At 42.7% G+C, this 57,671-nt stretch carries 47 protein-coding genes (1 of these 47 running past the window's edge); 21 read left to right on the plus strand and 26 right to left on the minus strand.

The features are described 5' to 3' along the window. The coding region (locus JWQ34_RS09170; RefSeq protein ID WP_299356724.1) for an FAD-dependent oxidoreductase at nucleotides 1-1,156 on the minus strand (1,156 nt) is incomplete at its 3' end. 273 nt (nucleotides 1,157-1,429) lie between these two features. On the opposite strand from JWQ34_RS09170, the gene JWQ34_RS09175 reads away from it, so the two are divergent. From JWQ34_RS09175 to JWQ34_RS09195, 5 genes are all read left to right on the plus strand, one after another. Beyond that, on the plus strand, nucleotides 1,430-1,636 hold the full coding sequence (locus JWQ34_RS09175; RefSeq protein WP_299356726.1) for a hypothetical protein: 207 nt from the start codon (nucleotides 1,430-1,432) through the stop codon (nucleotides 1,634-1,636). Between the two features lie 10 nt (nucleotides 1,637-1,646). Continuing rightward, the gene (locus tag JWQ34_RS09180) at nucleotides 1,647-2,006 is read left to right on the plus strand and encodes a hypothetical protein (RefSeq protein WP_299356728.1); all 360 of its coding nucleotides are present in this window, start codon (nucleotides 1,647-1,649) and stop codon (nucleotides 2,004-2,006) included. A 195-nt stretch (nucleotides 2,007-2,201) separates the two neighbouring features. Continuing rightward, nucleotides 2,202-3,290 carry a hypothetical protein gene (locus tag JWQ34_RS09185; RefSeq protein ID WP_299356730.1) on the plus strand — a complete coding sequence of 363 codons (1,089 nt, stop codon included), beginning with the start codon at nucleotides 2,202-2,204 and terminating at the stop codon, nucleotides 3,288-3,290. Between the two features lie 159 nt (nucleotides 3,291-3,449). Then, the gene (locus JWQ34_RS09190; RefSeq protein WP_299356732.1) at nucleotides 3,450-4,832 is read left to right on the plus strand and encodes an alpha-L-fucosidase; all 1,383 of its coding nucleotides are present in this window, start codon (nucleotides 3,450-3,452) and stop codon (nucleotides 4,830-4,832) included. Nucleotides 4,833-4,887: 55 nt separating this feature from the next. Continuing rightward, nucleotides 4,888-6,441 (plus strand): putative Ig domain-containing protein, encoded by a 1,554-nt coding sequence (locus JWQ34_RS09195; protein ID WP_299356734.1) that lies wholly within the window; start codon nucleotides 4,888-4,890, stop codon nucleotides 6,439-6,441. Nucleotides 6,442-6,498: 57 nt separating this feature from the next. Here the strand turns inward: JWQ34_RS09195 and JWQ34_RS09200 are convergent, their stop codons facing one another. Then, entirely contained in the window at nucleotides 6,499-7,062 is a 564-nt protein-coding gene (locus tag JWQ34_RS09200; protein WP_299356736.1) for a dihydrofolate reductase family protein, read from the minus strand. Nucleotides 7,063-7,185: 123 nt separating this feature from the next. On the opposite strand from JWQ34_RS09200, the gene JWQ34_RS09205 reads away from it, so the two are divergent. Beyond that, entirely contained in the window at nucleotides 7,186-8,157 is a 972-nt protein-coding gene (locus tag JWQ34_RS09205) for a GlxA family transcriptional regulator (protein WP_299356738.1), read from the plus strand. Between the two features lie 371 nt (nucleotides 8,158-8,528). Then, nucleotides 8,529-10,124 (plus strand): NAD(P)/FAD-dependent oxidoreductase, encoded by a 1,596-nt coding sequence (locus JWQ34_RS09210; RefSeq protein ID WP_299356740.1) that lies wholly within the window; start codon nucleotides 8,529-8,531, stop codon nucleotides 10,122-10,124. A gap of 6 nt (nucleotides 10,125-10,130) precedes the next feature. Here the strand turns inward: JWQ34_RS09210 and JWQ34_RS09215 are convergent, their stop codons facing one another. Both JWQ34_RS09215 and JWQ34_RS09220 read right to left on the minus strand, forming a co-directional pair. Beyond that, nucleotides 10,131-11,636, minus strand: coding sequence for a hypothetical protein (locus JWQ34_RS09215; protein ID WP_299356742.1), 1,506 nt, complete (start codon nucleotides 11,634-11,636; stop codon nucleotides 10,131-10,133). Nucleotides 11,637-11,647: 11 nt separating this feature from the next. After that, entirely contained in the window at nucleotides 11,648-12,703 is a 1,056-nt protein-coding gene (locus JWQ34_RS09220) for a glycoside hydrolase family 43 protein (protein WP_299356744.1), read from the minus strand. Nucleotides 12,704-12,874: 171 nt separating this feature from the next. On the opposite strand from JWQ34_RS09220, the gene JWQ34_RS09225 reads away from it, so the two are divergent. Next, nucleotides 12,875-14,746 (plus strand): family 20 glycosylhydrolase, encoded by a 1,872-nt coding sequence (locus JWQ34_RS09225; RefSeq protein WP_299356746.1) that lies wholly within the window; start codon nucleotides 12,875-12,877, stop codon nucleotides 14,744-14,746. Between the two features lie 36 nt (nucleotides 14,747-14,782). Here the strand turns inward: JWQ34_RS09225 and JWQ34_RS09230 are convergent, their stop codons facing one another. The 15 genes from JWQ34_RS09230 to JWQ34_RS09300 form a co-directional block, all read right to left on the minus strand. Beyond that, nucleotides 14,783-15,823, minus strand: a complete 1,041-nt coding sequence (locus JWQ34_RS09230; protein WP_299356748.1) for a zinc-binding alcohol dehydrogenase family protein — start codon at nucleotides 15,821-15,823, stop codon at nucleotides 14,783-14,785. 2 nt (nucleotides 15,824-15,825) lie between these two features. Then, nucleotides 15,826-16,584: a tetratricopeptide repeat protein gene (locus tag JWQ34_RS09235; RefSeq protein ID WP_299356750.1), complete on the minus strand. Its 759-nt coding sequence runs from the start codon at nucleotides 16,582-16,584 to the stop codon at nucleotides 15,826-15,828. Then, nucleotides 16,574-18,361 carry a BatD family protein gene (locus JWQ34_RS09240; protein ID WP_299356777.1) on the minus strand — a complete coding sequence of 596 codons (1,788 nt, stop codon included), beginning with the start codon at nucleotides 18,359-18,361 and terminating at the stop codon, nucleotides 16,574-16,576. The genes JWQ34_RS09235 and JWQ34_RS09240 overlap by 11 nt, the downstream gene beginning before the upstream one ends. A gap of 8 nt (nucleotides 18,362-18,369) precedes the next feature. Then, on the minus strand, nucleotides 18,370-19,071 hold the full coding sequence (locus JWQ34_RS09245) for a tetratricopeptide repeat protein (protein WP_299356779.1): 702 nt from the start codon (nucleotides 19,069-19,071) through the stop codon (nucleotides 18,370-18,372). Continuing rightward, nucleotides 19,068-20,108 (minus strand): VWA domain-containing protein, encoded by a 1,041-nt coding sequence (locus tag JWQ34_RS09250; RefSeq protein ID WP_299356781.1) that lies wholly within the window; start codon nucleotides 20,106-20,108, stop codon nucleotides 19,068-19,070. The genes JWQ34_RS09245 and JWQ34_RS09250 overlap by 4 nt, the downstream gene beginning before the upstream one ends. 1 nt (nucleotide 20,109) lies before the next feature. Next, on the minus strand, nucleotides 20,110-21,114 hold the full coding sequence (locus JWQ34_RS09255; protein WP_299356783.1) for a VWA domain-containing protein: 1,005 nt from the start codon (nucleotides 21,112-21,114) through the stop codon (nucleotides 20,110-20,112). Next, the gene (locus JWQ34_RS09260) at nucleotides 21,101-22,078 is read right to left on the minus strand and encodes a hypothetical protein (protein ID WP_299356784.1); all 978 of its coding nucleotides are present in this window, start codon (nucleotides 22,076-22,078) and stop codon (nucleotides 21,101-21,103) included. Before JWQ34_RS09260 ends, JWQ34_RS09255 begins: the two co-directional genes overlap by 14 nt. 1 nt (nucleotide 22,079) lies before the next feature. Next, entirely contained in the window at nucleotides 22,080-22,961 is an 882-nt protein-coding gene (locus tag JWQ34_RS09265) for a DUF58 domain-containing protein (RefSeq protein WP_299356785.1), read from the minus strand. Nucleotides 22,962-23,049: 88 nt separating this feature from the next. Continuing rightward, a complete protein-coding gene (locus tag JWQ34_RS09270) occupies nucleotides 23,050-23,967 on the minus strand; it encodes an AAA family ATPase (protein ID WP_367278607.1) in 918 nt (305 codons plus the stop codon). Nucleotides 23,968-24,266: 299 nt separating this feature from the next. After that, nucleotides 24,267-24,794 (minus strand): isopentenyl-diphosphate Delta-isomerase, encoded by a 528-nt coding sequence (gene idi, locus JWQ34_RS09275; RefSeq protein WP_299356787.1) that lies wholly within the window; start codon nucleotides 24,792-24,794, stop codon nucleotides 24,267-24,269. A gap of 12 nt (nucleotides 24,795-24,806) precedes the next feature. Beyond that, nucleotides 24,807-25,643: a phytoene/squalene synthase family protein gene (locus JWQ34_RS09280; RefSeq protein WP_299356789.1), complete on the minus strand. Its 837-nt coding sequence runs from the start codon at nucleotides 25,641-25,643 to the stop codon at nucleotides 24,807-24,809. Nucleotides 25,644-25,756: 113 nt separating this feature from the next. After that, nucleotides 25,757-28,075 (minus strand): xanthine dehydrogenase family protein molybdopterin-binding subunit, encoded by a 2,319-nt coding sequence (locus JWQ34_RS09285; protein ID WP_299356791.1) that lies wholly within the window; start codon nucleotides 28,073-28,075, stop codon nucleotides 25,757-25,759. After that, nucleotides 28,072-29,055 carry a xanthine dehydrogenase family protein subunit M gene (locus JWQ34_RS09290; protein WP_299356793.1) on the minus strand — a complete coding sequence of 328 codons (984 nt, stop codon included), beginning with the start codon at nucleotides 29,053-29,055 and terminating at the stop codon, nucleotides 28,072-28,074. Before JWQ34_RS09290 ends, JWQ34_RS09285 begins: the two co-directional genes overlap by 4 nt. Before the next feature lie 13 nt (nucleotides 29,056-29,068). Then, a complete protein-coding gene (locus JWQ34_RS09295; RefSeq protein ID WP_299356795.1) occupies nucleotides 29,069-29,698 on the minus strand; it encodes a (2Fe-2S)-binding protein in 630 nt (209 codons plus the stop codon). Between the two features lie 175 nt (nucleotides 29,699-29,873). Continuing rightward, entirely contained in the window at nucleotides 29,874-31,385 is a 1,512-nt protein-coding gene (locus tag JWQ34_RS09300) for an alpha-L-fucosidase (protein ID WP_299356797.1), read from the minus strand. 126 nt (nucleotides 31,386-31,511) lie between these two features. Between JWQ34_RS09300 and rlmF the strand changes: the two genes are divergently transcribed. From rlmF to JWQ34_RS09340, 8 genes are all read left to right on the plus strand, one after another. Beyond that, the gene (rlmF, locus tag JWQ34_RS09305) at nucleotides 31,512-32,474 is read left to right on the plus strand and encodes a 23S rRNA (adenine(1618)-N(6))-methyltransferase RlmF (protein WP_299356799.1); all 963 of its coding nucleotides are present in this window, start codon (nucleotides 31,512-31,514) and stop codon (nucleotides 32,472-32,474) included. Between the two features lie 9 nt (nucleotides 32,475-32,483). Further along, nucleotides 32,484-34,250, plus strand: a complete 1,767-nt coding sequence (locus JWQ34_RS09310) for a hypothetical protein (RefSeq protein ID WP_299356801.1) — start codon at nucleotides 32,484-32,486, stop codon at nucleotides 34,248-34,250. A gap of 211 nt (nucleotides 34,251-34,461) precedes the next feature. Next, nucleotides 34,462-35,154, plus strand: a complete 693-nt coding sequence (locus JWQ34_RS09315; RefSeq protein WP_299356803.1) for a Crp/Fnr family transcriptional regulator — start codon at nucleotides 34,462-34,464, stop codon at nucleotides 35,152-35,154. A gap of 74 nt (nucleotides 35,155-35,228) precedes the next feature. Continuing rightward, complete coding sequence (cobA, locus tag JWQ34_RS09320) at nucleotides 35,229-35,972, plus strand: uroporphyrinogen-III C-methyltransferase (protein ID WP_299356805.1); 744 nt, start codon at nucleotides 35,229-35,231, stop codon at nucleotides 35,970-35,972. 76 nt (nucleotides 35,973-36,048) lie between these two features. Beyond that, on the plus strand, nucleotides 36,049-36,750 hold the full coding sequence (locus JWQ34_RS09325) for a GntR family transcriptional regulator (RefSeq protein ID WP_299356807.1): 702 nt from the start codon (nucleotides 36,049-36,051) through the stop codon (nucleotides 36,748-36,750). A gap of 136 nt (nucleotides 36,751-36,886) precedes the next feature. After that, nucleotides 36,887-37,831: a dihydrodipicolinate synthase family protein gene (locus JWQ34_RS09330; protein WP_299356810.1), complete on the plus strand. Its 945-nt coding sequence runs from the start codon at nucleotides 36,887-36,889 to the stop codon at nucleotides 37,829-37,831. After that, nucleotides 37,821-38,966, plus strand: a complete 1,146-nt coding sequence (locus tag JWQ34_RS09335) for a galactose oxidase (RefSeq protein WP_299356812.1) — start codon at nucleotides 37,821-37,823, stop codon at nucleotides 38,964-38,966. The genes JWQ34_RS09330 and JWQ34_RS09335 overlap by 11 nt, the downstream gene beginning before the upstream one ends. Next, nucleotides 38,950-40,200 (plus strand): MFS transporter, encoded by a 1,251-nt coding sequence (locus tag JWQ34_RS09340; RefSeq protein ID WP_299356814.1) that lies wholly within the window; start codon nucleotides 38,950-38,952, stop codon nucleotides 40,198-40,200. The genes JWQ34_RS09335 and JWQ34_RS09340 overlap by 17 nt, the downstream gene beginning before the upstream one ends. A gap of 4 nt (nucleotides 40,201-40,204) precedes the next feature. On the opposite strand, the gene JWQ34_RS09345 is transcribed toward JWQ34_RS09340, so the two are convergent. After that, nucleotides 40,205-41,113: an alpha/beta hydrolase gene (locus JWQ34_RS09345; RefSeq protein ID WP_299356816.1), complete on the minus strand. Its 909-nt coding sequence runs from the start codon at nucleotides 41,111-41,113 to the stop codon at nucleotides 40,205-40,207. A 110-nt stretch (nucleotides 41,114-41,223) separates the two neighbouring features. Between JWQ34_RS09345 and JWQ34_RS09350 the strand changes: the two genes are divergently transcribed. From JWQ34_RS09350 to JWQ34_RS09360, 3 genes are read left to right on the plus strand one after another with little or no spacing between them, the layout of a single operon-like run. Continuing rightward, nucleotides 41,224-43,524, plus strand: coding sequence for a sialidase family protein (locus tag JWQ34_RS09350; protein WP_299356818.1), 2,301 nt, complete (start codon nucleotides 41,224-41,226; stop codon nucleotides 43,522-43,524). A gap of 14 nt (nucleotides 43,525-43,538) precedes the next feature. Then, complete coding sequence (locus JWQ34_RS09355) at nucleotides 43,539-44,318, plus strand: phytanoyl-CoA dioxygenase family protein (RefSeq protein ID WP_299356820.1); 780 nt, start codon at nucleotides 43,539-43,541, stop codon at nucleotides 44,316-44,318. A 12-nt stretch (nucleotides 44,319-44,330) separates the two neighbouring features. Beyond that, nucleotides 44,331-45,260 (plus strand): dihydrodipicolinate synthase family protein, encoded by a 930-nt coding sequence (locus tag JWQ34_RS09360; RefSeq protein ID WP_299356822.1) that lies wholly within the window; start codon nucleotides 44,331-44,333, stop codon nucleotides 45,258-45,260. Between the two features lie 30 nt (nucleotides 45,261-45,290). Here JWQ34_RS09360 and JWQ34_RS09365 read toward each other — a convergent pair whose 3' ends face one another. The 5 genes from JWQ34_RS09365 to JWQ34_RS09385 are packed head-to-tail and all read right to left on the minus strand — an operon-like array spanning nucleotide 45,291 to nucleotide 53,848. After that, nucleotides 45,291-46,583: an FGGY family carbohydrate kinase gene (locus tag JWQ34_RS09365; protein ID WP_299356824.1), complete on the minus strand. Its 1,293-nt coding sequence runs from the start codon at nucleotides 46,581-46,583 to the stop codon at nucleotides 45,291-45,293. A gap of 1 nt (nucleotide 46,584) precedes the next feature. Beyond that, complete coding sequence (locus JWQ34_RS09370; RefSeq protein ID WP_299356826.1) at nucleotides 46,585-47,853, minus strand: L-rhamnose isomerase; 1,269 nt, start codon at nucleotides 47,851-47,853, stop codon at nucleotides 46,585-46,587. Nucleotides 47,854-47,859: 6 nt separating this feature from the next. Continuing rightward, nucleotides 47,860-49,980 (minus strand): bifunctional aldolase/short-chain dehydrogenase, encoded by a 2,121-nt coding sequence (locus JWQ34_RS09375; protein ID WP_299356828.1) that lies wholly within the window; start codon nucleotides 49,978-49,980, stop codon nucleotides 47,860-47,862. Nucleotides 49,981-50,008: 28 nt separating this feature from the next. After that, nucleotides 50,009-51,136 carry an L-rhamnose/proton symporter RhaT gene (gene rhaT, locus JWQ34_RS09380; RefSeq protein ID WP_299356830.1) on the minus strand — a complete coding sequence of 376 codons (1,128 nt, stop codon included), beginning with the start codon at nucleotides 51,134-51,136 and terminating at the stop codon, nucleotides 50,009-50,011. A 9-nt stretch (nucleotides 51,137-51,145) separates the two neighbouring features. Next, entirely contained in the window at nucleotides 51,146-53,848 is a 2,703-nt protein-coding gene (locus JWQ34_RS09385; RefSeq protein WP_299356832.1) for a glycoside hydrolase family 78 protein, read from the minus strand. Nucleotides 53,849-53,936: 88 nt separating this feature from the next. On the opposite strand from JWQ34_RS09385, the gene JWQ34_RS09390 reads away from it, so the two are divergent. Next, nucleotides 53,937-54,959: a GntR family transcriptional regulator gene (locus JWQ34_RS09390; RefSeq protein ID WP_299356834.1), complete on the plus strand. Its 1,023-nt coding sequence runs from the start codon at nucleotides 53,937-53,939 to the stop codon at nucleotides 54,957-54,959. A gap of 172 nt (nucleotides 54,960-55,131) precedes the next feature. Here JWQ34_RS09390 and JWQ34_RS09395 read toward each other — a convergent pair whose 3' ends face one another. After that, nucleotides 55,132-57,276 (minus strand): hypothetical protein, encoded by a 2,145-nt coding sequence (locus JWQ34_RS09395; protein ID WP_299356836.1) that lies wholly within the window; start codon nucleotides 57,274-57,276, stop codon nucleotides 55,132-55,134. Nucleotides 57,277-57,469: 193 nt separating this feature from the next. Here JWQ34_RS09395 and JWQ34_RS09400 point away from each other — a divergent pair, with 193 nt between their 5' ends. Next, nucleotides 57,470-57,671: the start of a PQQ-dependent sugar dehydrogenase gene (locus JWQ34_RS09400; protein WP_299356838.1), read on the plus strand. The gene runs 1,520 nt beyond the window's last position; only the first 202 of its 1,722 coding nucleotides appear in the window; the start codon lies at nucleotides 57,470-57,472; the stop codon falls past the right edge of the window.

Raw genomic sequence — 57,671 nt, forward strand, 5'->3', positions numbered from 1 at the left:
TATTAACCGTTTGGAGTAAAATATTATAAGCATCAGCATCGCCAATTAAAATTCCGCCTAATAAATATTTACCATCAGTGCTTATATTAATGCGCTTATATATTCCCTTATGCGTGTCTTCAAAAACGATTGTACGGCAATCTGGTTCAGTAATAAAGGCATCGCCAAAACTGGCTACATCCACACCAATCAATTTGAGTTTGGTGCTCATGTCGTAACTATAAAACAACTTACCACCACCGGTTAATTGAGATACCACAATATCTGACATTTCAAAACCGGGAGCTACAAGCCCATATATCATTCCTTCATATAAAGCACACTCGCCTATGGCAAAAATAGCTTCATCGCTGGTCTGCATTTTTTCATTGACCATAATACCCCCGCGTGTACCAACCCGTAAGCCTGACAGTTTAGCCAATTCATCACGGGGCCTTATCCCAGCTGATATGACCAGCATATCAATTGCAAGTACGGTCTCATCATTAAAATGCAACGCCTCCGCTTTATGGCCGCCCCCAATATAAGCGGTGCTTTTATTCAAATGAACGCTTAACCCCAATTCTTTCAATTTTGATTGCAGCATGGCACTGCCCGCGGAATCAATTTGCCTAGGCATTAAGCGCGGGGCAAATTCAATTACATGTGTTTCATCAATACCCAGGTCTATTAATGCTTTGGCGGCTTCTAAACCCAACAAGCCGCCACCCATTACTGCGCCGATTTTGGCGTTTGCAGCATAAGTTTTAATCAGTTCAAGGTCTTCAATTGTACGATAAACAAATACACCTTCTTTTTCAACTCCGGGAATATCAGGAACAAATGCTGACGAGCCGGTAGCCAAAACCAGGTAATCATATTTTATAGTAATACCAAAAAAAGAATGCACGGTTTGAGTAGCCCGGTTTATTTCCTGTATAGGGTCGCCGAGGTACAATAAAATATCATGATCTGCGTACCAGGAAGTAGTGGAGAGTGAGAGATCATCTGCTGATTTCCCGTTAAAATATTCGCTCAAATGAACGCGATCATAAGCAGGGCGCGGTTCTTCACCAAATATGATGATGTTGAATGCGGACGATTTAGCTACCAGTTTTTCACAAAACTTATAACCAACCATACCATTGCCAACTATAATTAGGGTAGGTTTTACCATATCGATTTTAATTTGTTAAAGCTTTTTGAGCAAATACAATTAAAGTGCGACCTAAATTGCATTTACTTAACAATTTTAAATAAAATAAACTGTAATTCAAAGAAATATTGTTATTTTGGTCATATAATTTTATTGTTTTTGTGTTATTTATGATAAATTATATTGTTTAAATCACATTTATATTAAAAAATTTCTATTAAATAGATAATTAATTAAAATTATATAGGATTAAACGCCAAAAAAACTGGCTTTTTTAACAAATCACTAAAAAGCATGAAAAATATACCCTTATCTCCGGAATTATATGTTTTAGGTGCCGGGCATGGATCAACATCTGCTGCGATTATACAACACGCTTCTTTGCCCCATCAAAAATCAGTACGGGGGATAGTTAAAGATTTGTTTGCTATGGCCGAAAGCAAACAATTAACTTATCCTGCAATTATTATTATAGGCGCTGTAACTAACTTGGTTAATTAATAAAACAATAATGAAGATACGCATAAAGGGAAATTCCTTACGATACAGGTTAACTAAGAAAGATGTTGAGGTTTTCTCAGCAAATGGATATATTGAAGAGACAGTTGATTTTGGCAATCAAACATTGATTTATGCCTTGCAACGAAATAATCTGGCTAATTTATTGGCTGTATTTGAAAATAATAAAATAACCTTGTTAATGCCTGACACAATGGCTACAGAATGGGAACTGACTGATAGGGTGGGTTTTGAAGGCTTGTATAATGAATTATTCCTTTTAATAGAAAAGGATTTTAAATGTTTGGATAACGTTGCGGAAGATCAAAGCGATAATTATCCTAATCCACTATTAAAGACCCACATTAATTGAAAGATTAATATGGGTTATTTAAGATAGTGGGTTTCGCTATAATGGTTTAAGTCAAAAACAGACTTTTGACTCCTAACTCAAGACTTAACACCCAGAACTTAAATGGCCGTTCGTCTAGGGGTTGGGATTTTTTTGTTACAAGTTTCTTAATTTAGCAGTGCGGGGATGACACCCGCGAAAAGACCCTACTATTATATGGTAAAAAAAACCTGCGTACTTGTTGTTGCATTGCTAACAATACTATTTCATACCAATAAACTTCAGGCTCAAACCACGAACAAATTATGGATAAGGCCGGCGCATAATAAGAGCGCGCCGGTGTGGGGCATAAAAAATGGCATTGTGTTTAGTATTTGGCCTTCGCCGATTGAAGGCACAAACGAAGAAAATACCGGTGGCCCGCGAGGGCTGATAAGAGTGGGCTATGAAAACAAAGGGACTATATATCATATCAATTACCTGGCTGTAGAGCCTGTGGTAGATGGTAAAATAGAGTTTAGCGAAATATCCCCATCACAGCTAGATAACCGGTGGGGCAAATTGATGTGGGCCGGCGACAACGAAACCCAAACCGATTATTTCCCTGCAGCCAAAAGCCGTGGCAATATATCGCATCCCGATAGCAAACATCCCGAAGTAGAAAAGTTATCAGTTTATATATTTATGGAACGCTTTATAAACGGTGCGCACCCTTACTTAAAACTATCTATACGTAGCGACCGTCCAGAAGAATTGGGTATAGAAATTTTTAATCATACAGGAAGCGCACAGATGCAGCGTTGCGCCATTACAGCTACTATGGGCAATTACTCACGATTAAGAAATTTATATTTAAAGGATAAGGTTGTAAACTCAAAAGAACTGTATAAAGGCTTTGATGGACTTGATTTTATTGAAAAGCAAAGTTATCCGGTACAACAAATGTTACTGGATGATAACGGCGATTTAATAGCGATTGCCGAGCCCGATGAAAACTTTGCCAGCCTAACCTCCTGGCCGAAAGCTTACCTGGACCGATCGAACTGGCGTTACAGACCCAATGTCAAATTTACCCAGTACTGGCGCAAAGAAAGCACTAAGTATGATCGATCGCTTTCTATACGTGTAAACGGCCGGGCCAAATATTGGAGTGGTGCCAGCAAAAACGCCACCGATTACATTAACATACCCGGCGGCCCCGCATTTGAAAATTTTGAACTGCGTGAAAATTATTATCCGGGTGAGCAATTTTACTTTGGCATCACCACCAAAACACCGCAGCAAATGGTGGGATCGATACATTGATTTAAAGTCAGCATAGTTATCAATAAGGCTTAGCTCTCCATGGGCTTGCTCAAATGGCTTAATCATTGGCATACAGGCGATAATAAAAAGATATTTAAAAGGTGCTATATTGCATTACCAATTATTAGCCTTAAAAGGCAACCCTTAACTATTATGGCGATGAAACGAATATTAACCCTATTTGCTGTTTTTGCTTTATTTGCTACAACAGTATCCGCACAAAAAAAATTAAGCCGCGATGAGCGGATGAAATGGTGGCGCGAAGCGCGTTTCGGTATGTTTATACACTGGGGCGATTATGCGCAATGGGCCGGTTTGTACCATGGTGTGCCGGTTGCTCACGGTGGCGAGTGGATAATGAACCACGCAAAAATACCGGTAGCCGAATACCAAGCCGCAGCCAAAACCTTTAACCCGGTAAAATATGATGCCGATGCATGGGTACGTATGGCAAAGGATGCAGGGATGAAATACATTGTGATAACGGCCAAGCACCATGATGGCTTTGCCATGTTTAAATCAAACGCCAGTAAATGGAACATTGCCGATGCTACCCCTTACGGCCAAGATGTATTAAAACCATTAGCCGCAGCCTGCAAAAAATATGGCATTAAGCTAGGGTTTTATTATTCGCAGGCGCAGGACTGGAACAATCCGGGCGGCGCGGTTTCTCGCAAGGTAGCAAGTGGTGGCTGGCCTAATCCAGATTCGGCAAAAATAGATGCTTATACCAAAGACAATAAAGGGCATTGGGACCCATACCAAACAACAGCCACAATGGGCGAATATATTGACCGCGTTGCTGTGCCTCAGGTTAAAGAATTATTAACTAACTATGGCGATGTGGCCGTACTATGGTGGGACACCCCAACCGGGATGACCGATGAGTATGCCGAAAAATTAAACGCGGTATTGGCACTGCAACCCAATATTATTACCAATGATCGTTTAAAACGACCTAACTATCCGGGTGATACTAAAACACCGGAGCAAAAAATACCAAGCCTGAGCGAATTGGATGGTAAGGATTGGGAAACCTGTATGACCATGAATGGTACCTGGGGATTTAAAAGCTACGACACGAAGTGGAAAACTCCCGAAACCCTGATCCATAACCTGGTTGATATCGCGTCAAAAGGGGGGAATTATTTATTAAATGTTGGGCCCGATGCGTTGGGGCAGTTCCCGCAGGGAAGTATTGATGACCTGAAGGCAGTTGGCATCTGGATGAAAGTAAACGGTGAAGCTATTTATGCCACTACTGCCAGCCCGTTAGCAACATTGGCATGGGGCCGTTGTACTAAAAAAGTTGAAGGCGATAAAACAACCCTTTACTTGTCGGTATTTAACTGGCCGACTAATGGTAAGTTGGTTGTGCCGGGTTTAAAGAACACAGCACTATCAGCAAAACTATTGGCTAATGGAACCACTCTAAAATCGCAACAAGGTAATGACGGATTAGAGATCAGTGTCCCGACAAACGCGCCCGACCCTATCGCTTCGGTTATAAAAATTGAAGTAAAAGGTAATGTGACCAATTAGTGTCGGCAGCACAGGGGAAATAAATCAGGATCTATAGATTAATTAAATTAAGCGTATGGCCTTCAGAATATTAAAATTAAGCGTGGGTATTTTACTAAGCGCGCTGACAGTAGAAGCGCAAACTATTGTAACGGCTCCGCCGGATAATTCGGCCTATATTTTAACACCGAAAGCCGGGCCCGCACCACATATTAACGGTCCTAAAATATTTGGCGTAAGGCCGGAACACCCTATTGTTTTTACTGTGTCTGTAACCGGGACCCGCCCGTTAAAATTTTCGGCAACCGGCTTACCTGCCGGCGTTAAATTAGACGCGGCAACCGGCAGGTTATCAGGCTCTGTAAATAAAGCTGGCACTTATAATTTGGTATTGATCGCCAAAAACTCAGCAGGAAGCGATAAGCGTAATTTTAAACTGGTTGTAGGCGAGGAAATTGCCCTAACGCCGCCTATGGGCTGGAACAGTTGGAATGTATATGCCGGGGCTATAACCCAAGGCTTATTGCTGGCCAATGCGAAAGCAATGGTAAGCTCGGGCTTAATTGATCATGGGTGGAGCTATATGAACATTGATGATGTTTGGCAGGGCGAACGTGGCGGGCCTTTCCACGCCATACAATCCAACCCGGTAACCTTTCCGGATATGCAGCAGGCAAGCGATGAAATTCATGGCATGGGCTTAAAAATGGGGATCTATTCTACTCCGTGGGTCGAGTCGTATGCGCACCATGTGGGCGGATCTGCAAATAACCCGGAAGGAACTTTTGTAAAGACTCCGGTAGTAGTAGCTCGCAATAAAAAGCTAATGCCTTATGCCATTGGCACCTACCAGTTTATTGATAATGATGTAAAGCAATGGGCCGCGTGGAACATAGATTACCTAAAGTATGACTGGAACCCAATTGAAATGCTCGAAACCAAAAAGATGTTTGATGCTTTGCGCAATAGTGGACGGGATATTATTTACAGTTTATCAAACAGTACGCCTTTTGCCAGTATTGGCGACCTGTCTACCGTATCTAATGCGTGGCGGACAGGGGGCGATATTAGGGATAGTTGGCCAAGTTTAAAAAGCAGGATCTTTACCCAGGATAAATGGGCGCCCTATGAAAAGCCTGGTCATTGGAACGACCCCGACATGATGATAGTAGGCTACTTAGGCTGGGGCAAGGACCTACACCCTACCAACCTAACACCCGATGAGCAATACACTCACGTTAGCGCTTGGTGCTTAATGTCTGTACCGTTGTTATTAGGCTGCGATATGACCAAACTGGATGACTTTACATTGAGTTTATTAACCAACGATGAGGTTTTAGCAGTAAACCAGGATGCCGCTGGCAAACAGGCAACCGTTATATCTAAACAGGGCGACAACGGAGTAATGGCCAAAACAATGGAAGACGGCACCATAGCCGCCGGCCTGTTTAATCTGGGCGATAACGGCAAGCAACAAGTTACATTAAACTGGGCTGATCTAAAGTTAACCGGCAAATACATCGTACGCGACTTATGGCGACAAAAAGACCTGGGCACCTTTGATGGAGAGTTTAAGGCTGATGTTAACCAGCATGGGGTGGTGATGGTGAGTTTGAGGAAGGCTAAATAGGTAAAATTGGTGGTGCGGTGATATTTCTGTACCACTAACTTTACCTAACTACAATGCCTACTTTACACGTTCGTAATGAATAATCACCACGCCCGATTGTAGCTGTTTGCTATCCACTAACTTTAACGGTTGGCGCGTATCAAGTTTTATCTTGTCAAACAAGCGCGCGTTACCACTGCCGGCAATGGTAGATTGTATGCAGAAATAATAATCGTCCACAAGCTTTAATTCGGTTAACGCGGCAACCAGGCCGGGGCTGCCAATGGTAAGCAAGCCTTTTCTGTTCACCTGTTTATAGGAGTTAATCAGCTCCTGATCGATAGTTTTAACAATCGATGAGTTTTTCCAGGTGGTTGTTTTGAGTGTTGATGAGTAAGCGGCCTTCGGTAAATCGGTAAGCGCTTTTGCCATCAGCACCTGTGATTCGGGCGCACCTTCTTTTTCAAGCACTGCCGGCCATATTTGCTGGAATAGTTCAAAACTGTTACGGCCAAAAGCTACTGTTTGCGTTTGGGCTAATAAGCCGTGTACAAATTCATGAAATTCATCATCGGCGTTAACATATTGGCTGTCTACAAAGCCGTCCGGCGTGGTGTTGATTAAACTAATTACTTTTCCCATAGGGTTTTTATTTTAATGATGTGTGTGTTTAAACAAATGTACTTGTTGTATGTAACCTGCAGAGGGTGTACATTTAGCAACTTAGGGGGTTGTTTGTGCAACGGAGGTTGTGTACCTTGCATTATGAAACAAGTGACATTTTTATTAGCAGATGGTGTGCTTAAACCCAGTTGCTTATTTGGAGCTATCGAGATTTTTGAGAAAGCAAACGAATTTTATTTGGATAAAGGGCAGCCACCTTTTTATAATATCCAGCTTGCGGGCATCAACCTTAGGCAGGGGTTATTAAATACCTTTTTGTCTATACAAGGTCTGCAGGAAGTTACAGACGTTAAAAAAACAGACCTCATTATTTTGCCAAGTTTTGATGCCCGGGATGATTTTGCCATAAACAATAGCGGGGAAGCGCTGGGCTGGGTTACTGCGCAATATAAAAATGGTGCCGAAGTAGCCAGCCTATGCACGGGGTCTTTTTTACTGGCAGCAACCGGTTTATTAAAAGGGCAGCCCTGCACTACCCATTGGAAAGCGGAAGCCCATTTTCGGGCCCGGTTTCCGGAACTGAATTTAGTCACCAACAAGATCATTACCGATCATAAAGGATTGTATACCGCAGGTGGTGCTACATCAAGCCTTAACCTAATATTATACCTGGTTGAGAAATATAGCGGACGTGAAGCTGCTTTGTATTGCGCCAAGGTATTGCAGATAGATATCGAGCGAAACTCGCAATCGCCGTTTATTGTGTTTGAAGGACTAAAAGAACATGCGGATTCGGAAATAAGGTCTGTGCAGGAATATATAGAAACCCATATCGAGGCCAAAGTGACGGTAGACTTCCTAGCTGACCAATGCGCCATGAACCGGATCAATTTTTCGCGGCGGTTTAAAAGGGCAACCAAAATATCGCCTGTAGACTATATCCAACGTGTTAAGGTAGAAGCCGCCAAAAGGGGGCTGGAATCAGGTCGAAAAAATGTAAATGAGGTAATGTACGCTGTTGGCTATACCGATGTGAAGGCATTCCGTATGATATTTAAAAAAATAGCGGGCCTAACGCCTTTAGAGTATCGGGTTAAGTTTAGCCATGTTTGATACCACCAGGCAGTTATTTAGAGAGGTCAAAAAACTCTGCTTTACTTAACAGTATTCAAATGTACTACTGTGTATTCAGGTGTTCCCGGTATAGTACAGTGGCCCCTTTTATTTACAATTAGGATAAGCCTCCAACAAAGCCTCCGCCTCCGTTAATTTATGCCATCGTTGGTGTTACCAACCAATAAAAGCTTTATCGATAAATAACTATTTTTAGAGTATCACAAATTGTATATTCAATATATATAATCTAATCAATATTTGCGCTATAACTTTTATTAGCCTTACAAGGTTACCTTTTACTATAAAGCAACGTATTATCTAAAACAAGTTTTACTAATATCTAAACATTAGGCAGGGCAAAAAACGGCATGAGTAAAATCGCGATAATTATTGGTGCTGGTCCGGCCGGGTTAACCGCGGCTTACGAGCTGATTACCAAAACAGATATTAAACCAATAATAATCGAAAAAAGTAATGATATCGGCGGCCTTTCTAAAACGGTTGTTCATAATGGCAATCGGATAGATATTGGTGGACATCGCTTTTTCTCAAAATCAGATGTGGTAATGAAATGGTGGCAAAATATTTTGCCTTTGCAGGGGTCCGAATCAAAAGACGATATACTTAAAGATATTTATTATCAAAACAAAAAGAGTTCTGTAATTATCCCTGCAAACGGGCCCGATCCTGAAAAAGAAGACCAGGTGATGCTTATCAGAAATAGGTTGTCCCGTATATTTTTTCTGGGAAAATTCTTTGATTATCCCATCACCCTAAATAGAAAAACCATATCTAATCTTGGTTTTATCAGGATCAGTAAAATTGCATTTACTTATCTATGGGCTCAATTATTTCGGGTAAAAAACATCAGATCGCTTGAGGATTTTTTTATAAGCCGATTCGGTACCGAGCTTTATAAAACCTTTTTTAAAGATTATACTAAAAAAGTTTGGGGCAGATCATGTAAAGAGATCGGGGCAGATTGGGGAACACAGCGGGTTAAAGAATTGTCTGTTTCAAAAGCGATTCTCCATGCTATAAGATCAATTTTCAGAAAAGATAAAACAATTGAACAAAAAAACACCGATACCAGCCTGATCGAACAATTTATGTATCCAAAATTAGGCCCCGGACAAATGTGGGAAACCGTTGCCCGCCTTGTTGAAGAGAAAGGCGCCATAATTATAAAGAACAGTGAAGTTATGGAGCTTGATATTGCAGGAGACCGGATTTGCGAAATGAGTTATTTTGATAATACGACCAAGCTAAAAAACACGATAAAGGGGGATTACTTTTTTTCGACCATGCCCGTTAAAGAACTTATTACAGCTATGGGGAATAAGGTGCCCCAAGAGGTAAAAGAAGTTGCACTGAACTTACAATACCGCGATTTTATAACGGTTGGGCTGCTGCTTAACAAACTTAAAATAAAAAATGAAACAAAGGGTCCGTCTTTAGGCAACCTGGTGCCCGACAATTGGATCTATATCCAGGAAAAAGATGTAAAGATAGGGCGACTGCAAATATTTAATAACTGGTCGCCTTATATGGTTGCCGATATGGAAAAGGTTTGGCTGGGCCTTGAATATTTCTGTAATGAAGGCGATGAACTCTGGCAGATGAGTGACGCTGATTTTATGCAGTTTGCCATCAATGAGCTTCACCAAATCAATATTATTGACCGCGATGAAGTAATTGATAGAACCATAATCCGGATGCTCAAAACCTACCCTGATTATTTTGGAGCCTATGAGCAATTTGATGTAGTGAGCGATTTCACAAATCAGCTGGAAAACCTGTTTTTGATTGGCCGCAACGGGATGCATAAATACAATAACCAGGACCATTCTATGCTTACAGCCATGGCAGCGGTAGATAATATAATTAAAGGCGAAAAATCAAAAAAGAATATCTGGGAAATAAATACCGAAGCGGATTTTCATGAGACTAAAAAGAACGGATAACTACAGCTATTTTTTAACAACCCTGTATATATAATAATCTTCGCCTTCTATTACAGCCCCTTCAAAGCTTGCCAGTTTGTTAAAAGAATAAGCCGCGTTGTCAAATATCCCGTATTTACGATTAGTGATCAAAATAAATTCTTTAAGGCTATTTATATAATGGGATGAAGAGATCTCGTCCATTAAAGATCTGCGTGGATAGGGCAGATACGCATGTTTCCAAATACAAAAGCTGCCATATTGGTTTATGTCCAGGTAAAATATTTTCCGCTCTAAATACGCGCTGAGTGGCGGGCCTGCATTATATCCGTCAAATGCCAGTGGTTGTGCAGTTAAGTGGTTTGATTTTAAATAATTGATGGTGTTTTTGGCCTGCGAAAAAGGCTGCTTAAAATCTAAGCAATACATGTAGACTCCGGTAAAAAACTGGTTAATAAGGATAATATAGATAAATGCCCGAGGAGCCCATTTTTTTATGGGGCTTATATTGCTTTTTGGAAAAAGAACCACGCCATCATAATAAGCAAGCCATAGAGCGGCGATAAAAAAAATAACGAACATTCCGAAATACCTGCTGCCCCCCATTCTTGACATAGCGAAAAACGCGGTTAGCAACGCAACGGGTGGTAAATAGAACAATAGCGCTTTCTTACTTTTATAAAGGAACAGGATAGTAATTGCAAAAAGTAATAAAGCCGAAATTACGGTGACCGTTTGAGGCAGATATTGTATAGACTGCTTATCCCAAAAATATTGCTGATGTAATGGGGGGACAGTTATATACCCCCTGGCGAAACAGCTAATAGCAAAAGATAGGTCATGTACATTAAACCATGATAGACCGTCTGCTACCTGAACAATACTATCGCCGGGTATGCGGCGGGTTTGAAAAAAAGCGCAGACCAAACCAATAAGAAAGAGGCAAGTAAACAAGGCAAACCGCCCATATAATTTCTTTTTGCCAACGGTATACAAAAACAGGTATACAAAAATACCGATGGATGCAAATACATAAAACAGGTGGGTAAAGCACATTAAAAGCAGAAGGATACCTATGCTCACCATATTTTTCTCCGGGTTAGCCATTAATACACAACAAATAAAAAGCAGGAGAATACCTAATGCATAATTGCGGCTAACAATGCTATATACAAACAGGAAATAGCAGCCAAAAACAATAAGGGTTTTTACCGGCAGATTAAACGGCGCATATCTTAAAAAAATAAATACAGCGCTGTTAATAACCAACAAATGGAATAGCTGCATATAAATGGGCCGCGAAGAGATGTAATGTGTAATAAGAAACAAGAATGTGTTCCAAAGCGTAACGTGCCCTTCATACAGCATGTTATTAAAAACATCAATAACAGAATTGCTGTCGCGGCCAATGGTGAGCTGTTGGGCTTCTTCTAAAAATATTTCGTGATGAAGGATACCTGCAAGCGATAGGATGCCATACAAGAGCATTATAGGCAAAACATACCTCAAACGGGTTTTTTGTAATTTTATCATTCGGTCCTCTCTTATTTAGTATTCGGATACGCATCCATCAATGCCTTTGCCTCTGCCGCAGTTAATTGCGAAACGCTACCATGCCGTGCGTCTGACGGTAGGGTAATGTCTTTTTCTATGGTCCAGTGGAATAGGTCGGGCGAGGATGAGATCCCGTATTGGTCAGCCATTGGGAAATCATAATAGAGCAGCCATCCGGGTTTAATAGGGTCCTTCATTACGCTTGGGCCTTCGGTTATTGTCGGGGCTATCTGGCCTTTGTTTAACGGGCCATCAAAGACGGTATAAGGCCCCTCCAAATTTTTTGATGTCGCCAGGCGAATACCACGGCGCTCGCCTGTAGCGGGGCTAAATTCTTCTTCTTTATGGAAAAGGTAATACGTATCGCCCTGTTTAATTAAAGTACCATCAATGCAGGAGTAGCCGGGTGCCAGCAAAACTTTGGCGGGGGTAAAGGTTTTCCAGTCGGTTGTTTTGCAGTACCAAAGCCGGCTATGTTTCCAGCCCGCGTCCTCAAAGCTTGACGACCATAGCAGCGTATATTCTTTGGTGGCTTCGTCATAAAAATACTCGGGCGCCCATATATTGCGCACAAACGCGTCCGACTCGTCCTTTACATCTTTCATTAAATGTAAGGATTGTTCAAATTTCCAATGGATCAAATCTGGCGAGGTAGCGTACAAACAGGCAGGTCCAAATTGTCTGCCCTCTCCTCTTCCGCCACCGCCGGTGGCTACTAATCGCCATAAGCCATCAGGGCCACGGTGAATAAATTGATCGCGCATGCGCTGATCCCAGATAGGTTTGTTATCATTTATAGGTGTCCAATGGCGGCCATCGGTTGATAGAGCGATATGCAATTGCGCTACCAGCATCGGGTTGGGCAGGGGCACCTCAACGGTTTCGCCTTTAGCATTGATCTCGATACGGGTAGGGTAACGCTGCCTAAAGTAAGTTAGCATCCAGGCTTTGCCGGTGCCTAAGGTTTCTTTAGTTTGTGCATTGACTGATTGTAAAGAAGCAATCAGCAATATCAATACAGCAAGTTTTGATAAAATATTTTTCATGTTTTTGGCCCTTTTTCGCATCATCTAATTTATATTCTTTTCTAAATAAAACAGTCCAAATTATATTTAAACCAATAGGCTATATATCCCATCAGATAAATTAAAATTTCGTTTAACTTCGTTTTCAACAAGCCTATTTTTATACATCGAGCCAACCACTAAATTTATATCATGAAAAAACTGTTATCATTTATACTCTTGCTAATAAATATCAGTTCGCTTAGCGCGCAAAATACATTGGAGCGTCAGCCGCTTTCTATTGTGCCTTACCCTTTAAGTGTTAAAGCGTTTGTTCCAAAATTTGTTATTTCCAGGCACACCATTATACGTGTTGATGCCAATAATGCCGAACTACAGAAGATTGCCCAAACAATGGCCGGCGCGCTTAAAAACCTTACAGGTTATCCAATTGCCATCGGCATAAACAAAGGCGTTAATATGACTAACAGTATTGTTTTAACACTAAACAACACTGCAGATACACTTGGCGATGAAGGCTATCGGTTATCTGTACATTCAGAAGGTATTATTATCAGGGGCAATAAGCCGCAGGGTATATTTTATGGATTACAAACCTTTAAACAGTTATTACCTGTTAAGGCCGGCAATACACAAACTGTTTCCTTACCATCTACCGAGATAGTTGATAAACCGCGTTTTAAATGGCGCGGGTCAATGTTGGACGTTGGCCGGTATTTTTATTCGGTTGATTTTATTAAGAAGTATTTGGATTACATGGCCATGTATAAGTTAAATACTTTTCACTGGCACCTAACCGAGGATCATGGCTGGCGCATCGAAATAAAAAAATATCTTAAGCTTACCCAGATAGGTGCCTGGCGTGCCGGCACACAATATGACAGATCGCCATACCAGGTTGATAATAACCCGCATGGCGGATATTATACACAAGACCAGGTGCGCGAGATAGTAGCTTATGCTCAGGATCGTTATATAACCGTAGTGCCCGAAATTGAAATGCCGGGACATTCGTTAGCGGCATTGGTTGCCTATCCGGAGCTTTCATGTACCGGCGGCCCGTTTAAAATGCCGTTGCAGTGGGGCATTCAAAAGGATGTTTACTGCCCCGGTAATGAGCAAACCTTCCAATTTTTGGAGGATGTGTTGACCGAGGTAGCGGCGCTCTTCCCCAGCCCAATTATTCATATCGGGGGCGATGAATGCCCTAAGGACAGATGGAAAACCTGCCCTAAATGCCAGGCGAGGATTAAGGCCGAAGGCTTAAAAGATGAGCACGAGCTGCAAAGCTATTTTATTAAGAGGATTGAAAACTTTTTGCAGACAAAAAATAAAAAAATTATTGGTTGGGATGAAATTTTAGAAGGCGGCCTGGCACCAAACGCAACAGTGATGTCATGGCGCGGTATTGAGGGCGGTATTGCCGCGGCCAAACAACATCATGATGTAGTAATGACGCCCAGCAATTTTATGTATTTTGATTATTACCAGGGCGAGCCTTATCACGAACCTATTGCTATAGGCGGTATGTTAACGTTGGAGAAAGTTTACTCGTACGAGCCTGTTCCCGCGGCGCTTTCGGCAGATGAGGCGGTGTTTATTAAAGGTGTGCAGGCTAATGTTTGGTCGGAGTTTATTCACTCGGCCGAAAAGGTGGAATATATGCTAATGCCACGTGCAGCTGCACTGGCCGAAGTAGCCTGGACGCAACCCCGTTTAAAAAACTGGGAAGGTTTTAAAGAACGAATGGAGGGCCAATATAAACGCTATGACGCGATGGGTATTAACTATTCAAAAAGCGCTTACAATGTTTGGCAAAATATTAAGATAGATGCTTTAAATAAAAAGGCCACCATCTCCCTAACAACAAACAGCTCCAGGCCCGAAATACATTATACTACCGATGCGTCAGAGCCTGCTTTAACATCGCCGGTTTATAATGCCCCTTTCGAAACAAACACTCCGGCGATCATCAAATCGGCTACTTTTAAAAATGGGAAGCAAGTTAGCAAAGTAAGCATATCAGCCATAAACCCCGAAAATAACGCATTTGAGGTGCATTGATGTATAGCCGGTAGTGCTTTATTAATAAAGCAGTAATTACTCAACTTCAACCATGGCCTTTATGACCATAGTTGCGGGGTTTAACCAGCTTTGAAAGTCGGCTGCTACCTGATCAAATTTTACGCGGTGTGTAATATAATTGGCCGGATCAACTAATTTGTTTTTCATTGCTGATATCACGTTGTCAAAATCGGCACGGGTGGCGTTGCGGCTGCTCATTAATGTCGCTTCTCTTTTATGAAACTCGGGGTGGCTAAAACTAATATCGCCTTTCTGCAAGCCAATCAAAACAAACCTTGCCCCATGCGCCATGTATTGAAACGCGTTATTAATAGCTTTTTGGCTGCCTGTAGCGTCTATAACAACGGCGGGCATATCTCCGCCGGTAATTTCCTGCAAGCGCGCTGTAACATCATCTGTAAGGGCATTGATGGCATGAGCCACCTTTAGTTTTTCTTTGCAAAAAGTTAAGCGCTGCGGGTTAATATCAAGTGCTATCACTTTGCCACCGGCAATGCGGGCAAACTCCATAGCACCTAATCCAATTGGCCCGGCGCCTATCACTAAAACAAATTCATCTTTTTCTATCGCGGCACGGCGCACGCCATGCGCACCGATGGCCAATGGCTCAACCAACGCCAGTTCATCTAAACTTAAACCTTGGGCGTGTAGCAGTAGGCGCGTTGGTACCTGAATGTATTCTGCCATGCCGCCATCGGTATGCACACCTAATACCCGGATATTAGTGCAGCAGTTTGTTTTACCCGAACGGCAGGCTAAACAGGTTTCGCAGTTAATATAGGGGATAAGGGTTACTATGTCTCCCAGTTTAAAATCACCGGCTCCGTCACTGCTTAGAACTTCGGCAGCAAGTTCATGACCTAATACGCGGGGATAGCTAAAAAATGGCTGTGAACCGTCAAAAGCATGCAGATCTGTGCCGCAAATGCCTATACGTTTTATTTTAAGTACGATATGATCCTTCTCAGGTTGAGGGATTTCTCTAATTGTGTAAGCCAGTTCGCCCGGTTTATTACAAACCAGTACTTTCATCCCTTCTATTTTTAAAGCGCTCAAATCTATATCTCTTTAATATCCGATAATTTGATCCAACCTTCATTACCGTTGGCCAATTTAAATTTTATCCAGCCATTATTGGTTTCAAACACGTTTATCTTGGTCCCCTCATGCAATACAAATAAGGTTGCCAGTTTATCGTTGGGACCACTTTTTATGTTTACCGTGCTGGTAAAAACAATGGCTTGTTTATGGTTATCAAAATAGCTGGTTTGGCTAAAAGTAATTAAAATGGTTGCAACACCCAGTATAAATAATAGTATTGAAGTATAAAAAGATGCTTTTTTTATAGAGACAGAAAAACTAAAAAAGTAAAGTATCAGCGCCGCCGACCCCAATAAAACAAACAATATACTAGCTATGCCCAGCGCATTAACTGAAAAGCTTAAAATAAACCCGTTCCACCATTTAGAGATAAAAAACTCAGGGGCTTCATCAACCTTATCGGTGATCTTTGAATTTGCTAAACGGATATTAAAGTTAATATCATCATCGCCCGGCGAAAGCAGGTGTGCCTTCTCATAATAAAGTATTGCAGGGGCTATGTTACCCAATTTATAATAAGCATTACCTAAATTATAATAAACCTCTGCCGATTGATAGCCCTCGTTCACCAACTTTTGGTAACCGACAGCGGCTTCTTTATACTGGCCCTTCGCATAATAATTATTGGCAGTACCGGTATTATCAGCAAAACACAACACCGGTAAAAACAGCATTGCAAAAAAGCATAACGTTATTTTAATTTGATCAGATCTCATTTTCAATAGCATTAATAATTCCTTTTGCTTTGTCAAAAACCTCCTGCGCAGAAATATGAGTTACCGGTGCGTAGCGTGCCATTTCGCATAGATCAAGCGTCTCTAATAACTGGCTAACTAAACCTTCATTTAATGATTTGGCCTTTAACGCTGCCGCGATGGTTGCTCTATCAAGATCGGCATAGTTAATATTTAGCTTGTCGCTTAAATAGCCATACATCCCCTTAAATACGGCTTCGTAAAAGCCGGAGGTGTTTTGCGCCTGTAATTCTTTTTGGGCGATAGCTAAGTGTTTAGCGGCTACCTTACCAGCGCGGCGGCTTTTTACCATAGCCAGATCACTGTTATTTTTACGCACCTGGTTACGATAAACCAACGCAGCCACGCATAAAACAGGCCCCAACAAAAGCAACAGATAGTAGGTGAATGAACCATAAAACTGCTCGCCATCTTTGCTTAATTCGGCACCGCTGATTTTTATGTAGCGGATATCTTTATTCTGGATACTGATATCCTGTTTATCGGCATCTGTTAGCGCGGTAACGCTAGTTTCATTAAGTCCCTTATCAACTTTTATAGGGAATGATGGGGTAGTTAAGCTAACATACCTGCCCGTGTTTGGGTTAAAGTAAGAGAATTTTATAGGATCAATGGTAAAATCGCCATGATGCCTTGGTATTAGTAAATAATTGTAAATGCGGCTTCCCGAAACCCCGCTTACCCTTTCGTTAACGGTATCCTGGATCTTGGGATCATATTTTTCAAAGTCAGCCGGGAAAACGGTATTCAAATTTTTTAGCAGTTTAATATTGCCGGCACCGGTAACCTTTACTTTATAGTTTAATGATTCGTTTGCTTTAAGCCTGCTTTTATCAATAGATGCTTCAATATTAAAACTACCTACGGCCCCGGCAAAACTATCGGGTTTACCTGTGGTTGGCAATGGTTTTACATGGACGGTAACGGGCAAGCTCTTGGCTTTATAATTTACTTCCTGGGCGTTACCGCCAAAAAACTGGTCCATAAAATTGCGGGGCGACTGCTGAACCCGAGTTAAAAAAGTCATTTCGAACGGATCGATGGTAATATTGCCCGCATGCTCGGGAAATAGTATGATCTGCTTTACATCGGCCACATTATAGGTTATGCCTTTATAATTTTCGACCCTGAACTGGGCTGGCTGGGTAGGTTTGATCTCCTCGTTCCAAAACCCGGTAAGGTCAGGGAATTTATTAACCTGGCTTTGCAGAATATCTACCCGGGTATATATGCGGTAGGTAACGGTGATCTGCTGCCCCTGGTAAACGTTGTCCTTATCAATTATAGCGCGAAGAAACAAGGATTTAGACAGATCCTTAGTATTACCATCCGCGTCAGGATTTTGGCTTCTGCGGCTAACCGGTTTGCCCTTTACTATAGTTAAATGGATAGGGTTTGAACTCAACTTACGCCCGTTAACTATAACTGATGCTGCGCCAATGGTAGTAGCACCTTCTCTTATCGGTGCCAAAATATAACTGATAGTAGAGCTGCTGGTTGCCTTACCATTAAAAAACTCCATACTGTTGGATACATTGGGCCCGCTTAGCAATTGGAACATACCCAGGTCCGGCGCTACAAAATTGCCGCCATCGCCGCTTAAAGAAAAGGTGAGTTCAAACTGCTCGCCTGTACCTATGGTGGTCTTGCTAACAGTTGCCGTAAACTTTGCATCCTGCGCAAAAAGCTGCCCTGCCCAAAATAGTATAAGAGTTAATATGTAATACCTGGCTTTCATTTATCCAATTACCAATCTTTTGAAATTTGCATTTTGCTGCCCTTCAACTTTTTGTTCTTTAGTTTTTCCTGCGTTTGTTTTTCGTTATTGTTTAAAGCATCAAGCATACGTTGCGCATCCTCTTTTGATAGCTTATTAGGCTGAGGCTGCTGCTGATCTTTCTTATTCTGATCTTTCGGCTTGTTTTTATCCTGATTCTGCTTGTTCTTATCCTGTTGATTCTTCTTGTTCGGATCTTGCTTGTTATCCTTATTGTCTTTTTTATCCTTATTTTGTTGCTGCTGTTTTTTTAACTTCTCCTGCGCGTAGGCTAAGTTATAACGGGTTTCTTCATCCTTAGGGTTATTAAGCAATGATTTTTTATATGCCTCTATACTTTCTTCCAGTTTTTGGTTCCCCAATAAAGTATTGCCCAAATTATGATAGGCTCCTGCCGATACCTTTTTATTTGGCGTTGATTCGGCTATTTTATTAAACTGTTCGCTGGCTTTATCAAATTGTTTTTGTTTATAAAGCGCATCGCCTAAATTAAAGTTGCCTTCCAGGTTTTGATTTTTCTTATCAACAGCCTTGCGATAGTTAGCCTCGGCTTCTTTATATTTTTGCTGTTTATAAAGGTCATTGCCCTTTTTTACAAAGCTCTTTTCTTGTTGCGCAAACAGTGTAAAGCCCTGCAACAAAACTACCAGGATTATAACTAATTGCTTCATGTGTTTTTTACCTCAAATAATTTCAACCTGCTTAACCGCAAACTTTTACGGTTGGTGATAAAGAACTCAACAACCAAACACATCAAAGCAAAACCCAGGAAGAATTGAAACCTATCCTCGAAATCTTTAAAGCTTTTGGCATCATACGTTTTACGTTGTATCTTATCAATCTCGTTCCTAATTATACCTAAACCGCTGTTAGAGTTGGTGGCCCGTACATAAGCTCCATTGCCCGCAGCGGCAATTTCTTTACACATATCCTCATTAAGCTTGCTCATTACGGTATGTCCGGCGCTATCGGTGTGGAAACCTACTTGTTTGTTACCCTGGTAAACAGGTATCGGCGCACCCTCTACCGAGCCTATACCAATTACATGTACAGTTACATCCTTATCAATCGCGTTTTTTGCTGCCGCGACCGCGTCATCCTCGTGGTTTTCTCCATCGGTTATAATGATCATGGCTTTGCCTGTGCCATCTTTAAAATCAAACGACTGCATACCCATATCAATAGCGGCACCAATAGCCGTCCCTTGAGTAGGCACCATGTTGGTGTTGATGGTATTTAAAAACAGCTTAGCTGCCGAGTAGTCGGTTGTTACCGGTAATTGTACATACGCCTGCCCGGCAAAAACAACTATACCTATACGGTCATCATGCAAGTTATCTATTAATTGCGAAATGGCGCGTTTGGCATTTTCTAACCGGTTAGGGGCCATATCGCCCGATAGCATACTGTTTGAAACATCCAGTAAGATCATCAAATCGGCACCTTTGTGTTTTTCTTCAACCATTTTTGATCCTATCTGCGGATCGGCTATGCCCAAAATTAAAAAGACGAAGGCCAGCAAAAACAAAATAAATTTTAGGCGCGGTGTAGTAAACGAAACATCGGGCACCATCTTGTCTACAATGCTTCTGTCGCCCAGAGATTTAATGGCTTTGTATTTCCATCGCTCTACCCAAATAAAAAGCAGCACGAAAGCCGGGATAGCAGCCAATCCCCATAAATATTCTATATGTGCAAAACGTAACATACTAGGTTAAAGCTCCTTTTAACAATGTGTTTTTAAATCCAAACTCTAACGCCAAAAACAACAACGCCAATAAGGCGAACGGTAAAAACAGCTCGGTTTTTTTATTGTATTGGATTACATCAATTTTTGCCTTTTCCATCTTGTCAATCTGCTCATAAATGCTTTTTAGTCTTTCGTTATCAGTAGCCCTAAAGTATTTACCGCCGGTTGTTTCGGCAATTTTGGTAAGGGTAGGTTCGTCAACGTCAACCGCTATGCGCTGATATTGAATACCCATTGGCGTTTGTACCGGGTAAGGGGCATAACCATGCGTACCAATACCTACGGTATATACCCGTATGTTAAATTGTTTGGCAATTTCGGCAGCGGTAATTGGTGGGATAGAGCCGGTGTTATTTGATCCATCGGTCAACAAAATAATTACCTTGCTTTTTGCCTCGCTGTCTTTTAAACGGTTTACGGCGGTAGCCAATCCCATACCTATGGCGGTACCGTCATCTATCATCCCGTTTTTAATATCTTTAAATAGGTTGATCAATACCGAATGATCAATAGTCAACGGACATTGCGTAAAACTTTCACCGCTGAATATTACCAGACCGATGCGGTCATCGGGCCGGTTCTTAATAAAATCTATGGCGATGTTTTTACCTGCTTCTAACCGGTTAGGCTGAAAATCCTCGGCCAGCATACTGCCCGAAATATCTGACGCGATAACAATATCAATACCCTCGGTAGTGCTGTTTTGCCAGCTTAATGATGTTTGCGGGCGGGCAAGGGCTACAACTAACAATATTACCGCTAACGACCGCAGCACGATTCCCAAATGGCGAAACTTGTTTGCCATACTGCTTTTAGGTACGGTAAACCCTTTTATTGCTGATACATTTAAGTGTCCGTACAACTTTTGCGCGCGCCATATATACCAGCCAATCATAGCCGGTATGATGATCAACAACCAAAAGAACCCCGGCTGTGCAAATTCAATACTTTTAAACAGCTCCATCGATGCTGCCTCCGTCAGTTATTGGTTTTGGCGTATCAACCACTTGTGTCTTTAGCACAAATTCAATCGCATCATCCATGCTTCTTTCGTTATCGGCAGGGGTTGGTTTTTCTTTGGCGAATTTTACCAGGTCGGCCATTACCAACAATCGCTGCAGTATGTTGCGATATTCATCGGTGATATCTCGTTGCTTTAACGCCCATAATATCTCATCGGTGGTGGTTTCCTGAGTTTTAACATTATACCTTTTTTCAAGGTATTCGCGGATGATATCTGTTAGTTCACTGTGGTATTGCTTAACGTCCTGCTGCCATAATTTCTTGCCGCGTAATTCTTGAAGTTTATTTATGGCGATGATATGTATAGGTACACTTGGCTTTGTTATTTGGAGGATGGGTTGACCTTTAGGGCGTTTCCATAAATAATAAATTACCCCAACAATTAAACCAATGATTATCAAACCTATTAATACCCATATCCAATTATCCCTTAACCAATCCAAAAATCCGTAGGTTACTACCAGCGGTTGTTTAATATCATAAATAGCTTTGGTGGTATCAACCTTTACGGTTTGTACTTGTAATGATAGCTCGTTGGTTTTAATAACTCCTGCGGTCGATCCAAATTCAAAAGGCGGCATGGTATATGCACCGGCATCAAAACTTGTTATGGTATAACTTTGGGTAATGGTTTCTTTGGTTTTGTCATTCTGATCGAAGGCGGTATCGGCTTTATTAGCGCTAACCACCTGTATTTTCCCGGTAATGGTATCGGCCAGTTTAGGGAAGTTAACCTGGTCTTTAATGCCTTTATGCACCACCAGGAACAGCTTGGTTTGATCGCCTATTTTTATGGTATAGTCCTGTAGTTTGGCTTCTACCTGTATGCTTTGCGCGTTGGTATTTAATGTCGCGCAAGCAAATAGGAATAATAAAAGTATATAATTAAAAAACTGTCTTTTCATCTTACCTTTTTCGCTCGCGTTTTTTAAACAGGGTCATCAATGGTTTTACATAGGTTTCGTGCGTGCCGATAGAAGTCGCATCCACCCCCGACCGGCTAAAAACATCTTTTAACTTGGCGGTACGCCTTAAAGCATCGGCCCTATAGGCGTTACGCACATTTTTATCGCCGGTATTTACCCATGCTATCTGGCCCGTTTCTTCATCCTTGACGGGGATAAGCCCAAGATCAGGAAACTCTTCTTCATGCCTATCATATAACCGCAAAGCAATAACATCATGCTTTTTATTGGCTATTTTAAGTTCCGTCTCAAAGGCCGGGCTCATAAAATCTGACAGAATAAAAGCGGTACATTTTTTCTTGATCACCGATGTAAAGTATTTTAAAGCTATGCCCAGATCTGTACCCGTATTCTCCGGCTTAAAATCTATCAGCTCCCTAATTATCATCAGTATATGCCCACGCCCTTTTTTAGGCGGAATAAACTTTTCTATTTTATCGCTAAAAAATATCACCCCGACCTTATCATTATTCTGTATGGCCGAAAATGCAAGTACCGCGCAAAGCTCAGTAGCCAGGTCCTGCTTTTGCTGGTTAATGGTGCCAAAGTTTTCAGACCCGCTCACATCCATTAATAGCATTACGGTTAGCTCTCGCTCCTCATCAAAAACCTTTACGTAGGGGTGATTAAAGCGAGCGGTAACGTTCCAGTCTATGGTTCTTATTTCATCGCCTATCTGGTATTCGCGCACCTCTCTAAAAGCCATACCACGCCCCTTAAAGGCAGAGTGGTACTCGCCCGAAAACAGGTGATTGCTCAGCCCGCGGGTTTTGATCTCTATCTTCCGTACTTTTTTTAGCAGCTCTTTGGTATCCTTTGCCATTTCTTGAGGAGAATCAAGAGTTAAGAATTAAGAACCAAGATTGACGTTATACCGTCTTAACCCTTGCTTCTTAATTCTTAACTCTTATTTATGGTACTTCTACCGCGTTAAGTATACCGGTTATAATATCCTCGCTGGTCATGTTTTCGGCTTCGGCCTCGTAGGTTAGCCCTATACGATGCCTTAACACGTCATGGCAAATTGCCCTAACATCCTCCGGAATAACATAGCCCCTGCGTTTTATAAAAGCATACGCTTTTGATGCCAGTGCCAGGTTAATACTAGCCCTTGGTGATGCACCAAAGCTAATCAGGTTTTTATAGTCAGCCAGTTTATATTGTTCAGGATTACGTGTGGCAAAAACAATGTCAATAATATATTGCTCAATTTTTTCGTCCATGTAAACCTCGCGCACTACTTTACGCGCCCTTATAATATCAGCAGGGTTAATAATAGCATTTGGTTTTAACATGCCCTGCGGCGATATATTGGCGCGTATAATTTTTTTCTCGTCCTCTTTAGTTGGATAACCTATCACCACTTTCAGCATAAAACGGTCAACCTGCGCTTCTGGTAGCGGGTAGGTTCCTTCCTGCTCAATTGGGTTTTGTGTAGCTAATACCAGGAAAGGGTTTGGCAGCGGGAAGGTTTTATCACCAATGGTAACTTGTCTTTCCTGCATGGCCTCTAACAACGCACTTTGCACTTTAGCAGGCGCACGGTTTATCTCATCGGCCAATATAAAGTTAGAGAAGATTGGCCCTTGTCTAACTATAAACTCTTCTTTCTTTTGGTTATAGATCATGGTGCCCAGCAAATCGGCAGGTAACAGATCGGGGGTGAATTGGATCCGGCTAAAATCGGCCTGTATAGCTTTTGCCAGCGTGTTTATAGCTAAAGTTTTTGCCAGGCCTGGTACACCTTCTAAAAGTATGTGGCCATCGGCTAATAAACCTATCAGCAGGCGCTCCACCATATATTTCTGACCCACTATCACTTTATCCATTTCCAGTTTTAACAGATCAACAAAAGCACTTTCTTGTTGTATCATTTCATTGATGGCCCTTATGTCTGTTGTATACGATGAACTTCCGGTCGCCGCACCTGTTGATGGGGACGTTGTATTGCTCTGTAATTCTTCCATTAAACTTTTATTAATTTTTGGTAGGCAAACTTAAATAGCAGATAACTTTTTTGCCAAAGAAATATGTTAAATAATGTTAAAATTAGATAATTATAGGCGATAAACTAATTTGTAGTACAAACAAGCCGACCAAAAGGTTCTTTAAGCAATTGAATGCCTCTTTAGTTTTTAAATATTTGCCGGTAATGGTCCATAACCCGCTCAAAACAAATTTGTAACCAGGCCGAATATTGGGTGGGGTTGTCTAGCAGCTCGGCAGCTAATACATCTATGTCCATATATTTATAACCGGCTACTTCTGTTTCATCTGGTACAGGCAATACATCGCTGGTGGCAAAAAATACATGATCGCATTCGTATTCAATTAGCCCGTTATCTACTTCGGCACGATAAATAAATTTGAATTGATAATTCAACTCACATTCCATACCCATTTCTTCAAATAGTCTTCTATTTGCAGCCGCTTCCGTATGCTCGCCGGGGCGGGGATGGCTGCAGCAAGTGTTGGTCCATTTGCCGCCGGAATGGTATTTATCTAAAGCCCGTTGTTGTAATAACAATTGCCCACGGCTGTTAAAAACAAATACGGAGAAAGCACGGTGTAATATACCGCCTTTATGCGCGGCTAGTTTATCCATAGTGCCAATGGCACGGTCGTCCTGGTCAATTATTATTAAGCCGCTTTTCAATTGTTGGGTATTTTATAAGGTATTTAATTTATAGCGGATCAATGAATCAAACATCAGCACAAATTTTTGGCGGTTTGATACGCGGATCCGCTCGGTCATAACCTGCCCGGCAGGTGCATGTGAAATCTTTAAGAATAATTGTTTATAGTAAACATAAGCAAGGTATACGCCTTTACGGCTGGTAGATGGAAGCTCTTTTATCCCTTTTAGCGCGGCATTAAAATCATTGCGGATATCTTCTTCAATGGCTCTTTTATCATCATCAGAAAATGCTGCCAGATCTACCTGCGGAAAATAACTACGATTAAGATCATGGTAATCAGAATTCAGGTCCCGCAAAAAATTTACTTTTTGAAACGCCGATCCCAATTTCATTGCCGGTTCTTTCAATCGCTCGTAATTGGCTTCATCTCCATTAGTGAAAACACATAAACACATCAAGCCAACAACTTCTGCCGACCCTAATATGTACTCGTTATATTTATCTGGGGTATAAACATTGTCATCCAGGTCCATGGCCATACTGTTTAAAAACAGGCTGATCAGCTCTGGTTTTATACCATATTGGTTTACCGCTTGCTGAAACGAATTTAATACCGGGTTTACACTTATGCCCCGCTCAATCGCTTTAAAGCAGTCGTCCCTAAATTCTGCTAGTAATGATGCTTTGGGATAATCATAAAAGCTATCCACTATCTCATCAGCCAACCTTACAAAACCATAGATAGCATAAATAGGGCCGCGCAGTTTTTTATTTAAGAAATAGATACCTAACGAAAAACTGGTGCTATAATGGTTAGTAATAGTCTTACTGAATTTGGCCGATAGTATATCAAACTTTGCTTTCATGCACTGCAAATGTAATGCACTATAACGTCAAAAGCTGCATTTTACTGCATAAAGTGTCAGCGCTTTTTTAAAGTGGCAAATAACATGCAAGTGCTTAAGCTTGCTAAAAAAAACTAGATCAATTTGTCGGGTGTAATTGGGAGGTCTCTTACCCGTTTGCCGGTAGCGTTATAAATAGCATTAGCAATAGCGGCCGTTATACCTGTAATACCTATCTCGCCAATTCCCCGCGCACCCAGCGGTGATATATATGGATCCGGTTTATCTATAAACTGAACTTCAATTTCGGGGATATCAGCATGTACAGGCACTAAATACTGGGCCAGGTCGCGTGTTACAACACGGCCATTGTTAGGGTCGTATTGTGTGTTCTCCATTAGCGCCATGCCTATGCCAAATATCATTCCACCCATTATCTGGTTAGTTGCCGTTTTTAAATTCATGACTTTGCCAATATCCATCACCCCAACTATTTTATCAACTTTAATTGTCCCCAGGTCAGGATCTACCAGCACTTTAACAAACTGCGCCCCAAACGAATGGAAGGAATAGGGTGTGCGATCTGTCTTTTCATCAGCCTGTACTGCCGCGTTTGCTTTGCTTTCTTCTTCCGCTTTTGCCTCAGGGCTACCGGCCGGGGCCGGGGTTGGCGCCTGCGCCCTTGTAGAAACATTTGTTTTTGCCTGCGCCTCCACCTTATCTAAACCGTTACGGTTTAAGATCTGGGTATATGTTTCGGCTTTAACCGGGTTGCTTTTTAGATGGATACGGCCATTATCGGCAATAATATCTCCTTTTTTATAACCGTGTAGTGACGAATTAGAATCGGAAACAGCCAGATCTATCAACTTGCTTATTGCGCCTAATGCAGCCGCTCTAACAGCCGGGCCAACACTGGCTGTAACCTGTGACCCGCCCGATTGTGCACCTTTTGGATACATGCTGTCACCCAGCTTTACTTTTACTTTGTCTATGGGCAAACCGAAGGCATCGGCAGCAATTTGAGTAGCTATCGTATAAGTACCTGTGCCAATATCCTGCGTGCCACATAATATCTCTGCATGGCCATCTGCAAACAATGTTGCCCTTGCTGTTGACGCGCTGCGGTTTGCCGGATAAGTTGCAGTGGCCATACCATACCCAACCAGGTATTTACCTTCGCGTGTTACACCGGGAGTCGGGTTGCGTTTGCTCCAGCCTATAGCATCAGCCCCGCGTTGATAGCACTCTTTCAAGTTTTTTGACGAGAATTGTTTCTTTTTTTGCTCCTCCATATCAGCATGGTTTATTAACCTAAGCTGCAGGGGATCCAGTTTTAGTTTATTAGCCAACTCATCCATAGCTGCTTCAAGCGCATAAGTGCCTGGAGCTTCGCCCGGCGCACGTGTGGGGCAAGGTGTGCCCCGGTTTAGCCTAACTAACTCATGGCTGACATCGACGTTGGGGCTGCTATATATCATGCTTGTCGCTACGCCTGCTGTTTCAACAAACTCATCCACAAATGATGTCTCTGACGTTGTAGCATGTTTTATGGCTGATAATTTACCGTTTTGATCAGCGCCCAATGCTAACTTCTGGATGGTTTGCGTACGCCTGCCCGCTGCAGAAAACGCCTGCTGGCGGCTTAACACCAGTTTAACCGGCCTGTTAAATTGCTTAGCGGCCATTGCAGCCAAAATAGTATTGCCCCAGGTAAATCCTTTAGAGCCAAAACCGCCGCCAATGTATAAGGCAACTACCCTTACTTTTTCGGCAGGGATACCCAGCATAGATGTTAGCAATCCTTTTACACCCATTACTGATTGAGTAGCATCATAAACCATTAATTCATCGCCCTTCCACTCGGCAATAGTGGCATGCGGCTCCATAGCATTATGATGGTATACCGGGGTGGTATATGTTTCGTCTGTTTTAACGGCGGCTGTTTGCAGGGCGGCTTCAGCATCGCCACGTTTGGTTTGTGTTTCGGCGCCCCCTAGTCCTGCTCCGGGTTTATATGCTGTCGCGATATTTTTTTCCAAACCAACCACCGGGGCCTGCTCATCATATAGTATTTTGATGGTAGCGGCGGCATGCTCTGCCTGTTCAAAGGTTTCGGCTATCACTACGGCAATATGCTGACCGCCGTAAAACACACGGTCGTTTTGCAAAGGCAGCAGATCCTTTTCAGCAAATTTGCCGCCGCCGGGGTCAGATGCATTAGGAAAATGCAGTTGCATGGAGTTTTCGCTAGTCATTATGCCTATAACACCCGGCATTTTTTTAGCCTGTGCTATATCAACGATTTTTACCCGCCCTTTAGTAATGGTACTTAATACCGATACGCCATAGGCCAGGTTTTTTACCGGGAACTCGGCAGCATAAGTTGCCGCGCCCGTTACTTTAAGACGGCCATCAACACGGTCTATTGGTTTTCCTACAGATTCTATCATGACATACCTCCCGTGGTTATTAAGGCACGTACCAGCGTACGCTTGGCAAGTTCAATTTTAAATGTGTTGTCTTTATGGCCTTTTGCCTGGCTCAAGGCGGCTGCTGCTGCGGTGCGGTAATTTTGCTCATTAGCTATTGCGCCTATTAATACTTTTTCGGCTAATAATGCACGCCAGGGTTTGGTGCCTACCCCGCCTAAAGCAAGCCGGGCATTTTTAATGCGGCCATTTTGGATATTTAGTACTACAGCTGCCGATGTTAAAGCAAACTCATAGGATGCCCTATCGCGTACCTTTAAATAATGCGATTTGGATCCGGATGGTAATGCGGGTATCTCAACATGGGTGATCAATTCGTCTTGCTTAAGCGTATGTTCTATATGCGGGGTTTGCCCCGGCAATAAATGAAAATCGGTGAAAGGAATTGTGCGTACACCTTTAATGCCCTGGACGTGGATAATCGCGCCTAAAGCAGCCATTGCCACACACATATCTGACGGATGGGTAGCTATACATTTATCGCTGGTACCTAAAATGGCGTTGTTCCTGTTATAACCATCTATAGCGGCGCAGCCAGAACCCGGCACCCGTTTGTTACAGGCGAAATCGGTATTGTAAAAATACGGGCACCTTGTGCGCTGCATTAAATTGCCACCTACGGATGCCATGTTTCTTAGTTGTGGTGATGCGCCAGATAGCAATGCTTCAGACAATACCGGGAAGTTTTTTATAATCGTTGGATGATAAGCCAGGTCACTATTCTTTACCAAAGCGCCTATCAGGATATTACCGCTTTTTAATTCTTCTATTTTATTAAGCCCCAGTTTATTGATATCGATAACCTGTTTTGGTGTTTCGATATTCAGTTTCATGAGGTCGAGCATATTAGTGCCGCCTGCAATAAATTTTGTACGGGTAACGCCTGCTGCATGTATTGCAGCCTGGTTATCCTGCACACGTATCAATTTAAATGGTTCCATATAGTTTACAGGATCAAACGTTTTGTACTTGTTTAATTGCCGACAATATATTTTGATAGGCCCCGCACCGGCAAATGTTACCGCTCATCAGTTCTCTTATCTCCGCATCTGTTTTTGCGTGCCCCTCTTTCACCAAACCAACTGCCGAACATATTTGCCCCGGAGTGCAGTACCCGCATTGAAAACCATCATGCTTTAAAAAAGCCTCTTGCATAGGGTGGAGCTGGTCGCCGGTTGCTAAGCCCTCGATAGTGGTTACTTCGGCGCCTTCACACATTGCCGCCAGCGTTAAGCATGAGTTTATACGGCGTCCGTCAACCAGCACTGTGCAGGCTCCGCATTGGCCATGATCACACCCTTTTTTTGTGCCGGGCATACCCAGATTTTCGCGCAGGGCATCTAATAAGGTAACCCTCGAGTCGAGCTCTAACGAATGGTGTTTGCCGTTAATGGTTAAGCTTACGGCCGTTACTTCAACAGGTGCGGCTGCCGCTGTTTCAGGTATGATGTCTTTAGCGTGGCTTAACAATGGTGCCAAGGTTATCCCTGCCCCGGCTACCGTTAGCTGTGATAAAAATCCCCGCCGGCTGGTGGCACCTAATAAGTCATCATTTTCTTCGGGTAAGTCAGTCTGTTTTTCCACTATAAATAGATTATAGAAAAATAACATTGTGGTATAGGAAAATGTTTAGTAAGAAATAAAAAATATCTGTAGGCTTAATTCCACAAGCAAGTAGCCCCCTCACGAGTATAAAACGATACGCCCGGTAGCTTTACTATCCGTGGGTACTTATATATAAATCTAATCTATCCAGGGTTTATTTCAATTCTATCTGGAAACCCATAACTGTCCAATTCGGCATATTATCAGGTTTTGTAATTACCAACGCGTCATCTTCCAACTTCCATTTAATTTTTTGGTTACTGCCTAAAAGCGATACGCTTTTTATTTTTTTATCATTCAGGGTCGAGCCTTTACCCAACGATTTGATCTGTATATCGCTATTGGGTGTTTCCATGCAGAAAGCATACAGGTTGTTACCCTTGGTGGTGAAACGGATGTCGCCGGTTTGATAAGGGCGTACATCACTCAAGCCTGCAAACTGTCCTTTTTTCTGATTTTCTTTAACGGTTGATGGGCCTTCGCCATAAATTTTCCAGGGACGGCTGCCATATATGCCTTTGCCGTTTGTGGGCATCCAGGCGGCAATATCTTCAACTATTTTTAATACATCTGGTTCAAGGTCGCCCTCCGGTGTTTGCACAACGTTAATCAACAGGTTGCCGTTTTTACTTACAATATCAACCAGCATTTGTATAACCTCGGTGCCGGTTTTATATTTCTGTCCGGTTTGGTAAAACCAATCGCCTATAGAAGTATCCGTTTGCCATGGGTAGGGATTAATGTTATCCTGTACTCCGCGTTCCAGATCTTGCACCCATTTACCGTTTGACGGTTCTTTGCAATTATAAACTGCGGTAGGGCTGCCGTTATGGAACGAATAGTTGCCATTGTAAAAATTAGCCAGCATACTGCGGCCTATCTCATCAAAAGGGAGTTTACTGTCAGAATATAGCAGATCGGGATGATAGGTGTCTACCAGTTCTTTTACATCGGCATACCATTCTTTCATCCACTCGGGGTTGGTGGTTAGCCAGCCATTGTCGCCAGGTGCGGCTTTGGTATGATATAGGTCGGCGTATTGCGGGTCGGCGCCATCATAGGGTATGCCTTTAAACTCGCCGTCCTTATCTGCACGATGAGCCGCCTGGAACCAGGTATAACTTGCCGCTAGATGTTCTGATACGCCAAATTTAAGCCCTTCTTTTTGCGCCGCTTTTTGCCAAAGCCCCACTACATCTTTATGCGGACCCATATTAAAGGCGTTCCATTTATGGATCTGCGATTTCCACAAAAAGAAATTATCATGATGGCTGCCCATGCTTACAAAGTATTTGGCGCCTGCTTTTTTATAAAGAGCCATTAACTTTTCAGGGTCCCATTTCTCGGCTTTCCATAGCGGAATGATATCCTTATAGCCAAATTTTGACGGTGGCCCATAATGGGCTACGTGATACTTATTTTGGCGGCTATTTTGTTCATATAGGCCACGGGCATACCAATCGCCCTGGCGGGGTACAGCCTGCGGGCCCCAATGCGCCCAGATCCCAAACTTGGCATCCCTGAACCACTCGGGGTATTTATATTCTTTTAATGATTCTTCGGTTGGCTTGAAGGAACCCGCATTTATGGGCAAGTCCTGCGCGTATGTTGCCGAAAGACTTGCTGTTAACGCGGCGGTTAGCAACAGGTTAAGATGTAGTTTCATAACGGGTTTAATTGGTTATTAAAGATAGCTACAAAAGCTGGTAAAGCAATAAACGACCATGCTATTTATCAGCATGAATTTTTTATCAGGAAATACCGACCTTAGCAAAAAACACATCGCCCATAAATGAATACTAATCAGCCCCAAAAACCTGCCGAAAAAGAGAACATGCACCCCCGCAACAGCCATCGCGGCGGCTATGATTTTAAACTGCTTTGCAAAGCTGATCCGGAGTTAAAGAACTTTGTTGGGGTAAACAAACACGATGTGGAGACGATAGATTTTAGCGACCCCCAGGCGGTTAAGGAACTTAATAAAGCCCTGCTAAAGCATTATTACGGTGTTGACGGCTGGGATATCCCCGAAGGATACTTATGCCCGCCTATACCCGGCAGGGCAGATTACGTACACTATATAGCTGACCTGCTGAAAGAAGTCAATGGCAGCAAGATCCAAAACGGAAACAAGATCAATGTGCTGGATATTGGTATGGGTGCAAATTGTGTTTACCCGTTAATTGGCAACGCGGTTTATAAGTGGCAGTTTACAGGTACCGATATTGATCCGGTGGCTATACGGTCGGCAAAAGATATTATCGGGTTAAATAAAGGTTTGCAAAATCAAATCAGCTTTAGACTGCAAACCGGCAAAGACAATGTTTTTGTAGGAGCGATAAAGCCTGATGACAGGTTTGACCTGACCATGTGTAACCCGCCGTTCCATGGCTCATTTAAAGAGGCGCAGGACGTTACAGCCACCAAATGGAAGAAACTGGGTGTAATGAAAAAGCCTACGCTATTAAACTTTGGCGGCCAAAAAAACGAGCTATGGTGCAACGGCGGCGAGGTCGGTTTTATACGCCGTATGGTTGCCGAAAGCGCGCAGTTTGCCAAACAATGCTTATGGTTTACCACCCTGGTATCAAAAAAAGACACGTTGCCTGCGGCGTATAATGCATTAAAATGGAATAAGGCGCTTGATGTTAAAACCATCAACATGGCGCATGGGCAAAAAACCACCCGCATCATTGCTTGGACATTTTTAACACCTGAAGAGCAAACCAATTGGAAAAATAAATATTGGAAATAGCCGCCTGGTATGAAAAGATTTGCACTGCTTTTAACACTTCTGCCTACGATATTATTTGCACAGTTCATTGTGCCAAACTATCCGGCTATTGATGCCTTGGGCCGTAAACTTCCCGAGTTTAAAGAAGTTGGCCTACCTAAAAAGGATAAGTTTGTTGGGCTTTTTTATTGGGTATGGCATACTAATTTTGCCGCGCAGGTTCCGTTAAATACATCAGAGGTTTTGGCTAAACACCCCGAAGCGGTATACCAATTTGATAACCCCGTTTGGCGTGCCGCCGAAGGTAACACCTTTTATTGGGGCGAGCCTTTGTTTGGCTATTATCGAGATGAGGATGCCTGGGTTTTACGCAAGCAGGCCGTAATGCTGGCTGATGCAGGCGTTGATGTGGTCATACTCGACTCGACCAATGGTACCAACTTTCAATCATCGTACGAAGCATTGTTTAAAGTATTTGATGAAGCCCGGAAGGATGGCATAAAGGCCCCGGCTATCGCATTTATATTGCCGTTTGGCCCATCTGAATCTGCAAGAGGCGAAATTGCGCAATTATATAATGATCTGTATAAACCGGGATTGTATAAGGACCTTTGGTTTTACTGGAAAGGCAAGCCGCTTATCATGGCTTATCCCGAGATGGTTTCCGGGGCTGACGCAACCGGGTTAAACGCTGCTATAAAAGACTTCTTTACCTTCCGCCCAGGACAGCCGGTTTATAATAAAGGCCCGCAGCGTAAAGACCATTGGGGTTGGCTGGAGATTTACCCGCAGCATGGTTTTGGGCCAAAGCCCAATGGTGGTTTCGAAGAGGCGACGGTAGGCGTGGCGCAAAACTGGTCGAAAAAAGAAGGGTTAACAGCAATGAACTCAGAAGGCGCATTTGGCAGAAGTTATACCGACAAAGACGGACAGCATACCGAACCTGGCGCGGTTAATTACGGCTATAATTTCCAGGAACAATGGGAGCAGGCGTTAAAAATAAACCCCGACTTTATATTTATTACCGGCTGGAATGAATGGATAGCAGGCCGGGCCAAAAAATGGCAAAGCCAGGTTAATGCCTTTCCTGATGAATTTAATGAAGAGGGCAGCCGCGATATTGAACCCATGAAAGGCGGCCACGGCGACAACTATTATTACCAGATGGTTGGCAACATCAGGCGCTTTAAAGGCATGGCCGCCCCCCAAGAAGTTAATGGTTATATAAAGAATAAAGGTAATGGCTTGTTTGTTGATTGGAAAACGATAAAGCCCGAATTTGCATCTTATAAAGGCAATACCATACACCGTGATTTTGATGGCTGGAAGGGCACGCATTATACCAACACAACGGGGCGCAATGATATTGTGCTGTCAAAAGTGGCAGTAGATAAGCAGTTTGTTTACTTCTATGTGCAAACGCAGGAGAAACTATCGCCGTCTGCCGGCAAAGCCTGGATGCGGTTATTTATTGATATCGACAGAAATAATAAAACCGGCTGGAACGGTTACGACTATGTAATTAATCGCAGCAGCCCCAATGCAAAAGCTGTAATAGAAAAATCAACCAATGGTTGGGAATGGGTAAAAGTTGGCGAACTAGATTATCATATTAAGGATAATGTATTAGAAATAAAGATCCCCAAAAAGCTCGTCGGCATAAAAGGCCCGGTAGACCTTGAATTTAAATGGTCTGACAATATGCAAACCGATGGTGATATAACTGACTTTTTAATTAATGGCGATGTAGCGCCATCAGGCAGGTTTAATTTTAGATATATTAATAAAACTTATTAGCTAATTACATTGATATTTTTATAAAATTTCAAATTCAGGTAAGTTTTGTGCGTGCTTTATTGTTATAATTTCAATAGAAATAAATAATTACTAATTATTTGTAGCAAATGTGTTTAATAAATGAATCTATTTTAAAAAATTAGTAAAATCATATGATAAAATCAATCAATAAATGATTAATATTGCAATATTAACTGATCTTATTATTTGAATGAAGAAAGCCGTTGTAATTGATGATGCTGAAAGCTGTTTTTTGTGCAAAAATTGTATCAAGGAATGGATTCCAGCAATTTTAGCGCACAAGAAGAACTATAAAGTAAAAAAAGGCGAACTCATTTTTAAAGAAGGCAGCCCGGCTAACGGGATTTTCTTTGTACATACCGGGATTGTAAAAGTCCATAAAAGGTGGGGTGCTGATAAAGAACTAATTTTAAGATTTGCCAAAGAGGGTGTAATTTTTGGCCATCGTGTGCTGGGCGGTAATGGCATATATGCCATATCGGCAACGGCACTACAGCCAGGCATTGTTAGCTATGTAGATACGGCGTTTTTTGAAGCCACTTTGAAAGTAAACACCGATTTTGCTTACAATCTTTTAATGTTTTTTGCAGAAGAGCTGCGCGTGTCTGAACGTAAGATGCGTAACCTGGCACATATGCCTGTAAAAGGCCGTGTTGCTGAGGCATTGATCATGCTAAAAGATCAGTTTGGTTTAACTAAAGATGGTTTTATTGATATCGAGCTGAGCCGCCAGGACCTGGCTTCTTTTTCGGGCGCTACTTACGAAACCGTATTCAGGGTAATAAACGAGCTGATACAAGAGGGCTTATTAACCCTATCGGGCAAAAGCATCGCCATTTCAAACTATGACAAGCTTTTAAAGCTAACCGAAGATATTGCTTAGAGTCTTTAAGCATTACAGTTTTCACCTTTTATAAAATTTAATTTTTGTTATTTTGGATAATATAAATCATTACCATGAATAGCAATTTATCCACGCCGCCAGAATTATATGTTTTAGGAGCCGGCCCCGGCGATCCAGAATTAATTACGGTTAAAGGGTATAAAATTTTGCAACAGGCCAAAGCAATACTTTATGATAATTTAGCCAATAGGGAACTGTTGAATCTAACCCCGCCAGATTGCGTGCAGATTTATGTCGGCAAGCAACCTTATGGCAAATACACCCCACAGGAAGAAATACATAGTTTAATAAAACACTTTGCTTTTAGTAAAGGTAGCGTAGTGCGCCTAAAAGGCGGCGACCCATTTATATTTGGCCGGGGGTTTGAAGAAATAATATATGCCCGCGAACAAGGCATTAAAACCTATTATATCCCCGGTATAACCAGTATGCAGGCATCGGGTTTAGAGGATATACCGCTTACCCACCGGGCTATAAGCGAAGGCATATGGGTAGTTACCGGTACCAAAAAAGATGGCACACTATCCGGCGATCTGCAGTTGGCTATGCAAAGCAACGCTACCGTAGTAATTTATATGGGGATGAAACAGCTGGCATCTATAGCCGCTACTTATGTCCATGCCGGGAATGGCGAAACACCTGCGGCTATTATTCAGCATGCGTCAACTCCACATCAAAAATCAGTTAAAGGATTAGTTAGAGATTTGGTAACGATGGCCGACAGTAAACAGTTAACTTATCCGGCAATTATTATTATAGGTGGGGTTGTTGATCTGGGCAAACCTGTCGAGGTTTAGGAAGCGATATTTGCTGCACTAATCTTCCCTTTTGTTCTACATAATAATTATGTATTATTGTGTCTGCTGTTTCAATATGGATGTAGAAAATTTAAGTAAAGACCTGGAGCGCGTATCCACGGAAACAATGGCTGACATTGTGGAGTTGAGATTGCGCGAATTTTTTAAAAAGAAATCTTTTAAACCCGGCGATGCTTTACCCAAAGAAATGGAGTTGGTGGCCGCGCTGGGCGTTAGCCGTAATGTAGTGCGCGAGGCCCTGAGCCGCTTGCGGATGTTAGGCATGATCGAAACCCGCAAAAAACGCGGTATGATATTGGCCCGCCCGGATGTACTGGGTACTTTTGAGCGTGTGCTTGACCCCCTTATTATTGACGACCATATACTACAGGACCTTTTTGAATTGCGCCTGGTATTAGAGATGGGGTTAGCCGACCTGCTTTTTCTGCGTAAAACAGATAAGAATATTGCCGAGCTGGAAAAGATCGCGCTTGATGAAACTCATGATGGCGAGAAGCGGTTCAGAGTAAAAAACGAGATCGCCTTCCACGGTAAGCTTTATGAAATAACGGGGAACAATACCCTTAAACGTTTCCAGGTAATGCTGATGCCGGTTTTTGGCTATGTTACTACGTTAGAAAAAGATAAAGAATATCAAACCGGGAAAGTAAATCACCTTGACTTGGTTAACATACTTAAAAACGGTACCAAAGAAGATTTTAAAGCCGGCATGTACGCGCATTTAAAACCCCATTTTGACAGCCTGACTAAGAAATAGTATCAGCCTTCCTTTAATAAACTCTTCCTGGTATCCGCAGAATAAAGTATATAGTAACATTATTAATATGTACTACATAATAACTTTATTTTATATTTGTGGCATAATCGCTAAGCCTGCCAATGGCTTAACCTAAATGAAGGAAAAACTTAACGCCGATAATTTAAAAGGCAACTGGGCAACATTGTTGCTGCCGGTAAATGCAGATGATACTTTTAATTATGCCAAACTGGCTGATGAGATAGATATGCTTATCAACGCCGGCGTTGATGGCATTTACTCGAACGGAACTGCAGGCGAGTTCCATAACCAGACGGAGAAAGAATACGACACCATCAACAACATTCTTTCTGAAAAATGTTTGCAAGCAGATATGTGTTTCCAGATAGGTGCCAGTCACCCATCGCCCATAATTGCTTTAAACAGGCTAAAAAGAGCGATTGCGTTTAAGCCGGATGCTATACAGGTTATCCTGCCGGATTGGGTTGTTGTTACAGATACTGAACTAGTAGATTACTTAAAGAGATTAGCAGAGGCCGCTGATGGCGTACCATTGGTATTATATAATCCACCCCACGCCAAGCGTGTTTTACAACCTGTAGATTATCAATTGTTAAAACAAATCCCAGAGGTAATAGGCGTAAAACTATTAAGCCGTGATGCCGATTGGGTTGAGGCTATGAAACTGCACGCATCGCATCTATCCATTTTTGTACCCGGTCATTTTTTGGCAAGTGGTATGGCGAGCGGTATTGCTTCGGGGGCATACTCAAATGTAGCCTGCATAAATCCTAAAGCCGCGCAAAACTGGTGGGCCATGATGCAAACCGACATAACTCAAGGCTTAAAAATAGAGGCTGATATTTTAGCCTTTTTTGCCAAGTGTATTGCCCCTTTGCAGCAGCAAGGTTATAGCAACCCGGCTTTAGATAAATTTTTAGCTACGGTTGGCGGCTGTTACAATGTTGGTACGCGACTAAGATGGCCGTATAAATGGATACCTGAAGAACAGGTAGCGGCGGTGCAAGAACAGGCCCGACAAATGATTCCTTACTTTTTCGATAGTACACATGAGGTTTAGTATATTATTTATCAGCTTTTTTTTAATGATGTCGACTAATATAAAGGCACAAAAAACTGATCTGTTTAAATGGGGCGAGTTAGCACCCATACCAGATCCGTTTGGTTTCGCGGGATCATTCGCGGGTATATCAAACAACGCTTTAATTGTAGCTGGTGGTGCTAATTTCCCTGATGGCGGCGCACCCTGGACAGGATCAAAAAAAGTATGGACCGATAAAATATTTGTATTGGATCATCCCACCGGTAAATGGAAGCAGATTGCAAAATTAGGGCAACCGCTTGGTTATGGCGTATCTATAACTTACAAAAATGAATTAATCTGTATAGGTGGTAGCAATGCAGAGGGTCATGTGCCATCCATGTTCGGCATAAATTATTACCCAAATGGAAATGTCGAATTTGAGGTTTGGCCGGATTTGCCCACCAAATTAGCAAACGCATGCGGTGCTGTAGTTGGACATACGCTATACATAGCAGGTGGTTTGTTAGTTTCAGATGCTAATAGTACGGCTTCGGTGTTTTTGTCTATTGATCTGGCTAGCCAAAATCCGAAGTGGACGAAACTGGAAACCTGGCCCGGCCCACCACGTATGTTAAGTGTGGCCGGTTCATTAAACGGTTCGTTCTATTTATTTAGTGGTACAGACCTGGAAGATAAAAATGGCGCGGCGCATCGCAAATATTTAAAGGATGCTTATGCCTATACACCAGGTAAGGGTTGGAAAAAACTGGCTGATCTGCCTTCGCCAGTGGTAGCGGCGGCTGGCCCGGCATTGGCTTATGGTAAAAATGAATTGTTGGTTTTTGGTGGCGATGATGGTGTATTGGCAGATAACGCGTCTACACTAAAAGAAAAGCATCCGGGGTTTTCTGATGCGATATTGAGCTATCAAATTATAACCAATAAATGGAACATAGCCGGTCATATTAAAACCCATAAGTTAGCTGATGCCGCCGAAAATCCTAATAAAAGCCTATGGGCACCGGTGACAACTACATCTGTATCATGGCATGGCGACCTGGTATTTCCCGGCGGCGAGGTGCGCCCGGCAGTGCGCACACCAAGAGTATTAGTTGCACATATAAAAACATCGCCATTAATAAATAAGGACACAAATGGAATTAAAAAATAAACGCCCGGCCGGATGGTTTTACCCATGGGCAATAGTGGGGATACTATGGCTGGTGGCTTTTCTTAATTACTTTGACCGCAATTTGATCGCCTCTATGCGCGACCCGATTGCTGCCGAATTTAAATTAACGGATGCGCAATTTGGATTATTAACAACTGTGTTCTTATTGTCGTATGGGATATTAAGTCCGCTGGGTGGTTACCTGGCAGATAAGTATGGCCGTAAACGGATCATTGTATTTAGCGTATGCGTATGGTCTGCAGTAACATTGTGGACCGGTTTTGTATCGTCTTTTCCTGAAATGTTGGTTGCCCGTGTAATTATGGGTATCAGCGAGGCTTGTTACATCCCCGCAGGACTGGCCATGATAGCCGATTACCATAAAGGTAAAACACGCTCATTGGCCACAGGCTTGCACATGAGTGGTTTATATGCTGGGCAGGCTTTTGGTGGCGTTGGTGGTTATATGTCTATACTATGGGGCTGGCGTTATGGTTTCCAAATGATAGGTTTGTTTGGTGTGGTGTATGGCATCATATTGATTTATTTTTTGCACGATAATAAAAATAAGCGTGGCGATGAAACGGTATCAACCAACCCGGAAATAGTAGCCGAAGAACGACTAGGCCTTTTCCAAACTATAAAAATGCTGGTGTCCGAAAAATCATTCCTGGTGCTGCTGTTTTATTTCTGCATGCTGGGCATTGTTAACTGGATGATATACGGTTGGCTGCCTACGTTTTTAAAAGAACATTTTACTTTGGGCTTGGGCAAAGCCGGCCTATCGGCAACGGGATACGTACAAATAGGCTCATTTATGGGGGTATTGCTGGGCGGTATTGTGGCCGATAGATGGTTCCGTACCAACAAACGGAGTAGGTTGTATATGATTGTTATCGGCTTTACATTGGGTGGGCCGTTCCTGTTTTTAATGGCATCGACCCATGTATTTACCATTGCTGTTGTTGCCATGATCATTTACGGATTGGCGCGCGGTATTAATGATAGTAACTTGATGCCTATACTCTGCCAGGTGATAGATGGAAAATACATCGCCACCGGCTACGGTTTCCTCAACTTTTTAAGTACTATAATTGGCGGCATAATGGTGTACATAGGCGGCATGATGATGGATGCGCATATCAGCTTGGCCATTATTTATGAAGTATCAGCCGTATTTATGGTGATAGCCGCATGGTCATTGTTAAGAATAAAGATCAGCAGTAAAAGCTAATAGCTTATTGATAAAAGTGGTTTTGCAATAACCAGTTATAGCAACGGTCCATCCATTTATCTTGTGTGGTAGCGTTGTTCATGCCGAAGCCATGGCCGCCTTCCTGGTAAATATGTATCTCGGCCTTTACACCGTGCTTTTGCAGCGCGGTAAAATAATTAATGCTGTTAGCTACCGGCACTACTTTATCATTACCTGCCTGTACCAAAAATGCGGGTGGGGTATCAGTAGTTACTTGTAGTTCGTTAGAATATTCTCTTATTTTTTCAGAAGTCGCATTTTCACCAATCAACGCTTTCTTAGATCCCTTATGCAAAATACTATCCTGGAAAGTAATTACCGGGTATATCAGCAATGAAAAATCGGGTCTAAGGCTGATATTCTTTGGATTGTCAATAACCGTTTTTTGGTAATGAGTAGATAGTGTTGATGCCACATGCCCACCTGCAGAAAACCCCATAATACCAACTTTGGCGACATCAATATGCCACTCTATAGCATGCTCACGCACCAATTGTATAGCGCGTTGTGCATCCTGTAGCGGGCCAATCTCACGGTTTACCATTATGATATCGCTTGGCAACCTGTATTTTAAAACAAAAGCCGCGATACCATGAGCCGCAAAATCGCGGGCTACGTGTGCGCCTTCATCGTTCACCACTAAATAAGAGTAACCGCCGCCGGGGCAAATAATAATAGCGGTGCCGGTGGCTTTTGATGGTTCGGGTAAAAAGGCGGTTAATGTGGGATCTGTTACCTTGCTTACCTTGCCTCTTTTGGAGGTAGTGTCATTCAACTCATGTACATCGTTCGGTTTTGAGTTAGGCACATTTTTATATAGGTGGATAACGGTTTGCGCTTTTAATAAAGAGGCCGACAAAACCAGCCCCAGGGCAATAAATATTTTTTTCATAATATGGACTAATTGGTAAACCAAATATAAAATAAATTCGCTATTATGTAGAACATAATGATATATTTGGCTTCAGAAAGTTTTTATACTTGTAGAAATAGACCGTTAAAATGAAAATACGTTTTGTTAACCTGCTATTTGTGATAGTTTCATTATTATTAGCTATCCCCGCAAAAATAATTGCGCAAAAAGCAAAGCCCGCACTCGCCCCCCCTGAATATGCCGCTCAGAAAATATTTACCGGTGGCGAAGGGGGCTATCATTCTTACCGTATACCATCATTGGTCAAATCGGTAGCACATGGTTATTTACTGGCTATTTGCGAAGGTCGTAAAGAAAGCAATAAGGATTATGGCAATATAGACGTGGTTTGTAAACGCTCATTAGATAACGGCGCAACCTGGAATACTTTACAAGTTATTGCTGATCCGGGTAATTATACCATGGGCAACCCTACTACGGTTGTAGACCAAACCACCGGCAAAATATTTGTATTTATGGTGCGTAATGATTCTACTCATTACACTAACTCTGATAATACGCAGCTTGCTTTTGCTACGGGCGACAGGACAATTTATTATTCTTCAAGCACGGATGAAGGGGCAACCTGGTCTAAGCCTATAAATGTAACTGCTACCACCCAACCTGCCGGTATGGCCAATGATTGGATAGGGCCCGGCGTTGGCATACAGAAGATCCATGGCGCGGATAAAGGCTATTTAATTATCCCGGCCTATGGCAGGAATATTTATAGTACAGACCATGGCGCTACCTGGACAACCGCTGTAATTGCCACCGGCACCAAAAAATCAACAGAAGCCACGATCATAGAAAAGTTAAATGGCGACTTGATACGTAATGACAGGCCTACTACTACCTTACCAAAGTTCAGGCAAGTGTCAACAGGTTCGATAGAGGGTGGTTTCAATAACTGGACATCACATTTAGGTTTGCCCGACCCGACAAGTGAAGGTTCTGTTTGGCGATATAATGACCCGGAACCTAACCGGATATTATTTTTAAACGCGGCCAGCCAAAAAACACGCACTACCATGAAAATACGGATAAGCTACGATGAGGGAAATTCTTATCCGGTAGGGCGGGATATACCTGTTTTTGGTACGGAGCCGGGTAAATTGGGCGGATATTCAAGCCTAACCAAAACGGCCGACCGTCATGTGGGGGCGTTGATAGAGTATAACGAAGATGTAAAAAGCAACAATACCAGTAACCGATCTATTGTATTTAGCAAGTTTAATTTACCATGGATATTAAATGGCGTGGACGAAGCTACGGCATCTACCAAAGTTGCTGCTGCTCCGGTGGCTTTAGCACCGGTGTTGCCTGCATTGACAGAATCTTTAAACTATATTTATAAGCCCGGCGATAATGGCTATGCTTGTTTCCGCATACCGGCTATAATTACTACAAAAAGCGGTATGTTGCTGGCATTTGCCGAAGGACGCAAAAAAGATTGCGGCGACGCTGGTGATATTGACCTGGTACTAAAACGATCTGCCGATGGCGGTAAAACATGGAGCGCCGTGCAAGTAGTTTGGACCGACTCGACCAATACCTGCGGCAACCCGGTGCCCATTCAGGATGCCAGTACAGGAAAGATCTGGTTGCTAAGCACCTGGAATTTAGGTGCCGATCATGAAAAAGACATCAAAGCATCAACCAGTAAAAATAGCCGTTGTGTTTATGTGCTTTCATCGGGTGATGAAGGCAAAACCTGGTCTACAGCCAAAGAAATAACCAAAGATGTAAAGCTGCCGGGCTGGACCTGGTATGCAACCGGGCCTTGCCATGGCGTACAAATATCTACCGGAAAATATAAGGGCCGTTTGGCTGTTCCGGTAAATCATATTGAAGCTGCCAGCGGTAAAAACTTTGTACATATCATTTATTCGGACGACCACGGCGCAACCTGGAGATTAGGCAACAATACGCCACAGGATAAAACTAACGAAGCAACACTAGCCGAAATATCAAAAGGAAATTTAATGCTGAACATGCGTAATGCAGACCGTACTTTAAAAACCAGGCTAACGGCTATTAGTACCGATGGCGGCCAAAACTGGGGTAATGTACAAACCGATACTACATTAATTGAGCCGGTATGCCAGGGCAGTTTGTTAAATTATCCTTTAACAAAAAAGAAATCAGTATTGTTGTTTATCAATCCGGCTAATAAATTGTTGCGTGCAAATGTAACGCTTAGGGCTAGTTTTGATGATGGACGTACGTGGCCTAAAAGTCAGGTGATCTTTCCCGGCCCATCTGCGTATAGCGATATCGCAGTTTACAATAACAAGGATATTGCTTGCCTGTATGAGGCGGGTACTACTAAGGCTTATGAAGGGGTTGCTTTTAAAACCATCAACCTTGCAAATTTTACCAAACAGTAAAGAATATAATACCAATGAAACAAGAGGAGTTATTTAACTACCGGAAGCTGACGGATGAGGAATTAGCATCTTTTAAAGAAAGCGGCTTTTTGGTTATTAAAGGAATTGTAAAAGATGCCGGCCTGGCACAAATGCGGCAAGAATGTATGACTGCGTGGGATAAAGAAAAAGAAGGATTTGACCCCAACAAAAGCTGGCTGCAAAATTCGTTATTGGTAAACATTCATCACCAGGCAGCAGCTGTTAGGGATTATTATTTTGATGGCCCGCTGGTTGATATTGCTACCCAGATCATCGGCCCGAATATAAAGGGCGCTACTTCGCAGTTGACTTTTAAAATGAAAGGCAATACCAAACCTTTTGGCTGGCACCAGGATAATGGCTACGGCGAGTTAGAGCCTTATAACGCCTTAACAACCCTAACCGCGTTGGATGATACGGACCGTGGCAACGGTTGCCTATGGCTGATACCGGGAAGCCACAAAGAGGGCCAGATAAGGGTTGAACAGGATGAAATGCAGAAAAAGAGCCAATCGGAAATTGTAGTGAAGGCTGATGATAACCTGGCTGTACCGATGGAAATGAAAGCCGGTGATGCATTGATATTTAATTGCTGGATGCTGCATAAGTCAGACGGAAATTATTCTACAGATCGCGACAGGCGTATACTGTTTTTAAGATATGCGGATGCAGACGCGGTTGAAGTTTACAATAACCGCAAACCACGTTTAGGGCGATTGGTGCGTGGCGATACAAAATTTGAAGAAGTAAAGGCTTTTGAAGCCAACATTTAATAAATAAAAAACATGAAAATAAAAGGAATAGTTGCGGCTACATTTTCGGCTTATAAGGCGGATGGCTCATTAAATATAGAACTTATACCTACATTAGTAGATAAGCTGGTAGCCGATGGCCTTACCGGTGTTTACATTTGCGGCACCAACGGTGAAGGCCCAAACCTGACTATTGAAGAACGCATGACTGTTGCCGAGGCCTATATTAAAGCCGCTAACAAACGGCTGTTAGTATTGGTGCATGTTGGCCATACATCTATCCACGAAAGTAAAAAACTGGCAGCACATGCCGCACAACTAGGTGCCGATGCCATATCATCAATAGCGGCGTTTTACTTTAAACCAAGTACTGTACAAAACCTGGTTGATTGCATGGCCGAGATTGCATCGGGCGCGCCGAACCTGCCTTTTTACTATTATCACATGCCAACTTTAACCGGTGTGGGTATGGATATGGTTGACTTTTTAAAATTAGGCGAAGAGAAGATACCTAACCTTGCCGGTATTAAATATACCGCTTCAACCCTGCATGAGTACCAGGCCTGCCTAGGTTATAAAAATGGAAAATTTGATGTACTATCGGGCTATGACGAAATGTTGTTGCCCGCCTTGGCAGTAGGCGCAGAAGGTGCTATTGGTAGTACCTATACATTTGCTGCCCCGGTTTACCTGCGTATTATTGAACTATTTCGCGCCTGTAAGATCGAAGAGGCACGTGCATTGCAGGCAAAGGTGATCGACTTTATAAGGGCCATTATTAAGCATCCATCAATTGCCGCGCAACGTGCCATTGTGAAGATGTTAGGTATTGATCTGGGTAACCCGAGATTGCCGTTAGTCGGCTTATCAGATACCGCATATAACGAGCTAAAAGCCGACCTGGAAGAAATAGGATTTTTTGATTTATTGAAAATGTACTCGGCGGTTAAGCAGATGGCTTAATAAATTATGCAGTGTAAAGGTAATGTCCTCTTACACTGCATAGTTTGATCCTGAATAATATTTAAGATTGATCAGGTCGTGTGGTATGGGTTTGGTGTTCCAGCAATTATGTATAGCCAATGCCGTACCCATAGCCGTTGCCTGCGCCATTGATGCGGCATAAACCTCTAACTGCGGGAAAGCCGCTGCCAGTAAATGCATAAACACCGAGTTTTTGCTAAACCCGCCGTCCACAAAAATGCGTTTTACGGGCGTATCTTTTAATACATAACCGGTAGATATCTTTTGCTTGTCTATCAGGTCATGCATTAACTTATAATAGGCAACTACATCCGGTTCAGACACATTGATATCATAAGGTATATTGCGGTATTTGATTACATCATGCCCAAATTCTTCTGCAATTTGTTTGATGCCCTGGTCATACTCATGCCCGCTAAAAAGACGGGATGCTTTTACGGGTTTACCTTTGTATTGAATATAGTTTAAACAATCATTAGCCAACTCTTCAGGTGTTAACGGCGATTGGTTAAAAGGATTTAAACTGATTGACCACGTACCGGTTGAAAGTAAAATAAAAGGTTCATGAAAACTCGCAAGGTACGGGATCAATGCTGCCGAGCTATCATGAAGACCAATGCCGGCTTGATACCAACGTCCATTAAAATACGATGGAATTCTTTCATCAGCCGGGGCAATTGGCGCCAGAATTTTATCAAGACCTTCTTGCTTTACCCAATCGTGGTAATCATTTTTCTCAAAATCCCACAGCGCGGTATGACAGCCAATACTGGTCATATCAGAGAAAGTTTTTCCCGTTAGCAAATAGCTCAGATACTGAGGTAAGTGCAAACCATATTCAATGCGCTTAAACAGCTCAGGTTTTTGATATTTGATGCGATACAATTGCAGGCCCGAATTCAAACTTTCCAAAGCCGGCGAAGCCGTTTTGAAAGCAATATCGGCCTCGTCGCCATAGGTATCATAAAATTTCTTTTTGATATCCTCCGGGTAGGGTTTCAGGTAATTGTACAGCGGCACTACCGTGTTACCGTCCTTGTCCAGATAGACAAAGCTGGCGCCGTAAGCCGAAAAGTTAACCGCCTTTACTTCAAATTGCTCCAGGCGGCTAACTTCATTCAATGCATCGAATACCGATTTTTTAAGCGTGTCCAGATTTTCGCAGGCAAAGCCGTCCTCATCAACTATCTCATTAAACCTGGCCGAGCGTTCAAAAACAATGTTATAGCTCTCATCAAAAAGAAAGAGCTTTTTATTCGTTTTGCCCACATCAAAAACCGCTATAACTGGTGTAGGTTGCATGCTATAAACCAGTTGCTACGGTTTTTGCGCCACGTTGTTTAATTAAGCTGTCGCGCACTGCCCCACTACGGTATAACCCTATCGGATCTAAAGCGCCGCCAGAACGTAAACGAGCCTCGGCAATTAACGAGCGTACATCGGTACGGTAAGCAGCCTGTAAGATCTCTTGAGCTTTGGCAACATCATTGTTTTGCTGTGCGTCAACCAATGCTTTGGTATCAACCAATAATGCTTGCGCGTAGGCAATTTTTATGGCTTCTACAGATTGTATCAAATCCTCGATCGGATCTTTTACGTTATGTGATGCGTCTATCATCCAACCAATACCAGTAGCATGATTTAATCCACGAGCATCCATGCCTTCAACCAGTTCATTAAATATCAGGAACAATTGGTATGGATTAATGCTGCCTACGGTAAGGTCATCATCGCCATATTTTGAATCATTAAAATGGAAACCGGCCAGCTTTTGCTCCATCAGCAATAAAGAAACTATTTGCTCTATATTGGTATTGGGCAGGTGGTGACCAAGGTCGACCAGCGTCAATGCTTTTTTTCCCAGTTTTGAGGCTAATAGGTGAGATTGTCCCCAGTCACCAATAGTGGTCGAGTAGAAGTTAGGCTCGAATGGTTTATACTCTATCCATACTTTCCAATCATCAGGCAGGGCAGCATAAATTTGCTGAAGGCTATCTAAAGTATTCTGGAACGCTTTACGAAAATTTAGTTGCCCCGGAAAGTTTGACCCATCAGACAACCAAACCGACAAAGCGTTTGAGCCCAACTCTACACCGTATTTAATTACTTCGATATTGTGTGCAATGGCCTGGTCGCGTACCGCTTTATCTGTATGATGTAATGAGCCAAATTTATAGCTCAGTTTAGCATCTTTCTGATCCTGGAAAGTGTTAGAATTTACCGCGTCAAAATGCAAACCGTATTGCGCGGCATGAGCTTTTATAGCCGTAGCATTTTCAGGGATATCCCAGGGGATGTGTAACGATATAGAATTGCTTGAGCGATTAAGCGCATGGATCATACCCACGTCACTTATCTTTTCCTCCAGATTACGAGGCTCACCACCGCCTGAGAAACGGCCAAATCGTGTACCGCCGGTACCTAAAGCCCAGCTTGGTATGGCAATGTTAAATGCCTGCAGTTTTTGCAGTACCTCATCCAGTTTAGTAACATCCTCGGCAACAAAATTAAATTTGCGCTGGTGGTCTTTTATATGCTGATGATTAAATTCATCAATTTTTTGCTGTTCCATAGTATATTATCTTACAAATGCAGCGGCAACACCGCCATCAACATTTAAAACATTCCCGGTTGATTTACCTAATAGCCCACCCGCAAAAGCAAAGCAAGCGTTGGCAATATCAACAGGTAAAATCACTTCATTTAATAAGGTGCGTTTGGCATAGTATGCAGGCAATTCAGCAACGGTTATGCCATAAGCCTTGGCGCGGCCTTCGGCCCAACCACCGGCCCATATATTACTGTCGCTAATTACCGCGTCAGGATTAACCACATTAACCCTAATCTTATCGCCGCCTAATTCTGCCGCATTTAGCCTGCTTAGGTGTAATTGAGCCGCTTTGGCGCTGCCATAACCGGCATTATTTGGCCCACTTACTAAAGCATTTTTACTTACGATATTAATAATGTCGCCGCCAATATCCTGTTTCTGCATAACAGCAGTAGCAGCCTGTGTTACCAGGAATTGTCCTTTCACTAATACATCATATATCAGGTCCCAGTCCTGTTCGGTATGATCGCCAATGGTTTTAGAGATAGATAAGCCGGCGTTGTTTACGATCAGGTCTATCCCGCCGAAAGCTAATATAGCCTGAGCTACGGCATCGGCAATTTGGTCTGCCTTGGTAACATTAAGTATCGCTGTAGTATAAGCGTCTTTGCCAAATAGTTTTTTAAACTCTTCGCCGGCACCTTCCAAACGTTCGGCATTCATATCATTTAGTACTACAACTGCACCTTCTTCGGCAAATTTTTTGGCGATAGCTTTACCTATACCACCCGCGCTGCCGGTAACCAAGGCCACGCGGCCCGATAAAGCTTTTGGCTTAGGCATACGTTGCAGCTTGGCCTCTTCTAGTAACCAGTATTCTATATTAAATGCCTCTTGTCTTGGTAAGGAGGTATAATCAGAAATAGCCTCCGCGCCCTTCATTACGTTGATGGCGTTGGTGTAAAACTCGGCAGCAACTCGTGCTGTTTGTTTGTCTTTAGCAAAAGTGAACATACCCACGCCCGGATATAAAATAACAACCGGGTTAGCATCGCGGATAGCAGGGCTGTTTGCATGCTTGCAGGTTTCATAATACTCGGTGTACATGGCGCGGTAAGCATCAAACGCAGGAGCAAGGCGTGTTTTAAGCGCTTTTACATCACTCAGATCCTCGTCTTTTCCAAGTTCCAATACTAACGGACTAATCTTAGTTCTTAAAAAGTGATCCGGGCAGCTGGTGCCAAGTGGAGCTAATCTGTCTAAATCGTTTGAGTTGATAAACTCTAACACACGCGCATCATCCGTAAAATGACCGATCATATTTTGTTTTGACGAGCAGAACCCGCGTAATATTGGCGCTAAAGCAACCGCTTGTTTTTTGCGACCGGCTTCGTCCAGGCTTTGTATTTTGGCACCGCCAAAAACTGGTCCTTTTTTGCCATAGTTTTGCTCCAGGTATTCGGCGCATTGTTCTATTACTTCAAGGGTATTGATATAGCTTTCATAAGCGGTATCGCCCCAGGTAAATAACCCGTGCGAGCCTAACATGATACCACGAATACCCGGATTAGCATCTAAACAGGCCTTTAATTGCAGGCCCAGTTCAAAGCCCGGTTTCTGCCATTCAACCCAACCTATTTTTCCTTTAAAAAGATCGGCGGTAATTTGCTTGCCATCTTTTGCTGCCGCTATGGCGATTGCCGCATCAGGATGCAGGTGGTCAATATGTTTAAAGGGTAAAAATCCATGTAGCGGGGTATCTATAGATGGCGCTTTCGAAGCCAGGTCATAAATGGTATGGTTAAACAACTCTACCATTTCATCCTCATGCTCCAACCCTCGGTAAACGTTTTTAAGGCTGCGTAATTTATCTACATATAAAGCCGCTAGCCCGCTTTTTTTCAACGTTCCAATGTCACCACCCGAGCCTTTGATCCACATTACCTCTACCGACTCTCCGGTCAATGGATCTTTCGCCATTGCTTTGCAGGAAGTATTACCGCCGCCGTAGTTGGTTAACCGCAAATCGGCGCCTAAAAGGTTTGAACGATATATGAGCAAAGCCACTTCATCACCGGCAAGCTTTGCAGCTTCCGCATCGTCCCATAAATAGCTTACATGCTTAAAAATTGTTTCTTTGATAGACATTATTTACTCGTTTTGTGTTGATCGTTTATTATTTAATTGCTTTAATTGCTGCTGTTTTTGGTGCTTCTTTATCCTTTAAATTATTGCCATAGCCTACCAAAACAACCGATAGTATAATGGTTACAATACCGATGATAAGGGTTGTAAATGCCTTATTGCTTACGGTTTTCCACTCTTTTAACACAATACCCCACATGTTAGCTACCAATATAATAAAGGCCATGTGTAGTATCCATGAGCTGGCACCGTTGCCTAATTTACTTTCGCCCATGCCATAAAAGAAGAATTGTAAGAACCAGGTTGTTCCGGCTAAAGCCGAGAAGATATAATTTTTCAATAACGGCGTTTTACTATCAGTATAATTACCAAATGTTTTGTTGCGGGCATTTAATATCATGCACCATATAAAGTTGGTGGTTAAACCTCCCCAAAGTATCACTATATAAGTAACGTTGTTTTTGTACAAGAAATTGGCGCTGTCTGTAATATGGTTAGCTTCTCTCCAGGCTGCGTTAGCTGCGTTTGCCATATCTGCCCCGGCATCAATACCGAAAGCGAAGCAAGCGCTTAATACACCCGATACAATGGCTACAAAAATACCCATACCAAAGCGATAGTCTTTATTTTCGTTAGCTACCGCGCCTTTTTTATTCAGGTCACGCTCTTTTAAAGTACCTGCACGGCCGCAAATAATAATGCCGAGAACGCACACCGCTATACCTATCAGCACAATCTGCCCCCAATGACTTGAAGCCAACATGCCAATGCTATCCTTACCCATTTTTGGGGCAAACTCATAGTAAATTGCCGGAACTAACGCGCCAAATACCGAACATAAACCCAATATAATGGTACTGCCTAATGATACACCTAAGTAGCGCACACCTAAACCATAAGTTAAGCCGCCTATCCCCCACAATAAACCAAAGAAATAAGTTAAACCAAGGATGCCGCCATTGGTAGCCTTAATGATCTCCATAAAATGCGGAACGGTTAAATAAGCCGCCAGCGGCGGTACGATCAGCCACGAGAAGATCCCGCCAACTATCCAGAAACTTTCCCAGGCCCAGCCTTTAACTTTTTTGTAAGGGATATAAAAACTACCCGAGGCAAAGCCGCCGATAAAGTGAAAAATTACACCGAAAATTACTTCCATATTTTTAAATTATTGCATTAATGTGCTAAAATGATAATTGCCCGAACCAACGTTTACCGCGGTATAACCCGCTATTTGATCGGCTGCTTTTGTAACCGGTTTTCCGTTTTCGGTAACCGCGTTATCGCCTTTTGTTGGTACGTAAACAGTAGCGGTGGTATTTGCCGGGATAGTTACATCCAGCGTTAAGTTACTGCCTTCAATTTTCCAATGTGACCTTGCTTTGCCGTAAGGTGTTTCATAATCTGCGGCTACGGTTGTTAAATTACCGCCAATGGTTGGCTTAATGATGATGCCTTTATAACCTACCTGGTCGGTCTTGGTGTCAAGGCCCGCAACCGTACGATACATCCAGTCGCCAATAGCGCCGTAGGCATAGTGGTTGTACGAGTTCATGGAAGGTACTTCAAGCGTACCGTCTGGATGTATGCCATTCCATCTTTCCCAAATGGTAGTAGCGCCCATTTTAATAGGGTATAACCATGATGGATAGTTTGGCTGTAGTAACAATGTAAACGCAACATCGGCATGCCCAAAACGACTAAGCGCGCTGCACAAATATGGCGTACCCAAAAAGCCGGTGGTTAAGTGGTTGCCGTAACGCCTAACGTTGTCTGCCAATCTTTGCGCCGCTTGCGCCCTTAAGTTCTCCGGCAGCATATCAAACTGCAGCGCCAAAACGTAAGCTGTTTGGGTATCAGATGATATCAGTCCGTTTGGTGTAACATACTCTTTAATATAAGCAGTTTTAACATCGGCAAGTAGTTTGGTGTAAGTCGCCTCATCATCGGTTTTACCTAAAACCTTAGCGGCATTTATCAGCAATTGGGTCGAATAAGCATAAAAGCATTGCGCTATTAAATATTTACTGGTGATGGCCGCGGTGCCATCGTTATCATCATTACGGGTGTAAAACAACCAGTCGCCAAAGTGGCCGCCGGTGTTCCAAAGATTATTATGACTTCTGCCTTTCATACAATCAACCCATGCTTTCATGCTGCTGTACTGATTGGCCAATATCTCTTTATCGCCATAAGCCAAATACATATTCCACGGAACAATAGTTGCCACGTCTGACCAGCCCGCGCTGCCGCCACCGCCTGATGGTTTGCCGTTGTCAAAAGCATCCGGAATAACATGTGGCACGCTGCCATCGGCAAATTGATCTAAAGCAACATCTTTTAACCATTTGGCAAAAAAGTTATGTGCGTTCATGTTATAAGTAGCAGTGCGCGAAAACACCTGCGCATCGCCTGTCCAACCTAAACGCTCGTCACGCTGCGGGCAATCGGTAGGGATATCAATAAAGTTCCCGCGTTGGCCCCATTCTATATTATGTTGTAATTGGTTGATCAATGGGTTTGAACAGCTAAATGTACCGGTAACCGGCATGTCCGAATAAACAGCTGTAGCCGTAAAATCCTCCGGTTTAATCTCGCCGGGATATCCTTCTATCCGAATATATCTAAATCCCTGCCAGGTAAACTGAGGCTCGAAAGTTTCTTCGGCACCACCTTTTAATATAAAGGTGTTTTGGCACTTGGCATCACGTAAGTTGTCCGTATAGAAATTGCCCACTTTGTCCATTACCTCTGCGTGCGATATCACGATTTTATCGCCGGCGTTACCTTTAACCTTAAATTTCACCCAGCCAACCAGGTTCTGTCCAAAATCAATAACCTTTTCGCCTTTTGGCGTGGTGAATATTTTAATTGACTTAAACACTTCATGCTTTTTAACAGGCTCGTTAACGGTAGCTATCAACATGTTTTTAGGATAGCTCTGTACCGCTACGGCAGCCCAGTTTTTATCATCAAATCCAGCTGTCGACCAACCTTTTTGCTCTTTCCGGGCATCGATAACAGAACCATTATAGATTTCTGCCGAACGCACTTCGCCGGTAGAAGTTTTCCAGGTATTGTCTGAGCCAATAACTGCCGTGGTGCCATCGGTAAAGGTTATGTTTAGTTGAAATAGCAACGCAATGTCTTTGCCATATATTTCGTGCCTGGTACCAATACCATAAATACCACGATACCAACCGCTTCCCAATGCTGCGCCTACAGCGTTAGCACCTGGTTTTAACAGATTAGTAACATCATAAGCCTGGTATTGCAGGCGTTTATTATAGCTGGTATAGCCGGGTGTAAGATAATCTGTACCAACACGTTGGCCATTTATATGCGCTTCGTATAAACCATGGGCTGTAATATAGGCTGTTGCAGATTTGATCTTTTTTGCGACAGTAAATCCTTTTCTAAAAAGAGGACTTGGCCGCGATGCTTCTTCGGGTGCGCTTTGTGTTATCCATTGCCCTTTCCAATCAGCTTCAGTTAATAGGCCCATTTGGAAAGAAGCCGTACTCCAACCGGAAGCCTTGCCTTTGTTATCCCAAACCCTAACCTGCCAGGTGTATTTTTGACCGGATTGTAATGGGCTGCCTTTATAAGTAATGTACATAGATTGATCGCCGGCTATTTTGCCGGGATTCCAAACCGAGCCCTTGCCTGCTTCTAATACCTTGATCTCGTAAGCGGTTTGCATTACGTCACGTGCGGTACCGGCATCTAACTGCCAGCTAAAGCGGGGAGACGGGGCATCAATACTATTAGGGTTTGGCAGATTCTCTGTCATTAAACGTTGAACCTTGACTTGCGCCATTGATATTTGCACGGCAAGTATGCCAATAAATAAAAAGAAAACTTTTCTCATTGTTATTTAAAAAAGGATGTATAATTGGTTAAGGCAAGTTAACAAAAATGATTTTGGTTAACCATCACCTACTGTCCTATTATTTAAGATGAAAAATTATCTAAAAATTATTCAGATAGATGAGCATTCTATTACCCCAAAGTACTTGCAGATCTGCAACAGCATATTGCGTGGTATTGAGGAGGAGAAGATAGAAAAAGACGATATTTTACCTTCTATAAACGATCTGAGCATCGCGCTGGAAGTTGCCCGTAACACCATAGAGCGGGCCTATAAAGAATTAAGAAAATACAATGTTATCAGCTCGGTTGCAGGCAAGGGATACTTTATAAGCAACACACAGTTTAATCAGCCTATAAAAGTTTTACTGTTGTTTAATAAACTAAGCAGCCATAAAAAAATTATTTATGATGCTTTTGCCGAGGTGTTGGGCAGTAATGCCGCTATCGACTTTTATATCTATAACAGCAATTTTAACTTCTTTAAAAAATTGCTTACCGGTAATATAGACCATTACTCGAAGCTAATCATTGTTCCGCATTTTACTGAGAGTACGGATAGTGCCCGCGCGGTGATCAATGAATTGCCAAAGGACAAATTAATATTGATGGACAGGCTGGAAAACATCACCGGCGATTTTGGCGCTGTTTATGAAAACTTTGAGCAGGATATTTATAACGCGTTAACGCAACTTTTAGATAAGCTAAGCAAGTACCATACCTTAAAGATCATATTCCCCGAACATAGTTATTATCCTAAGGAGATTTTAAAAGGCTTTATTAACTTTTGCAGGCAGTATGCTTTTGAGTATGCCACTATCCATGAACTGGCCAACGAAACTTTACAATCAGGCACTGTCTATATCAATTTAATGGAGGACGACCTGGTGGAGCTGGTAGAAAAGATCATCAGCAGTAAATTAAAGGTAGGCCAGGATATAGGCGTAATATCTTACAACGAAACCCCGCTAAAAAAGATCATCCTGAACGGTATCACTACCATATCAACAGATTTTAAGATGATGGGCGAGAAAGCCGCAGAAATGGCGCTGAATAACACCAAAGAACATGTGGCTATACCGTTTAAGGTTACGCTGAGGGATTCACTGTAGGAACGCGCGCCGTTGACTCACCCCGACTACGCTATGCTGGTCGGCCCTCTCTTCGTTGCGCGGAAAGAGGGCAACGCAAAACATTTAACAATAAATTTTAATAACCCTCTTTCCGCCGAAGGCGAAGAGAGGGTGGTCGAGCGCAGCAAAGACCGGGTGAGTTATCGCCGCTCTATAACGCCTTACTCAACCCTTCCCATTTAACCACCCATGATCCATCTTTTGGCCAGCCGGGCTGGTGTGCGTTTTTGTCGCCGTTCCAACCTGCGGTCATCATAGCTACGGCGTATAACAAGCCGCCGTTTGATGGAAAATAAGGATACGGGTTACCGCCGCCAACAAAGCCATGCTCATCAAAACCAAATTTAGGAGATGGGTGTAAAAGCATTTTCACGGCGTCTTTGGGGTGCCCTAACCTTGCAGCGCTCATGGCCACCATCGGGAAATCCCAGCCCCAGCATTTATCCCAGATCCAAACGTCCTGTACTTTTTGATAGGTTTTTTCCATGATAGCCAGATTGACACCATTGCCCGGTAAAACACCATATATCCCCATCAAGGCCGGATGCTCATAGTTAAACTTGGTCCACGGGTTTTCTATGTTTTCCCATTGCTCATACAAACTATCTTTCATCGGTATAGGCGATAAGTTTTTCATCACTTTATCCCACGTTGCATTGGGTTTTAATTTTAAGCGTTTGCGCCATTGCTGAGCCGTTTGCAGACCAAATCGCCAGTAAGAAAGATCAAATGCGGGGTTTTCAGTCGTAAAAATATCATTGTTCTCAGACACCACGCGTATGGGTGGGCCAAGTACATATTGGTTACGAGTCTTGTCAAAAAAAGCGTAGGTTGATAAAAAATTCGCGGTTTGCTCAACAACGTTATCCCATTTCTTTAGCGTTGCCAGCGTAGGGTGTGCTTTGTAATCCAGTTCGGCAAAAAATATGGGGTGCGGTTGTTGCCATACCAGGAAAGCATGGTTTTTGTCATCGGGCCATTCTTCGCCGTTAAATAGGTTGGGGCATTTAGGCCAGCGTGCACCCAGGTAACCCTGCCCGGCGGCTCGCTTCATGGCATATTTTAAGTTATCATTATAAACATGCAGACTGTTGTTCAACTCGGGCCAGCGGTTCCATAAAGCATAGTGGGCAGCGTGCCACCAATACATTTCGTAATGCGCCCGGCCAAACCAGGTATTGCTTACTAACCCGGTTTCCTGTGGTGGATATTTACCAGACGCGTTAATAGCCATATCATACTGCGATAGCACGATGCGTCTTTCTAACTCAAACCAACGCGCATCTTTACTTGCCGATAGGTCAATAGCGCCGCCGCTTTTCCAGAATGTTAACCAATGCGCGGTGCTGCCGGTAACAATTTGCGTAAATGATGGTATCTGGTAATTAATTTTGGTTGGCGAAAAATCAAAAACATATTCTATAGTCGAGCTCGAATTATCAGGCGATATAGTGTAGCGATGTTCTTTTTGTTTTGCTATAGTAGTATTGCTCGTCCATTGGCAGGCCACCTGGTAAGCTATACTATCTAACGTTCTGTCAAACAAAACGCTGTTTTTGCCGGTGGTTATTAATTGTGTTTGATGGGCTGTTGGTTTGTTATAATCAGAGGCATTGCTAAATATGGTTAAGTTACCATAAGGGAAATCAATAAACAGACTCAGCCTGCCTTGTTTAACCAGGTTCGATTCTATTTTAAAACCTACAATATCTTTATTGCCATCGCAAGCGGTCATAACCGTTACGTCCTCGCCTTCAACGGTGAACTTGATTTCGGCAATACCGGTCCAAAGGTTTAGGTGTTGAGTGGCGTTCTCAAAGTCTTTTACCAGCGCAATACTGCCATCAGCCTTTTTTATTTGCATACCTATCCTGCCCAAATTAATACGGTGCGGGTTGCTTGACAGCCAACCGCCCATAGCAGCCTGGTTAGGATCGGCCATTTCATAAGGCACCATGCGGCCATGCGTATCTAATAATGTCTTTTTAAACGATGTGAAAGTTAAACCCGCCGGTGGTTTAATGCTGTTCCATCCCCAATGCGATAGCGTTGCATATTTATCAGTGAATGATTGCATGCCCGTAGCATCAAAATTATAGGCGAAGCTGCCGTTGCCCACCTGCGTTGGGCCAGACATTTTTGTGCCTTTTATAAATATATCATGGCGGCTAACTAAAGCCTTACGATCTATGGTGCCGGTTTTTACTTGCTGCGCGATGAGGGCGACATTAAAAAACAAACAGATAAAAAAAGCAGGTACAGCTATTTTACGCTGGTAACGGCAAAAGGCATTCATAAGTTGGCGTATTATATTGGTTTACAATAATATGGTTATTTCAAAGATGTACAATGTGACGGTAATAACCTTCCTCATCTATCTGATGATAGTTTTTGTATTTAATTTGATACGCGGTGCAAAAATTAGGCATTGTTATATATATTAGTTTTCTAATAACCAACCAATTAAAAATTCTATAACAATACCCTATATGAACCCAAAAAAGAGCGGTTTCTTGCTTGCGCTTTTACTGACAAGTGCTTTTACTTATGCACAAAAGAAAGTTGTAAAAACATATTCGGCCAGTAAGCTAGTTATTGAAAAAGGCGATGCTTTATTTCAAAAAAACTGCGCCGAATGCCATAACTTCAGGCAGCGTGGTATTGGCCCTGATTTGGCCGGTGTTACTGCCG

The sequence above is a fragment of the Mucilaginibacter sp. genome (assembly GCF_028288185.1).
GTDB lineage: Bacteria > Bacteroidota > Bacteroidia > Sphingobacteriales > Sphingobacteriaceae > Mucilaginibacter.

Excerpts from the sequence above, each read along its gene's own strand:
- JWQ34_RS09370 (WP_299356826.1), bottom strand. The coding sequence starts at position 47,853 with ATGGAACAGCAAAAAATTGATGAATTTAATCATCAGCATATAAAAGAC.
- JWQ34_RS09190 (WP_299356732.1), top strand. The coding sequence starts at position 3,450 with ATGAAACGAATATTAACCCTATTTGCTGTTTTTGCTTTATTTGCTACA.
- JWQ34_RS09375 (WP_299356828.1), bottom strand. The coding sequence starts at position 49,980 with ATGTCTATCAAAGAAACAATTTTTAAGCATGTAAGCTATTTATGGGAC.
- JWQ34_RS09225 (WP_299356746.1), top strand. The coding sequence starts at position 12,875 with ATGAAAAAACTGTTATCATTTATACTCTTGCTAATAAATATCAGTTCG.
- JWQ34_RS09220 (WP_299356744.1), bottom strand. The coding sequence starts at position 12,703 with ATGAAAAATATTTTATCAAAACTTGCTGTATTGATATTGCTGATTGCT.
- JWQ34_RS09245 (WP_299356779.1), bottom strand. The coding sequence starts at position 19,071 with ATGAAGCAATTAGTTATAATCCTGGTAGTTTTGTTGCAGGGCTTTACA.
- JWQ34_RS09315 (WP_299356803.1), top strand. The coding sequence starts at position 34,462 with ATGAAGAAAGCCGTTGTAATTGATGATGCTGAAAGCTGTTTTTTGTGC.
- JWQ34_RS09180 (WP_299356728.1), top strand. The coding sequence starts at position 1,647 with ATGAAGATACGCATAAAGGGAAATTCCTTACGATACAGGTTAACTAAG.
- JWQ34_RS09325 (WP_299356807.1), top strand. The coding sequence starts at position 36,049 with ATGGATGTAGAAAATTTAAGTAAAGACCTGGAGCGCGTATCCACGGAA.
- JWQ34_RS09280 (WP_299356789.1), bottom strand. The coding sequence starts at position 25,643 with ATGAAAGCAAAGTTTGATATACTATCGGCCAAATTCAGTAAGACTATT.
- JWQ34_RS09300 (WP_299356797.1), bottom strand. The coding sequence starts at position 31,385 with ATGAAACTACATCTTAACCTGTTGCTAACCGCCGCGTTAACAGCAAGT.
- JWQ34_RS09175 (WP_299356726.1), top strand. The coding sequence starts at position 1,430 with ATGAAAAATATACCCTTATCTCCGGAATTATATGTTTTAGGTGCCGGG.
- JWQ34_RS09270 (WP_367278607.1), bottom strand. The coding sequence starts at position 23,967 with ATGGATAAAGTGATAGTGGGTCAGAAATATATGGTGGAGCGCCTGCTG.
- JWQ34_RS09240 (WP_299356777.1), bottom strand. The coding sequence starts at position 18,361 with ATGAAAGCCAGGTATTACATATTAACTCTTATACTATTTTGGGCAGGG.
- rhaT (WP_299356830.1), bottom strand. The coding sequence starts at position 51,136 with ATGGAAGTAATTTTCGGTGTAATTTTTCACTTTATCGGCGGCTTTGCC.
- JWQ34_RS09355 (WP_299356820.1), top strand. The coding sequence starts at position 43,539 with ATGAAACAAGAGGAGTTATTTAACTACCGGAAGCTGACGGATGAGGAA.
- JWQ34_RS09210 (WP_299356740.1), top strand. The coding sequence starts at position 8,529 with ATGAGTAAAATCGCGATAATTATTGGTGCTGGTCCGGCCGGGTTAACC.
- JWQ34_RS09250 (WP_299356781.1), bottom strand. The coding sequence starts at position 20,108 with ATGTTACGTTTTGCACATATAGAATATTTATGGGGATTGGCTGCTATC.
- JWQ34_RS09205 (WP_299356738.1), top strand. The coding sequence starts at position 7,186 with ATGAAACAAGTGACATTTTTATTAGCAGATGGTGTGCTTAAACCCAGT.
- JWQ34_RS09330 (WP_299356810.1), top strand. The coding sequence starts at position 36,887 with ATGAAGGAAAAACTTAACGCCGATAATTTAAAAGGCAACTGGGCAACA.
- JWQ34_RS09265 (WP_299356785.1), bottom strand. The coding sequence starts at position 22,961 with ATGGCAAAGGATACCAAAGAGCTGCTAAAAAAAGTACGGAAGATAGAG.
- JWQ34_RS09290 (WP_299356793.1), bottom strand. The coding sequence starts at position 29,055 with ATGGAACCATTTAAATTGATACGTGTGCAGGATAACCAGGCTGCAATA.
- JWQ34_RS09200 (WP_299356736.1), bottom strand. The coding sequence starts at position 7,062 with ATGGGAAAAGTAATTAGTTTAATCAACACCACGCCGGACGGCTTTGTA.
- JWQ34_RS09185 (WP_299356730.1), top strand. The coding sequence starts at position 2,202 with ATGGTAAAAAAAACCTGCGTACTTGTTGTTGCATTGCTAACAATACTA.
- JWQ34_RS09255 (WP_299356783.1), bottom strand. The coding sequence starts at position 21,114 with ATGGAGCTGTTTAAAAGTATTGAATTTGCACAGCCGGGGTTCTTTTGG.
- JWQ34_RS09310 (WP_299356801.1), top strand. The coding sequence starts at position 32,484 with ATGAAAAGATTTGCACTGCTTTTAACACTTCTGCCTACGATATTATTT.
- JWQ34_RS09335 (WP_299356812.1), top strand. The coding sequence starts at position 37,821 with ATGAGGTTTAGTATATTATTTATCAGCTTTTTTTTAATGATGTCGACT.
- JWQ34_RS09385 (WP_299356832.1), bottom strand. The coding sequence starts at position 53,848 with ATGAGAAAAGTTTTCTTTTTATTTATTGGCATACTTGCCGTGCAAATA.
- JWQ34_RS09195 (WP_299356734.1), top strand. The coding sequence starts at position 4,888 with ATGGCCTTCAGAATATTAAAATTAAGCGTGGGTATTTTACTAAGCGCG.
- JWQ34_RS09360 (WP_299356822.1), top strand. The coding sequence starts at position 44,331 with ATGAAAATAAAAGGAATAGTTGCGGCTACATTTTCGGCTTATAAGGCG.
- JWQ34_RS09235 (WP_299356750.1), bottom strand. The coding sequence starts at position 16,584 with ATGAGATCTGATCAAATTAAAATAACGTTATGCTTTTTTGCAATGCTG.
- JWQ34_RS09395 (WP_299356836.1), bottom strand. The coding sequence starts at position 57,276 with ATGAATGCCTTTTGCCGTTACCAGCGTAAAATAGCTGTACCTGCTTTT.
- JWQ34_RS09260 (WP_299356784.1), bottom strand. The coding sequence starts at position 22,078 with ATGAAAAGACAGTTTTTTAATTATATACTTTTATTATTCCTATTTGCT.
- JWQ34_RS09215 (WP_299356742.1), bottom strand. The coding sequence starts at position 11,636 with ATGATAAAATTACAAAAAACCCGTTTGAGGTATGTTTTGCCTATAATG.
- rlmF (WP_299356799.1), top strand. The coding sequence starts at position 31,512 with ATGAATACTAATCAGCCCCAAAAACCTGCCGAAAAAGAGAACATGCAC.
- JWQ34_RS09285 (WP_299356791.1), bottom strand. The coding sequence starts at position 28,075 with ATGATAGAATCTGTAGGAAAACCAATAGACCGTGTTGATGGCCGTCTT.
- JWQ34_RS09350 (WP_299356818.1), top strand. The coding sequence starts at position 41,224 with ATGAAAATACGTTTTGTTAACCTGCTATTTGTGATAGTTTCATTATTA.
- cobA (WP_299356805.1), top strand. The coding sequence starts at position 35,229 with ATGAATAGCAATTTATCCACGCCGCCAGAATTATATGTTTTAGGAGCC.
- JWQ34_RS09345 (WP_299356816.1), bottom strand. The coding sequence starts at position 41,113 with ATGAAAAAAATATTTATTGCCCTGGGGCTGGTTTTGTCGGCCTCTTTA.
- JWQ34_RS09365 (WP_299356824.1), bottom strand. The coding sequence starts at position 46,583 with ATGCAACCTACACCAGTTATAGCGGTTTTTGATGTGGGCAAAACGAAT.
- JWQ34_RS09390 (WP_299356834.1), top strand. The coding sequence starts at position 53,937 with ATGAAAAATTATCTAAAAATTATTCAGATAGATGAGCATTCTATTACC.
- JWQ34_RS09340 (WP_299356814.1), top strand. The coding sequence starts at position 38,950 with ATGGAATTAAAAAATAAACGCCCGGCCGGATGGTTTTACCCATGGGCA.